52 protein-coding genes and 1 pseudogene (2 of these 53 cut by a window edge) are annotated in these 56748 nt (G+C 68.7%); 22 read left to right on the forward strand and 31 right to left on the reverse strand.

Features of this window, described 5'->3' with window-relative positions; genetic code table 11:
- From GLP40_RS22575 to GLP40_RS22605, 7 genes are all read right to left on the reverse strand, one after another.
- Nucleotides 1-79, reverse strand: partial view of an MspA family porin gene (locus GLP40_RS22575; RefSeq protein ID WP_154789956.1) — the beginning only. The gene continues 602 nt to the left of window position 1, outside the view; 79 of the gene's 681 nt are visible here — the first part of the coding sequence; it begins with the start codon at nt 77-79; its stop codon lies beyond the left edge, outside the window.
- Between the two features lie 67 nt (nt 80-146).
- The gene (locus tag GLP40_RS22580) at nt 147-827 is read right to left on the reverse strand and encodes an MspA family porin (RefSeq protein ID WP_154789957.1); all 681 of its coding nucleotides are present in this window, start codon (nt 825-827) and stop codon (nt 147-149) included.
- Nucleotides 828-1251: 424 nt separating this feature from the next.
- Entirely contained in the window at nt 1252-1464 is a 213-nt protein-coding gene (locus GLP40_RS22585; protein ID WP_154789958.1) for a hypothetical protein, read from the reverse strand.
- Nucleotides 1461-1955 (reverse strand): MogA/MoaB family molybdenum cofactor biosynthesis protein, encoded by a 495-nt coding sequence (locus GLP40_RS22590; protein WP_196054754.1) that lies wholly within the window; start codon nt 1953-1955, stop codon nt 1461-1463. Before GLP40_RS22590 ends, GLP40_RS22585 begins: the two co-directional genes overlap by 4 nt.
- A gap of 98 nt (nt 1956-2053) precedes the next feature.
- A complete protein-coding gene (locus tag GLP40_RS22595; RefSeq protein WP_230329840.1) occupies nt 2054-3409 on the reverse strand; it encodes a S1C family serine protease in 1356 nt (451 codons plus the stop codon).
- A gap of 654 nt (nt 3410-4063) precedes the next feature.
- The gene (locus GLP40_RS22600; protein WP_154790060.1) at nt 4064-5449 is read right to left on the reverse strand and encodes a sensor histidine kinase; all 1386 of its coding nucleotides are present in this window, start codon (nt 5447-5449) and stop codon (nt 4064-4066) included.
- Nucleotides 5450-5538: 89 nt separating this feature from the next.
- Nucleotides 5539-6228 carry a response regulator transcription factor gene (locus GLP40_RS22605; protein WP_154789960.1) on the reverse strand — a complete coding sequence of 230 codons (690 nt, stop codon included), beginning with the start codon at nt 6226-6228 and terminating at the stop codon, nt 5539-5541.
- A 331-nt stretch (nt 6229-6559) separates the two neighbouring features.
- Between GLP40_RS22605 and GLP40_RS22610 the strand changes: the two genes are divergently transcribed.
- From GLP40_RS22610 to GLP40_RS22630, 5 genes are read left to right on the forward strand one after another with little or no spacing between them, the layout of a single operon-like run.
- Nucleotides 6560-9616, forward strand: coding sequence for a sensor histidine kinase (locus tag GLP40_RS22610; RefSeq protein WP_154789961.1), 3057 nt, complete (start codon nt 6560-6562; stop codon nt 9614-9616).
- Complete coding sequence (locus GLP40_RS22615; RefSeq protein ID WP_154789962.1) at nt 9613-10020, forward strand: roadblock/LC7 domain-containing protein; 408 nt, start codon at nt 9613-9615, stop codon at nt 10018-10020. Before GLP40_RS22610 ends, GLP40_RS22615 begins: the two co-directional genes overlap by 4 nt.
- Before the next feature lie 11 nt (nt 10021-10031).
- On the forward strand, nt 10032-10409 hold the full coding sequence (locus GLP40_RS22620) for a DUF742 domain-containing protein (protein WP_154789963.1): 378 nt from the start codon (nt 10032-10034) through the stop codon (nt 10407-10409).
- Nucleotides 10390-11085 carry a GTP-binding protein gene (locus GLP40_RS22625; protein ID WP_230329813.1) on the forward strand — a complete coding sequence of 232 codons (696 nt, stop codon included), beginning with the start codon at nt 10390-10392 and terminating at the stop codon, nt 11083-11085. The genes GLP40_RS22620 and GLP40_RS22625 overlap by 20 nt, the downstream gene beginning before the upstream one ends.
- Nucleotides 11086-11132: 47 nt before the next feature.
- Nucleotides 11133-11966 (forward strand): MHYT domain-containing protein, encoded by an 834-nt coding sequence (locus GLP40_RS22630; RefSeq protein ID WP_154789964.1) that lies wholly within the window; start codon nt 11133-11135, stop codon nt 11964-11966.
- Between the two features lie 73 nt (nt 11967-12039).
- Here the strand turns inward: GLP40_RS22630 and GLP40_RS22635 are convergent, their stop codons facing one another.
- Entirely contained in the window at nt 12040-12840 is an 801-nt protein-coding gene (locus GLP40_RS22635; protein ID WP_154789965.1) for a VOC family protein, read from the reverse strand.
- A gap of 252 nt (nt 12841-13092) precedes the next feature.
- Between GLP40_RS22635 and GLP40_RS22640 the strand changes: the two genes are divergently transcribed.
- The 3 genes and pseudogenes from GLP40_RS22640 (at nt 13093) to rpsR (ending at nt 15457) form a co-directional block, all read left to right on the forward strand.
- Nucleotides 13093-14121, forward strand: a complete 1029-nt coding sequence (locus GLP40_RS22640) for a DUF1906 domain-containing protein (protein ID WP_196054749.1) — start codon at nt 13093-13095, stop codon at nt 14119-14121.
- An 828-nt stretch (nt 14122-14949) separates the two neighbouring features.
- A pseudogene (locus tag GLP40_RS22645) lies at nt 14950-15169 on the forward strand (30S ribosomal protein S14); the annotation flags it as partial.
- A 33-nt stretch (nt 15170-15202) separates the two neighbouring features.
- Nucleotides 15203-15457: a 30S ribosomal protein S18 gene (rpsR, locus tag GLP40_RS22650; protein ID WP_154789967.1), complete on the forward strand. Its 255-nt coding sequence runs from the start codon at nt 15203-15205 to the stop codon at nt 15455-15457.
- 428 nt (nt 15458-15885) lie between these two features.
- On the opposite strand, the gene GLP40_RS22655 is transcribed toward rpsR, so the two are convergent.
- The gene (locus GLP40_RS22655; protein ID WP_328290526.1) at nt 15886-16449 is read right to left on the reverse strand and encodes a LysM peptidoglycan-binding domain-containing protein; all 564 of its coding nucleotides are present in this window, start codon (nt 16447-16449) and stop codon (nt 15886-15888) included.
- A gap of 215 nt (nt 16450-16664) precedes the next feature.
- Here GLP40_RS22655 and GLP40_RS22660 point away from each other — a divergent pair, with 215 nt between their 5' ends.
- The gene (locus GLP40_RS22660) at nt 16665-17126 is read left to right on the forward strand and encodes a hypothetical protein (RefSeq protein WP_154789968.1); all 462 of its coding nucleotides are present in this window, start codon (nt 16665-16667) and stop codon (nt 17124-17126) included.
- 99 nt (nt 17127-17225) lie between these two features.
- On the opposite strand, the gene purH is transcribed toward GLP40_RS22660, so the two are convergent.
- The 6 genes from purH to sucC all read right to left on the reverse strand — a co-directional run bounded on the left by purH (nt 17226) and on the right by sucC (nt 24751).
- A complete protein-coding gene (purH, locus tag GLP40_RS22665; RefSeq protein ID WP_328290527.1) occupies nt 17226-18800 on the reverse strand; it encodes a bifunctional phosphoribosylaminoimidazolecarboxamide formyltransferase/IMP cyclohydrolase in 1575 nt (524 codons plus the stop codon).
- Entirely contained in the window at nt 18797-19429 is a 633-nt protein-coding gene (gene purN, locus GLP40_RS22670; RefSeq protein ID WP_154789969.1) for a phosphoribosylglycinamide formyltransferase, read from the reverse strand. The genes purH and purN overlap by 4 nt, the downstream gene beginning before the upstream one ends.
- Before the next feature lie 255 nt (nt 19430-19684).
- Nucleotides 19685-21289 carry a cell division protein PerM gene (locus tag GLP40_RS22675; protein ID WP_154789970.1) on the reverse strand — a complete coding sequence of 535 codons (1605 nt, stop codon included), beginning with the start codon at nt 21287-21289 and terminating at the stop codon, nt 19685-19687.
- Nucleotides 21290-21407: 118 nt separating this feature from the next.
- Nucleotides 21408-22412: a DUF5336 domain-containing protein gene (locus GLP40_RS22680; protein ID WP_154789971.1), complete on the reverse strand. Its 1005-nt coding sequence runs from the start codon at nt 22410-22412 to the stop codon at nt 21408-21410.
- A 243-nt stretch (nt 22413-22655) separates the two neighbouring features.
- Nucleotides 22656-23570 carry a succinate--CoA ligase subunit alpha gene (gene sucD / locus GLP40_RS22685; RefSeq protein ID WP_154789972.1) on the reverse strand — a complete coding sequence of 305 codons (915 nt, stop codon included), beginning with the start codon at nt 23568-23570 and terminating at the stop codon, nt 22656-22658.
- 14 nt (nt 23571-23584) lie between these two features.
- Complete coding sequence (sucC, locus tag GLP40_RS22690; protein WP_154789973.1) at nt 23585-24751, reverse strand: ADP-forming succinate--CoA ligase subunit beta; 1167 nt, start codon at nt 24749-24751, stop codon at nt 23585-23587.
- A gap of 564 nt (nt 24752-25315) precedes the next feature.
- Between sucC and GLP40_RS22695 the strand changes: the two genes are divergently transcribed.
- The gene (locus GLP40_RS22695; RefSeq protein ID WP_154789974.1) at nt 25316-26632 is read left to right on the forward strand and encodes a M23 family metallopeptidase; all 1317 of its coding nucleotides are present in this window, start codon (nt 25316-25318) and stop codon (nt 26630-26632) included.
- A gap of 275 nt (nt 26633-26907) precedes the next feature.
- Here the strand turns inward: GLP40_RS22695 and pgi are convergent, their stop codons facing one another.
- Nucleotides 26908-28548: a glucose-6-phosphate isomerase gene (gene pgi / locus GLP40_RS22705; protein ID WP_328290528.1), complete on the reverse strand. Its 1641-nt coding sequence runs from the start codon at nt 28546-28548 to the stop codon at nt 26908-26910.
- Between the two features lie 520 nt (nt 28549-29068).
- Between pgi and GLP40_RS22710 the strand changes: the two genes are divergently transcribed.
- A complete protein-coding gene (locus tag GLP40_RS22710) occupies nt 29069-30520 on the forward strand; it encodes an NAD-dependent succinate-semialdehyde dehydrogenase (RefSeq protein ID WP_154789977.1) in 1452 nt (483 codons plus the stop codon).
- A 201-nt stretch (nt 30521-30721) separates the two neighbouring features.
- On the opposite strand, the gene GLP40_RS22715 is transcribed toward GLP40_RS22710, so the two are convergent.
- Complete coding sequence (locus GLP40_RS22715) at nt 30722-31027, reverse strand: chorismate mutase (RefSeq protein WP_154789978.1); 306 nt, start codon at nt 31025-31027, stop codon at nt 30722-30724.
- Nucleotides 31028-31345: 318 nt separating this feature from the next.
- Here GLP40_RS22715 and pcrA point away from each other — a divergent pair, with 318 nt between their 5' ends.
- Nucleotides 31346-33811, forward strand: a complete 2466-nt coding sequence (pcrA, locus tag GLP40_RS22720) for a DNA helicase PcrA (RefSeq protein WP_154789979.1) — start codon at nt 31346-31348, stop codon at nt 33809-33811.
- Here pcrA and GLP40_RS22725 read toward each other — a convergent pair whose 3' ends face one another.
- The 7 genes from GLP40_RS22725 to GLP40_RS22755 form a co-directional block, all read right to left on the reverse strand.
- A complete protein-coding gene (locus tag GLP40_RS22725) occupies nt 33812-34051 on the reverse strand; it encodes a hypothetical protein (RefSeq protein ID WP_154789980.1) in 240 nt (79 codons plus the stop codon).
- The gene (qcrB, locus tag GLP40_RS22730) at nt 34048-35652 is read right to left on the reverse strand and encodes a cytochrome bc1 complex cytochrome b subunit (RefSeq protein WP_154789981.1); all 1605 of its coding nucleotides are present in this window, start codon (nt 35650-35652) and stop codon (nt 34048-34050) included. Before qcrB ends, GLP40_RS22725 begins: the two co-directional genes overlap by 4 nt.
- Before the next feature lie 88 nt (nt 35653-35740).
- Nucleotides 35741-37123, reverse strand: coding sequence for a DUF1731 domain-containing protein (locus tag GLP40_RS22735; RefSeq protein WP_154789982.1), 1383 nt, complete (start codon nt 37121-37123; stop codon nt 35741-35743).
- Between the two features lie 87 nt (nt 37124-37210).
- Nucleotides 37211-37687 carry a hypothetical protein gene (locus GLP40_RS22740; protein WP_154789983.1) on the reverse strand — a complete coding sequence of 159 codons (477 nt, stop codon included), beginning with the start codon at nt 37685-37687 and terminating at the stop codon, nt 37211-37213.
- Nucleotides 37688-38400: 713 nt separating this feature from the next.
- Nucleotides 38401-38853, reverse strand: coding sequence for a hypothetical protein (locus tag GLP40_RS22745; protein ID WP_154789984.1), 453 nt, complete (start codon nt 38851-38853; stop codon nt 38401-38403).
- A 125-nt stretch (nt 38854-38978) separates the two neighbouring features.
- Nucleotides 38979-40601: an acyl-CoA dehydrogenase family protein gene (locus GLP40_RS22750; RefSeq protein WP_154789985.1), complete on the reverse strand. Its 1623-nt coding sequence runs from the start codon at nt 40599-40601 to the stop codon at nt 38979-38981.
- A gap of 12 nt (nt 40602-40613) precedes the next feature.
- Nucleotides 40614-41222 carry a TetR/AcrR family transcriptional regulator gene (locus GLP40_RS22755; protein WP_154789986.1) on the reverse strand — a complete coding sequence of 203 codons (609 nt, stop codon included), beginning with the start codon at nt 41220-41222 and terminating at the stop codon, nt 40614-40616.
- Between the two features lie 108 nt (nt 41223-41330).
- On the opposite strand from GLP40_RS22755, the gene GLP40_RS22760 reads away from it, so the two are divergent.
- Nucleotides 41331-42092, forward strand: a complete 762-nt coding sequence (locus GLP40_RS22760; RefSeq protein WP_328290529.1) for a crotonase/enoyl-CoA hydratase family protein — start codon at nt 41331-41333, stop codon at nt 42090-42092.
- Between the two features lie 80 nt (nt 42093-42172).
- Complete coding sequence (locus GLP40_RS22765; RefSeq protein ID WP_154789988.1) at nt 42173-43432, forward strand: hypothetical protein; 1260 nt, start codon at nt 42173-42175, stop codon at nt 43430-43432.
- 6 nt (nt 43433-43438) lie between these two features.
- Here GLP40_RS22765 and GLP40_RS22770 read toward each other — a convergent pair whose 3' ends face one another.
- From GLP40_RS22770 to GLP40_RS22785, 4 genes are all read right to left on the reverse strand, one after another.
- Nucleotides 43439-45052, reverse strand: coding sequence for a carboxylesterase/lipase family protein (locus GLP40_RS22770; protein ID WP_154789989.1), 1614 nt, complete (start codon nt 45050-45052; stop codon nt 43439-43441).
- 116 nt (nt 45053-45168) lie between these two features.
- Nucleotides 45169-45414, reverse strand: coding sequence for a DUF2630 family protein (locus GLP40_RS22775; protein ID WP_154789990.1), 246 nt, complete (start codon nt 45412-45414; stop codon nt 45169-45171).
- The gene (pdxR, locus tag GLP40_RS22780) at nt 45411-46811 is read right to left on the reverse strand and encodes a MocR-like pyridoxine biosynthesis transcription factor PdxR (protein ID WP_230329814.1); all 1401 of its coding nucleotides are present in this window, start codon (nt 46809-46811) and stop codon (nt 45411-45413) included. Before pdxR ends, GLP40_RS22775 begins: the two co-directional genes overlap by 4 nt.
- A complete protein-coding gene (locus GLP40_RS22785; RefSeq protein WP_154789991.1) occupies nt 46786-47529 on the reverse strand; it encodes a DUF4184 family protein in 744 nt (247 codons plus the stop codon). Before GLP40_RS22785 ends, pdxR begins: the two co-directional genes overlap by 26 nt.
- Before the next feature lie 81 nt (nt 47530-47610).
- Between GLP40_RS22785 and GLP40_RS22790 the strand changes: the two genes are divergently transcribed.
- A complete protein-coding gene (locus GLP40_RS22790; protein ID WP_154789992.1) occupies nt 47611-48300 on the forward strand; it encodes a pyridoxamine 5'-phosphate oxidase family protein in 690 nt (229 codons plus the stop codon).
- A gap of 6 nt (nt 48301-48306) precedes the next feature.
- Here the strand turns inward: GLP40_RS22790 and GLP40_RS22795 are convergent, their stop codons facing one another.
- The 3 genes from GLP40_RS22795 to cobF all read right to left on the reverse strand — a co-directional run bounded on the left by GLP40_RS22795 (nt 48307) and on the right by cobF (nt 51828).
- Nucleotides 48307-49173, reverse strand: a complete 867-nt coding sequence (locus GLP40_RS22795; protein WP_154789993.1) for an Fpg/Nei family DNA glycosylase — start codon at nt 49171-49173, stop codon at nt 48307-48309.
- A gap of 145 nt (nt 49174-49318) precedes the next feature.
- Complete coding sequence (locus tag GLP40_RS22800; protein ID WP_154789994.1) at nt 49319-50932, reverse strand: AMP-binding protein; 1614 nt, start codon at nt 50930-50932, stop codon at nt 49319-49321.
- 131 nt (nt 50933-51063) lie between these two features.
- Nucleotides 51064-51828, reverse strand: coding sequence for a precorrin-6A synthase (deacetylating) (cobF, locus tag GLP40_RS22805; protein ID WP_328290530.1), 765 nt, complete (start codon nt 51826-51828; stop codon nt 51064-51066).
- A gap of 20 nt (nt 51829-51848) precedes the next feature.
- Between cobF and GLP40_RS22810 the strand changes: the two genes are divergently transcribed.
- The 7 genes from GLP40_RS22810 to GLP40_RS22840 all read left to right on the forward strand — a co-directional run.
- On the forward strand, nt 51849-52655 hold the full coding sequence (locus GLP40_RS22810; protein WP_328290531.1) for a thymidylate synthase: 807 nt from the start codon (nt 51849-51851) through the stop codon (nt 52653-52655).
- Nucleotides 52652-53164, forward strand: a complete 513-nt coding sequence (locus GLP40_RS22815; protein ID WP_328290532.1) for a dihydrofolate reductase — start codon at nt 52652-52654, stop codon at nt 53162-53164. Before GLP40_RS22810 ends, GLP40_RS22815 begins: the two co-directional genes overlap by 4 nt.
- A gap of 104 nt (nt 53165-53268) precedes the next feature.
- Entirely contained in the window at nt 53269-53595 is a 327-nt protein-coding gene (locus GLP40_RS22820) for a cupin domain-containing protein (protein WP_154789996.1), read from the forward strand.
- A gap of 63 nt (nt 53596-53658) precedes the next feature.
- The gene (locus GLP40_RS22825; RefSeq protein ID WP_154789997.1) at nt 53659-54756 is read left to right on the forward strand and encodes a Dyp-type peroxidase; all 1098 of its coding nucleotides are present in this window, start codon (nt 53659-53661) and stop codon (nt 54754-54756) included.
- 41 nt (nt 54757-54797) lie between these two features.
- The gene (locus GLP40_RS22830; protein ID WP_154789998.1) at nt 54798-55595 is read left to right on the forward strand and encodes a family 1 encapsulin nanocompartment shell protein; all 798 of its coding nucleotides are present in this window, start codon (nt 54798-54800) and stop codon (nt 55593-55595) included.
- A gap of 328 nt (nt 55596-55923) precedes the next feature.
- The gene (locus GLP40_RS22835) at nt 55924-56454 is read left to right on the forward strand and encodes a hypothetical protein (RefSeq protein WP_154789999.1); all 531 of its coding nucleotides are present in this window, start codon (nt 55924-55926) and stop codon (nt 56452-56454) included.
- Between the two features lie 169 nt (nt 56455-56623).
- Nucleotides 56624-56748, forward strand: partial view of a hypothetical protein gene (locus GLP40_RS22840; RefSeq protein ID WP_154790000.1) — the 5' portion only. 322 nt of this gene lie beyond the right edge of the window; only the first 125 of its 447 coding nucleotides appear in the window; it begins with the start codon at nt 56624-56626; its stop codon lies off the right edge, out of view.

The following is a 56748-nucleotide window of genomic DNA, read 5'->3' on the forward strand; positions in this document are numbered from 1 at the left end:
CGGTGGAGAACAGGCCAAGAGCGGCGGTGGCGACGGCACCTACACCGGCCACCCGCGCCGCGGTTTTACGGATGCTCATTTCTAATTGTCCCTTTAGGGTCGAATTCGCTTACGCGAGAAAGGATTTGGCGGGGTCGAGACCACTGTCAGCCGATGCTGAACGGCTGCCCGTAGAGCGTGGTCTTCGAGTAGTCATTGCCGATGATTTCGACAGTGGTGTACGCACGCGCCTGGGCGTACCCCGCGCAACCCTGAATCTGCATCTCCGCGTCCCGGTACTCGACCGAGTAGGTGCCGGCCTTGGTGACGTCCTTGGAGTCGATCTGCACGAAGGCGACCTGGCCGGGGCCGAGGTTGACGCCTATCGAGCCGCCGAGGCTGGCGCTGTCCAGATTGACGCTGCCGGAAATACCGGCGGAGATGGCGTCCTCACCGATGCTGATCTGGCAACCGACGATGTAGCCGGTGCTGAGGATCGACGAACCATGGGTGGACGAATTGTTCGAACCCGGGCTGTTGGTCGGGCCGTTCCACGGACCGACGGTGCCATCCGGAGTGTCGGTGACCACGGCGCTCGCGGCGCCGCTGACCCATACGACACGACCCGCGCCATTGGCGGCGAGCGACGGCGATACGATCGCGTGCTCACCGGTGCGGGTGATGGTGACGGTGCCCGCCGGGTTCACCTTCTGGCCGTCCGGCAACGGCACGAAGGTGTCGGCGTTAGCGGCACCAGTGGAAAAAAGGCCGATGGCCACGGCCGCGGCCGCGCCGATGCCCGCAAAGCGGGCCGCGGTACGCACACCGTGGGTGCGGTTCTCGCTCATACTTCCCCTCATCAGGTTTCAAGCAGTTCAACCTCGACCACCGAGGTTGAAATGGGACCCTTCCGAATCCCCGGTAAAGTTTGTCGCCACATTGTTGCCGCTGTGTTACTGGCCACAAATTCTTTTGGTGCAGCGACGAGGGCACTTTACATCACACGAGTGGGCTCTGAGACGTGAGCGAACATGATTGACCACTCGCCAACGGAAACCCGCAGGTATGTCGAGAAAGTCGCGGACGGCAAAAGAGGCCCGGCGCTAATCGCACTGGGCCGCTTGGGTTTGCGCTGAGCGGAAACTGATCGGCCGAGACCGAAGGGCTCGTCCCACAGATGGGTAAGCGATGACGACATTGCCGGTGTCGGTCCGGACCGCGACAGACGAACACGCTCGAGCGTCACCGCCGCGACCGTTGTCGTGACGGATGTCAGCCGTGATGCGGCGGAACCTGGGAGCGCAGCCAATCATCGGAGGATCGGCCGGATTCGGGCTCGGGAGTGCGCTCGTCCTTGGTGGTGGACGGCAGCTCGTCACCGAAGACGCGCGCCAGCCGGGCGCGCTCGGCGGGGGATAAACGACGAGACCCCGCCCGACGCTCGGCCGGACGGGGTGGCTCGGAAGATTTTCCGGTGTCGGTCATTCCGACAGACCGGACAATTCATCGATGACCCGGCTGGCCAGCGGGCCCAGGGTCGCCATGCCGTCCCGGATCGCGGCGCGCGAACCCGGCAGGTTCACCACCAGCGTGCTGCCCGAGACCCCGGCCAGACCGCGCGACAGTCCCGCGTCCAGCGAACCGGCGGCCAGCCCGGAGGAGCGCAGCGCCTCGCTGATGCCGGGCAGTACCCGGTCCAACACCTCCTCGGTGGCCTCCGGGGTCACGTCGCGCGGGGACATGCCGGTGCCGCCGACCGAGATGACCAGGTCGACACCGCCGATCACCGCGGTATTGAGCGCATTGCGGATCTCCACCTCGTCGGCCGCCACCGATACCGAGGCGTCCACCAGGAAGCCGGCCTCGGTGAGTAGTTCGGTAACCAGCGGACCCAGCGAGTCCACCCCGCCATGGGCGGTTCGGTCGTCGACGACCACGACAAGAGCACGGCCCGCCACAGCGGCATCGATTTCCATGGTGCTCACCGTAGCGCCCTTGTCCGACAACAGCTCCCAGCCCCCATCCGCGGTGACGCGGATCGTTGGTACGGGTTCGCGCCCATTCTCGTGAATCGTCATCGGCCACCCTCCACAGCTGCCTCGCCGAGGGTTACCTCGACGGTCTTGGGATTCTTGCCCTGGTCATCGGTGTAGGTCACCTTGACCTTGTCGCCCGGCCGGTGCGAGCGCACCGCGGCGATCAGCGAGTTGCCCGAATCCACGATCTGGTCATCGATTTTGGTGATGATCGCGTTCTTCGGAATGCCGGCCTTGGCGGCCGGGCTGTCGGGCGACACGTCCATCACGCGCGCACCGTTGACGTCGTCCTGCGCCCGCACGGTCACACCGATCTGGGCGTAGGTGGCCTTGCCGTTCTTGATCAGCTCATCGGCCACCCGGCGCGCGGTGTCGACCGGAATGGCGAACCCCAGGCCGATGGAACCGCTCTGCGCGCCCGCCGACTCGGCGGTGCCCATGGTGGCGATGGCGGTGTTGATGCCGATCAGCCTGCCGTCCATATCGACCAGCGCGCCGCCCGAGTTGCCCGGGTTGATGGCCGCGTCGGTCTGGATGGCGTCGATGACGGTGCCCTGCGAACCCGGCTCCCCACTGGTGGAGACCGGTCGGTTGAGCGAGGAGACGATGCCGCTGGTCACCGTGCCCGCCAGGCCCAGCGGCGAACCGATCGCCACCACGCCCTGGCCGACCTGCAGATTTCCGGACTGGCCCAGGTCGATCGGCTTCAGATCGGTCTTGCCGGTGACCCGGATGACCGCGATGTCCGAGACCGGGTCCGCACCTACCACGGTGGCCGGAGCGGTCGAACCGTCGCTGAACGCCACATCCATCTTGGCGTTCGGGCCCGCGCCGCTGACCACGTGATTGTTGGTGAGGATCAGGCCGTCCGTGGACAGGATCACGCCGGACCCCTCGCCCTCGGCCCGCGCGCCCGCGACCCGGATCATGACCACGCTGGGCAGCACCTTCTGCGCCACCGCCTGCACCGAGCCATCCGGCGCGGGCGCGGTCTTCCCATTGCCCACCGGCTGATCCAGCGCATTGGTCACGGTCGAGTGGGTGTCGTTGTGGTGGGTGGCCAGCGCGCCGACCGCGCCGCCGATGCCGCTGCTGAGCAGTGCCAGCACTACCGCGCCCGCGACCAGCCCGGTGCGGCCGGAGCGCTTCGGGGCGGGCGGGTCCGCGTAGGGCATGCCGGCACCGCCCGGAATCGCCTGAGCCGGATGCTGTCCGGTGACGTATCCGGCCCCCGACGCCGCGTACGCCTGACCGTAGGCACCGGCCGGAATCTCCTCGGTGGGATGCCGCCCGGCCCCGAACTGCTCCGAATAGGGCTGTGCCCCACCGAAAGCCGCGCCGTACGCGGCTGCTGCCGGAGCGCCCTGCGGCGCAGGATATCCCGCGCCGGGCAGGACCTGGGTAGCGGGATTGAACGCACCCGAACCCGGTTGTCCCGCAACGCCGTAACCCGGTCCGACCGGACCACCGAAGGTCGGGGCGGCACCCGCGGACGGCTGCGGAGCGGATGGCGGCGGGACGGCACCGGCCGGCGGCGGCGCCGGCCGGAACTCGCCGCCCTGGGCCTGCGACGCTCCAGCGGAGAAGGGCTGTGCCACACCGAATCCCGGACCGCCGGCGGGCTGGCCCGGGGCGGCCGGGCCCGGCTGGGGCCGCGCGGAGGGCGCGGAGAAGCCATCGAAGGGCGGGGCCTCGGGGGTGGCGGAGCCGGCGGGATCACGCTTGGGCAGGCCGGAGGCCGTGGTGTCGGGCGCGCCGGAGGTCGTGGCGTCGGCCGCATCGGCGACTCGAGGCGGCTCGCCGGCCCGCGGTGGTTCGGCGGGCTGGGCGCTCGGAGTCGCGGGCGGGTTCGGCTGGGCGGCGGCGTGGCCTTCGGGCTCGGCGCCCCGCGTGTTCGAATCCTCGGTCATTTCTCGTTTTCTCCTCGAGTCTCGTCGCCAAGCCTGGCGGGAACGACTGAGAGTGGACTGAGACCGTGCTTGCTTTTCGCCGAGCTTTCCCGGGTTCGGTTGTCCGTCGCCGCTGCGCTCGCCGGCCCCGCCCCGTACTCAATCCTCCGCTGGGTCGGGCTGCGGCGGTGCACCTTCTCCAGGCAGAACGATACGGATCAATGCGCCGCCGCGGTCAGAAGTGTCGATGTTGATGGTGCCGCCGTGTTTGGTCACGACCTGCTTGACGATGGCCAGCCCGAGCCCGGAACCGGGCATGGACCGCGAGGCGGTGGTGCGGTAGAAGCGCTCGAACACCAGCTCCCGTTCGGCGGGCGGGATGCCCGGCCCGGCGTCGTCGACCGCGAACTCCAGCAGCCCGCGTCCGGTCTCACCCATGGTGACGAAGACCTTCGCGCCCTCGGGGCTCCACTTGGCCGCGTTGTCGAGCACATTGAGCAGTGCGCGTTCCAGTCCCGGTTCGTCGCCGTAGACGAACCAGGGGCGCAGTCGGGCCTCGAATTCGATTCCGGTGCGCCGCCGCCGGACCCGCTCGAGGGCCCGTTCGGCCACGTCGCCGAGGTCGATCTGCTCGTAGACGGTCTCGGGGGCGTCCTCGCGCGCGAGGTCGACCAGATCGCCGACCAGCGTGGACAGCTCCTCGATCTGGGCCATCACGTCCGCGCGCAGCTCTGCCATGTCCTCGTCCGGGATGCGGGGCGCGCCCGGGCGCGAGGAGGCGATGAGCAGTTCCATATTGGTGCGCAAAGAGGTCAGTGGCGTCTTCAGCTCATGGCCGGCGTCGGCCACCAAGCGGCGCTGCCGTTCCCGGGATTCGCCCAGGGCGCGCAGCATGGTGTTGAAACTCTCGGTGAGCCGGGCGAGTTCGTCGTCGCCGGTGACCGGAATGGGGGTCAGATCGTCGGTGCGGGCGATGCGCTCGGTGGCGGCGGTGAGCCGGGCGATCGGCCGCAAACCGGTGCGACCCACGGTGGTTCCGGCCGCGGCGGCCACGATGACCCCGCAGCCGCCGACCACGAACAGCAGCCAGGCCAGCCGGTCGAGGACCTCCTTGGTGGGTTGCAGACGCTGCGAGACCACCAGGGTGGACCCGGAGTGGGTGCGCCGCGCCAGCACCCGCTGATCGTCCACGGTGCGCAGCGAGAAGCCGATCTCGCCGCGGGCCACCGCGCGCTCCTGATTGCCGATGGGCGGAATCGTGGTCTGCGGCGGCACGTACTGCGACTGGTCCGGGAAGACGAGCGCCACGCCGACATCGCTGGAGTACAGCCCGGCGAATACCAGCGACTGGAAGCCGAGGCTGTCGAGGTTGTTGTCGATCATGACCGAGGCCCGCGCCCGCAGTTGCGAATCGACGTCCGCGTACAGCGAGCGGGCCACCATGGCGTAGGCGGCGATGGAGGTGAAGGCGACGGCCACCGCTACCACCGTGGCGGCCAGCAGCGTCACCCGCCAGCGCAGCGACACCGACCGGGTCAGCGGCATGGGCGGGCGCAGTTCGGCCGACTCCGGACGCGACCCGAGTCCGGCGACCACCGTCCGCCGGGGAACGGTTCTACCCACGAGCACGGCTCCTACGGCGGGGTCTCGCGCAGCACATAGCCGACGCCGCGCACGGTGTGGATGAGACGCGGTTCACCGTCGGCCTCGGTCTTGCGGCGCAGGTAACCGATGTACACCTCGAGCGCGTTGCCGGAGGTGGGAAAGTCGTAGCCCCACACCTCCTCCAGGATGCGGCTGCGGGTGAGCACCCGGCGCGGGTTGGCCATCAGCATTTCCAGCAGCGAGAACTCGGTGCGGGTGAGGCTGATCTGACGCTCGCCGCGGGTGACCTCGCGGGTGACCGGATCCAGGGACAGGTCGGCGAAGGTCATGGCCTCCGAGGAGGCGTCGACCTGATCTCCGGCGGTGCGGCGCAGCAGCGCGCGCAGCCGGGCCAGCAGCTCTTCCAGCGCGAAGGGCTTGGGCAGGTAGTCGTCGGCGCCGGCGTCGAGTCCGGCGACGCGCTCGGAGACCGAATCACGTGCCGTGAGTACCAGAATCGGCAGATCGTCGCCGGTGCTGCGAAGTCGGCGGCAGACCTCGAGTCCGTCCAGCCGGGGCATCATGACGTCCAGCACGAGGGCGTCGGGTCGCTGACTGGCGGTCTTCTCCAAGGCGTCGAGACCGTCGACCGCGAGGTCGACGGTGTACCCGTTGAAGGTCAGCGAACGACGCAGCGATTCCCGGACCGCGCGGTCGTCGTCGACTACCAGAATGCGCATGGTCCCCAGTCTGCCCACAGCGACTGAGAGGTGACTGAGAAGGGACACTTCGACACGCCGAGTGTGTCGGGCAGGTGACCTGCGGGTTTTTCGGATTCCCTCCGCGGAGTGGTTGCACTGTCACCCAAATCCGCGCGAAAAACGTTGCGGCAAGGCCGTATTCGGAAACTAAACCTCCAAGTCGTCCGAATTGCCGTTAGTCAGCTCACGCGGTATGTTGCAGGCCGTAAAAGAAGACCCTTAGTTGGTTCCGCGCGGGTTCGACCCCAAAGCCGTACAACCGCATACGTACCCGAGGGTCAAACGTGAAAGCGGAGGCGACGGAAGCGGGATGGAAGCAGCACCGCGGTCCTGGCAATTCAGCCTGTCCAACTGGCCCGTAACCCGCAAGGTCGGCATCGTGCTGGTGCTCCCGGTGCTCCTCGCCGCGACCTTCGCGGTACTGCGCATCAACAGCGAATTGCAGACCATTTCGAAACTGAGCGCGTCGACGGAGCAGATGGACGTGCTCCACCCCACCGTCAAATTCGTGGTCGCCACCGACGAACTCGCGGTCTCGGCCATCGCCGGCGGCAACCAGGACGTCGATCCGGACCTCGACGCCGCCACCGCCAAATTCGACCAGGCCCTGGCCGAACTGGAAACCAGCCTCAAGTCCTCCAACGCCAACCCCGGCGTCACCAAGGAACTCGGCCAGGCTCTCGCGGTCGCCAAGACCATGCGCAACAGCCTGCGCACCAGTTCCCCGCAGACCATCGGCGATCAGGCCGACGAGGTCCAGACCCGCGCCCAGACCGCGCTCGCGAACGCGCCCACCGTCGGCGACCTCCGCGTGCAGCAGTCCTTCCTGCAGTTCGGTTCGGCCATGACCGCCATGCGTCTGCTCACCCAGGAGCGCGTCATGCTGGCGGTGCCGGGCGCGGGCTCGAACCCGGCGCTGCGCACCAAGCTGCTCACCGCCATCGGCGCCGAGATCACCATGATCGAGGTGTACCGCGGCCTGGTGCCCGACGGCGCGCCGAATGCCAACACGCTCAAGGACAATGCCGGCGCCCGTGTCGGCATCCTGATGCAGAACGTGCCCGATCCGGGGGCGCTGCCGGCCATGCAGGATTCGCTCAAGGGCTCGGCGGACACCTACGACAAGGAAATCCAGTCCGTCGCGGGAACGATGGACACCAAGCTGTCCCAGCTCACCACCGAGGCGCGCAACAATGTGCTGCGCGATACCTCCATCGTGATCGGCATGCTGCTGGCCGGTCTGGCGCTGGCGCTGGTGGTGGCCCGCTCGCTGGTCGTCCCGGTCCGCCGCCTACGGCGAGATGCCTTGCAGGTGGCCCACATCGACCTGCCGCAGGAGCTCGAGGTGGTGCGCGCCGGCGGCGCGACCCCGGAGATCTCCCCGGTCGACGTGCACACCACCGAGGAGATCGGCCAGCTGGCCCGAGCCGTCGACGACATCCACTCCCAGGCGCTCCATCTGGCCGCCGAGCAGGCCCGTCTGCGCCTGCAGATCGGCAACATGTTCGAGACCCTGTCCCGCCGCAGCCAATCCCTCGTGGAGCAGCAGCTGTCGCTGATCGAGGAGCTCGAGCGCGACGAGGACGACTCCGAGCGCCTGCAGTCGCTGTTCCGCCTCGACCACCTCGCCACCCGCATGCGCCGCAATGGCGACAACCTGCTGGTGCTCGCCGGAACCGCGCTGCGCCGTGGCCATCTCGCGCCGGTGCCGCTGTCGGACATGCTGTGGTCCTCGGTGTCGCAGGTGGAGGACTACCAGCGCGTCGAGATCGGCACCGTGCCCGACGGCATCGTCGCCGGTGAGCCCGCCGTCGATATCGAGCACCTGCTCGCCGAGCTGATCGACAACGCGCTGCGCTACTCCCCGCCCACCACTCCGGTGGCGGTGTCGGTGGCGCGCGCCGTGGACGGCGGCTACCTGATCGAGATCACCGACCGCGGCCTCGGCATGAACGCCGACGACCTGCAGGGCATCAACGACCGCCTGGCCTCCGGTGGCGAGGTCAACGTCGAGACCGCCCGCCGCATGGGCCTTTTCGTCGTCGGCCGCCTGGCCAAGCGCCACAACATCACGGTCAGCCTGCGCCGCACCTCCGCCATGGTGCAGCAGCCGGGCATCACCGCCAGCGTGCACCTGCCGGGCAGCCTGGTCTCCCCCGCGCCCGAGCGCGGCGGCGACCCGACGGGGCAGTACCCGGTGACGTCGTCGCTGCCGGTGCCGCCGGCCGCGGCCCTGGCCTCCGGCCCGATCGCGATGCCGTCCGGCCCGATTCCGGTGCCCTCGGCGCCGCAGCCGGTGGTCGCCCCGCCGCGGCTGACGCCGGTGCCGAACCTGCCCGAGCCCGCGGCGGCCACCACCACCGGACGCTTCACCAGTTCCGGCCTGCCGCAGCGCAAGCCGGGCCCGGACACCGGTGAGCAGCCGATCATGCCCGCGTTCTCCGAGCCTCCGCAGGCGCAGCGACCGCCACAGCAGCAGGATCGGTTCTCGGACGGCTTCACCGACGCCTTCGCCGAACCCGACGACGCCCGCGCCTACAGCGTGACCGCGCTGCGGCCGGAGCCGACGACGCCGCAGGTGGATTTCTGGGGCGAGGCGCGCGATGCCGAGTCCGCACCCAACCCGGAGTCGGCGCGCGGTTACGAACCCGCACGCGACGAGCCCGCCCGCACTTTCGAGCCCGCCCGCACTTTCGAGCCCGCCCGCACTTTCGAGCCCGCCCGCACTTTCGAGCCCGCGCCGACGCCCGAGCCCCTGCGTGTCCCCGAGCCCGTCGCACCGGCCCCCGAGCCGGTAGCGCAGTTCCCGGAGCCGACCGCGCCGATCACCAACGGCCGCAACGGCGGTGGCAACGGATACGGCTACAACCCCAACGGCCCCGATACCGGCAGCTACTTCGGCAACGGTTACAGCGCTTTCGGCGACAACGACCGGCCCGCGACCCCCGCGGTCGACGCCGATGACATCCGCGGCAACGAGACCGCACCCGCCGCCCAGCGCCCGGTCGCTCCTCCGGCCGGCCTGCGTCCGGTCGGCGAGGCCCCGACCCCGATATATCAGCGCATGGTCTCCGAGTGGCTGGTGGAGCCGGCCGACGGGCAACAGAACGGCGCTGCCTGGTCGTCGAGTTCGGACAGCGGCTGGGCCGCGGCCGAAGAGGCGGCCAACCCGACCACAACCAGTCGCACCGAGGGCGGCCTGCCGATTCGGCGACCCGGCGCCCAGCTGGTGCCCGGTGCCGTCGCCCAGGAGGACGACGGCGGCGGCCGCAATCCGGAGGAGATCCGCGAGAGCCTCAGCAGGCATCTCAGCGGCGTCCGCTCCGGGCGGGCCGACTCCCAGTACAACGACGGAGGGCATGCATGACCGACACCCAGCGCACCACCACCGATGAGAACCTGAACTGGCTGGTCACCCGCTTCACCCGGGAGGTGCCGGGCGTCTCGCACGCTGTCCTGGTCTCCGCGGACGGTCTGCTGCAGGCCACCAGCCCGCATCTGCCGGCCGATCGCGGTGAGCAGCTGGCCGCGGTGACCGCCGGCCTGGCCAGCCTGTCCGCCGGCGCCGCACAGCTTTTCGAGGGCGGCAAGGTGATGCAGTCGATCGTCGAGATGCAGCGCGGCTACCTGCTGGTCATGAGCGTCGGCAATGGCTCGCACCTGGCGGTGCTGGCCAACAAGCAGCATGACATCGGCCGCATCGGCTACGAGATGGCCCTACTGGTCGACCGGGTCGGGTCCGTGGTCTCGGCCACCGCCCGCACTGCCTAGATGAGCCGCTCATGACCAATCCCCTTGGCGGCGGCGGTAACCGGCCACCGACCACACGTGTTCGTCCCTACGCGCTGACCTCCGGCCGCACCGAGCCGGCGGTGGATCTACCGCTCGAAGCGGTCGTCGAAACCCTGTCCTACACGGCCCATTTCGATTGGCCCGCCGGTGACGTGCGGACCGAGATCCTGCGGCTGGGAACCGCGCGGCTCTCGGTCGCCGAGATCGCGGCGCACCTGGGCCGGCCGCTGGGCATGGTGCGGGTCGTCATCGGCGATCTCGTCATCGCCGGAACTCTGCGCGTGCATTCGACTTTGAGCGATCAGGCGACCTTCGACGAGCGCCGGTCCCTGATGGAGAGGACACTGCATGGACTCCGCGCCCTTTGACGGCGGAGGTTACCCCGGCGGCGCGCACGGGGCGCCGGCGTACACGACCGGGCAGTTCCCGAACCCGGCCCTGCAGTACCCGCCGCGACCGGGTGAGGAGTCGCGCACGGCCTCGACCAAGATCGTCGTAGCGGGCGGATTCGGCGCCGGCAAGACGACCTTCGTCGGCGCTGTCTCGGAGATCGTGCCGCTGCGCACCGAGGCCATGGTGACCGGCTACTCGGATGGGGTCGACGACCTCGCCGCCACGCCGGGCAAGGAAACCACCACGGTGGCCATGGATTTCGGGCGCATCATCCTGCCCGGAAACCTGGTGCTGTACCTGTTCGGCACGCCCGGGCAGCGGCGATTCTGGTTCATGTGGGACGACCTGATCCGCGGCGCCATCGGCGCGGTGGTGCTCGTCGACACCCGGCGCATCGAGGACAGCTTCGCGGCCGTCGATTTCTTCGAGGCCAAGTCGCTGCCGTTCCTGATCGCGGTCAACCGCTTCCCGGACGCGCCGCGCTTCCCGGTCGCCGAACTGCGGGAGGCGCTCAGCGTGCGCGAGGGCGTGCCGATCGTGGACATCGACGCACGGGACCCGGTCGAGGTGCGCCGCGCGCTGGCCGCCGTCACCGAGTACGCGATCGAACGGCTGATGGCGGTGCAACGCGAAACCGCCCAGCGCGGTTAGCGGTTCGCCCACCCGGGGTCGGAGCTTACGAAGACAGGGGTGTCTGGATGATCTACTTCTCGATGGGTTACTGGGTCCTCGCGCTGGCATTGATCGTGTCGTTCGCGGGGGCGGCCTGCGGTCTGGCCTGCATCCGCCAGTCCACCAAGTCGGTGACCCAGCGGTTCCGCCTGGTGTGGCTGGTCGTGGCGGCGGTCTCCATCGGCGGCGTCGGCGTCGCGATGCCCATCTTCGTATCGATGCTGGGCTTCGACGTGCGGGGCAGCCAGCTGCGCTACGACAACCTGTCCATCACTCTGTTCTCGGTGCTGTCGGCGGCCACGGTGCTGGTGGCGCTGCTCGTCAGCGGCAAGAAGGTGGTCTGGTGGCGGCTGCTGGTGGCGGCGGCCGTGATGGCCTTCGGCTTCGGTGACGTGCACCAGCTGCTGTTGGGCGCCATCCGGATTCAGGGCAGCGTGGAGCGCAGCCTGGTGTCCACGGTCGCGGTGTATGTGATCGCGTTCGTACTCTCGGCGCTGACCCTGTGGTTCAGCCTGTGGGTCGCGTCGGTGCCGATGGTGCTGTTCGGCGCTCTGCTGTACGCGATCATGGTGACCGGTATGCACTACGCCGGGCTGACCGGCCTGCAGGTGCACGTCGACCCCGCCGCGACCGCTCCGCACGGGAACATACTGTTCAACTTCTTCGTGCCGTTCTTCATCATCGGCACCCTGTCGCTGGCGATTCCGATCACGGCCATCCTGGTCGCGCCGGACCGGCGCGAGGGGCGGGCGCCGACGGCGACCACCGATCCGCAGGTCGCGCATGGCACTTCGCTGCAGGCGGCCTCTCAGCAGGCGGCGGCGCAGCAGGGGCTGCGGCGGCCGGAATCGGTGCGCTAGCGCCGCCGACAGTCGCGGGTCACCATCCCGGGCCGGGTCGATGCCGATCGACCCGGCTCGACTCGTCTCCGGATCAGCCCGCGGCCGCGGGCATTTCGGCGGTGGTGGGATCGAGCAGGCCGAACAGTTCGCCCTGCGGCGCGGCCATGATGGCCATCCGGCCGAACGGTCCGTCAGTGGCGGACATGAGAGCGGTCGCGCCCAGTTCCACGGCGCGCGTGAGGCCCGCGTCGATGCCCTCGAACTGGAACCAGGTCAGCCAGTAGGGCTGGGCCGGCGCCACGCCGTTGACGCTGTCGTCATTGATGCCGCCGACCGAATCGGTCCCGCCGGGCGGGGTGAAGGTGGCGTATCGCATGGCCTCGTCGTCGAATTCGGTGAAGGTGAAGCCGAAAACCTCGGCGTAGAAGGCCTTGGCGGCCTCGAAATCGCCGGTGTGCAAGTCGTTCCAGACGTACGCGCCGTGCTCGTTGTAGACGGCCGCGCCGTCGTGCGCGCGAGCCTCCCAGACCGCGAAGGGCGCGCCGGAGGCGTCGGCGGCCACGAACATGCGGCCGAACTCCATGACGTCGAAGGCGGGCACCAGCAGGCTGCCGCCCGCCGCCGTCACCTGTTCGGCGCTCTTGTCGGCATCGGCCACCGCGAAATACGTGGTCCACGCCGACGGCACCCCGGACTCCGGCTTGGGCCCGATGCCCGCCACCGCCTGCCCGTCCCGCAGTGCCATGAGGTAGCCCCCGGCGTCCTCATCGCCACCCTGCATGTCCCAGCCGAACAGTTCGGCGTAGAACTCACCGGCCTTGGCCGGATCGTCGACCTGACAATCGACCCAACACGGTGTTCCCGGCGGCCAGGCCTCGTTGCGTACAGGCATCGGTCATCTCCGTTCCTCGATATCAGTGACGCACCTCACAAAGCGCCCCCAGTCAACCACTCTCGCTCGATCATCGGGGTGGTTCGCGGCGCAAGCGTGGCAGGCGGAGCGCTCGTTCCGGACGACGCGGCGGGGAGCCGAGCGCGGGAGGCGAGCACGAGACCTCCAGGCCGCGAACCCGCCCGGAGCGAAGCCGAGGGCAAAATGGGCAGAGCCGCACATCGGGCTGTCACTCGAATTACAGTGAGAGGCATGCATTTCGGGCTGGACTACGCCGCAGGTCGGCCCGCCCCCAGTGCCATCAGGAATGCCGGATACGACTTCGTCATCCGCTATCTGTCCGACGGCGGACCCGCCATGCCGGGCAAGCTCCTGACCCCCGCCGAAGCGGACGACTTGCGCGCACACGGCATTTCCATCGTTTCCAACTGGGAGACCACCGCCGCCCGCATGCTCGACGGCTACGGCGCGGGCGTGACCGACGCGCGCGCCGCCTTGGCCCAGGTGCTGCGCTGCGGCGGGCGAACCGATCGGCCCATCTACTTCTCCGCCGATTTCGACGCCACCCCGCAGCAGCAGGTATCCATCGATGCCTACCTGGACGGCGCGGCCAGCGTCATCGGACGCGTGAATGTCGGGATCTACGGCGGATATTGGCCGGTGAGCCGAGCGCTGGACGGCGGGACCGCGACCTGGGCGTGGCAGACGGTCGCGTGGTCGGGCGGGAAGGCGGATCCGCGGATCGCGATCTTCCAGACCGGCGAGCAGGTGACGGTCGACGGCATCCAATGCGATGTGAACCAAACCGATAGAACCGATTTCGGGCAGTGGGATGCGGAAACGGAGGAACCCGACTTGACACCCGAACAGGACGCGGTATTGCGGGACGTCCAGACCCAACTGCGCGGCCCCGGTCTCAATGGCTGGCCGCAACTGGGCACCGACGCCCAGGGCCGCAACCGGACGGTGGTGGATGGGCTGGCGGCGGCGCTCAACCAGATCGACGAACTGCGTACCGAGATCAGTGATCTGGAGGCCACGACGGCCGAACTGAAGGACGAGGTGGCGCGGCTGTCCGGCCAGCATCACTGGCCGTTCCCCTTCTCCCTGGTGGAGGGTCCGGCCACGGCGATCGCCGATCAGCTGGCGAGGCTGGAGCAGTTGCTGCCCGGTGTGCCGCTGCCCGGCTGGGGTACCGGACCTAACGGTCATTCGGGCAAAACGGCCGAGGCTGAACATGCTCCGGCTGGGAATCTGCCGAAAGCCGTATCCGACAGCTGAATTGGTCGATTTGTCGGATTTTCTCCACGGAAATCGGGCCCGAACCGGCCCTGAAGTGGCGATGAGCGGGTTCTTCTGTAATCAGAAGAACCCGCCCTCAACGCATGAGAATACCGTCACTCGGCCACGAGTTCACAACTTTGGGAAGACTTTTTCGCACGCACAAGAAGACCGGACAATCGGTACGCGCTATCGCGACGACTGCGCAGTTCGATGGTGACCCAATCACTGCGCCGCCATCGTCGGCTGAGTCCGGATCTTGCTCTACGCGCAGCTACTCCAGCCCCGCGGCATCAAGGCCATCGCCGACCTTGGCGACACCGAGCACTTCCGCCCTGCGGCCCTGGAAGACCACGGATGGCGGCCGGGGTGGATGCCCTGTTTCATCGCTTCACCTTTCATGGTCGCGAGTGGCCACGTCCCCGCCGACGGGAGCGGATCGGGTTGTGTCGCAGAGTCCTTCGTAGTGATCGCCCAACGGGTCGGTCCACCGCGCGACCCACTCCGCGCGAAACGCACTTGCCGCGGTTCGCCCTCGTCGCCCAGCGCAGTGCGTGGCGAATCTCGTCCGGCCTCGGCGTCGGCGCGCAGCCGGGGAGCCCGCGAGAACGAGCACGGCCTCGCGTCGAGACCGCACCCACGACCGGCTCTCGACAATGATTTTCAATTACCGGTGCCCGCGGGTACCCTGAAACAAGTCGTTGTCGAAAACGATTGTCATCATCGTCCAACACTGGAAGGGAGTGGCCCATGTCGGCGATCCGCCAGGTCAGCGGTCGCAAGCCGGGCTTCGGCAAGTTCGTACCGCAGAGCACGAACGAGTCGTGCCGCTGGGCCGAGCCGCACGCGGAATCGAAAGAAACCCGCAAACCGGGCAGCACTGACGCCGAGCCGGCGGCCGTGCAGGCCGTCCTGCGGAAACTGCCCCGGGATGCCGGTCCGGTACGATTGCGCGATCGGGACGTCGCGGACGGACGCCCGCGTGGTCATCTCCGGAAATTCGGTCCATCGGGGAGAACTGCCCGGTGTGCACAAATCGAGCTGGTAAGCATCCACGATTCGTGAGTAAGGAACCACTGACATGGCAGTGAAGCGAGCACCATCGAAGAAGGCCCGTGCCGAGCAGGCCCGTCGGCCGAAGAAGAACCCGTTGATCGCCGCCGGCGTCGAGACCGTCGACTACAAGGACGTGAACCTGCTCCGCACGTTCATCTCCGACCGCGGCAAGATCCGCAGCCGCCGGGTCACCGGCCTGACCCCCCAGCAGCAGCGCCAGGTCGCCGTCGCCGTCAAGAACGCCCGCGAGATGGCATTGCTGCCTTTCACGAGCCGGTAGCTCGCGACCCACAGGCCGAAAACCCGAGAGCTGGAACAACTCTCGCGACACTCACGGGCGAGCCCCCGACCCCCATGAACAACACCGGAAGCCCCGCGCCGAATCGGCCGGGGCTTCCCCCGTCGTCGGCTCGGATATCGGGCCACCATGGACCCGAGGCCACCATCGGCTCAGGACCCTTCGGGACTCAGGACCTCCAGTGACAGCTGGGAGTTCATTCGATTCGAGACCTACGTCAGCTCAGAGCCTCGAGGGACTCAGGCGCCCACTCACAGCTGCGAATTCGACTCGAGAACTCCATCGGCTCAGAGCCTTTACGGATTCAGCCCTTGTGGTGGCGGCGCGAGTTCATTCGCCCACTCATGAGGCCCCCGCGTGCATTTGCACTCGGGGGCCTCATATCTCGCGAACGCCGGCAGGGCCGCGCCTTACGGGATGGTCAGAACCTGGCCCGGCTGGATGAGGTCCGGGTTGTCGATGCCGCTGGCGTCGGCGATCTCCTGGTAGCGGTTGCCGTCGCCGTAGAAGCGCTCGGCGATGGCCCACAGGGTGTCACCCGGCTCCACGGTGTAGGTCTGGGCGGCGGGCGGCGGCGGGGGGACGTCCTCGACGACCGCGGCGGCCTGGGCATGGACCGGCTCCGGCGCCGGCAGCGGGTTGTCGGTGTTGGTGCCCGAGGACCACAGGGCGCCACCGTCCGTGCCGTACAGCACGACATTGCGGTCGGCCTGCACGACCAGGCGGTCCGCGCTCTTACCATTGGTCTCGGTGGACCAGGCGGCGCCGTCCTCTTTGTAGAGAACGAAGTTGCCGTCGTCTTGCAGCGTGGCCCGAACGACACCCTGGCCATTGGTGCCGGCGGCCCACACGACATTGCCGCTCGGTTCGGACAGCACCAGGTTGCCATCATCTTGCAGAGTCAGGGTGTAGGCACCGCCTTGCAGCGCCTCTCCACGACCGAGTTCTTCGCCGACCTTCAACGAGTCGCCCACGGTGCGTCCTTTCGGGGGTGGTGATCATGAGATAAGCCGATGGCGCGGAACTGCATTCGCACATCTGGCACGACACTACCGAGCCGGTGCCGGTCACCGCACGGTTACGCGCCGGTTCTGCGAAGATTTCGGCGTGTCTTCGCCAGATATTCGCCAGCGGGTCGAACCCGGCACGCGGAACCGGGCGCACGGTCGCGGACACTAGGGTGTCAGCCATGTACGGGACACGGGGACGCCGCCTGATCGCTGCCACCGCAGCCACCCTCATCGGGCTCACCATCAGCGCGTGCGGAAGCACGGAAAGCACTGGCGACCAATCGAAGACCAGCGCCGCGGCGACCAGCACGAAGACCACGCCCACCGAGGCACCCAACGGACAGATCGGTCGCGCTTTCACGCCGGATCCGAGTATCGTCGGCCCGCACGGCATCTCGTTCGACAGCTGGACCCGCCTCGCCCCGGATAAGATCGCGGTCAACTTCCAGACCGGCTCCCCCGAGTGCTACGGGGTGGACGTCAGCGTCACCGAGACCTCCTCGACCGTCACCGTAGACCTGAAGTCCGGCACCCTGCCCGATGCCGTCGGCAAGATGTGCACCATGATCGCTGTCTTCGGCACCCTCGAGATCCAGTTGAAGACTCCGCTCGGTGATCGAAAGGTACTGAGCGCCAATTAGTCCCGTGAACGCGGCAGGGGTCCGGATCGCCGTGCGACCCGGACCCCTGTCCCGATTTCGTTGTACCGCTACCCGATTCGCGTCAGCGGCCCGTCACGCTCAGTGCGCGAAATGCCGGGATCCGGTCAGGTACAAGGTCACCCCGGCCTCGCGGCACAGCTCGATGGTGTCCTTGTCGCGAATGGAACCACCCGGGTGCACGATGGCGCGCACGCCGGCGGCCACCAGGATCTGAGGGCCGTCGGAGAAGGGGAAGAACGCGTCGGAGGCCGCGACCGACCCCTTCGCGCGCTCACCGGCCCGCTCGACGGCCAGCTTGCAGGAGTCGACGCGGTTGACCTGCCCCATGCCGACGCCCACCGCCGCGCCGTCGTCGGCCAGCAGAATGGCGTTGGACTTCACCGCCCGGCAAGCGCGCCAGGCGAATTCGAGATCGCGCAGGGTGGCCTCGTCGGCCGCCTCGCCCGCGGCCAGGGTCCAGTTGGCTGCGCTGTCGCCCTCGGCGTCGAGGATGTCGCGGTCCTGCAGCAGCACGCCGCCGCTGACCGGACGCAGCTCCGCGCCCTTGCGCTGGGCCGGCTCGGCCACGAGCACGCGCACGTTCTTCTTGCGCTGCAACACCTCCACCGCGCCATTGGCGTAGGACGGAGCCACGATGACCTCGGTGAAGATATCGGCGACCTGCTCGGCCATCTCCACGGAGACCTCACGGTTGGCCGCGATCACACCACCGTACGCGGAGACCGGATCGGTGGCGTGCGCCTTGCGGTGCGCCTCGGCGATATCCGCGCCGACCGCGATGCCGCACGGGTTGGCGTGCTTGATGACCGCCACGGCCGGCGCATCGAAGTCATACGCGGCGCGCCAGGCGGCGTCGGCATCGGTGTAGTTGTTGTACGACATCTCCTTGCCGTGCAGCTGCTTCGCCTGCGCCAGCCCGGCGGGGCCGTCCTGGTTGGTGTACAGCGCGGCGGCCTGATGCGGATTCTCGCCGTAGCGCAGCACGTCGGCGCGCTGCCAGGTGCCGCCGATCCACTCCGGGAACTGCTGCGCGCCTTCGGATTCCGGCACGACGGCCGGGACCGCGACGCTGGTCATCCAGCCGGCGACAGCCACGTCGTAGGTGGCGGTGTGCTGGAAAGCCTTGGCGGCCAGGGCGGTCCGCTCGGCCAGGGTGAAACCGCCCTGCCGCACGGCGGCGATCACGTCGGCGTAGTCGCCGGTGTTCACCACGACCGCGACCGACGGGTGGTTCTTGGCGGCGGCACGCACCATGGAGGGCCCGCCGATATCGATCTGCTCGACGCACTCGTCGATGCTCGCGCCGGAGGAGACCGTCTGGGTGAACGGGTACAGGTTGACCACGACGAGCTGGAATGCCTCGACACCGAGCTCGACGAGCTGGTCGACGTGCTCCTCCTTGCGGGTGTCGGCCAGGATGCCGGCGTGCACGCGCGGGTGCAGCGTCTTGACCCGGCCGTCCAGGGTCTCCGGGAAACCGGTCAGGTCTTCGACCTTGGTCACCGGGATGCCGGCGTCGGCGATCTTGCCGGCGGTCGACCCGGTCGACACCAGCTCCACGCCCGCCTGGTGCAGACCGGTGGCCAGTTCGATCAGACCGGTCTTGTCGTAGACGCTTACGAGGGCCCGCTTGATCGGCTTGCGTTCACTCACCGGAGAACTCGCTCATCTGGGATAACTGCCTTTCGTCCATCGGAGACAATGCCTCGGGTAGCGACAGCGGCGACGACCTCCGCCAGCAGCCGGCGCTCCACGACCTTGATGCGCTCGTGCAGGGTGTCCTCATCGTCGTCGGGCAGCACCGCGACCGGCTCCTGCGCCAGGATCGGCCCGGTGTCGACGCCCGCGTCGACCAGATGCACGGTGGAACCGGTCACCCGCACGCCGTAGGCGAGCGCGTCCCGCACCGCGTGCGCGCCCGGGAAGGCGGGCAGCAGCGCGGGATGGGTATTGATGATGCGACCGCCGAAACGGTGCAAGAAGCCGGGCCCCAGGATCTTCATGAAACCCGCCGACACCACCAGATCGGGTTCGAAGGCGGAGACCACCTCGGTGAGTGCGGCATCCCATTCGGCGCGGTCGGCGAAATCGCCCAGCGCGACCTTGAAGGACGAGACATCGAAGGCCGCGGCCTGCTCGGTGGCGGCGCAATCGCGATCCACCCCGACGGCGACCACCGAGGCCGGATAGCCCGGCTGCCGGGTCGCTTCCAGCAGGGAACGCAGCAGGGATCCGGTGCCGGAGGCGAGCACCACGACGGACGCGGGCGCCGTCGGCGGCAGCAGCGGGGCGGGCGTGGACGTCAGCGCACTACTCCCTGTCGATCGGAGCGGGAAGGGGATGGCGGAGGCGAACCGCCGACCAAGAGCCTAGCCGCGACGCCTCCTCGCACCTTCAGCGGGCAGCCGAGAGCAGCACCGCCTCCCCCGAAAACTTCAGCGGACAGCCGAGAGCCGTCGCCCATCATGTACCCGTGCCAGCGGCTGGGCGCCGTCACTATTTCGGACGTACCCGACGAGTCATCCCTCCTCGCCAAGTCAGTCGTCGTTTCCGTTACCCTCCACGATTTCCGCGTCCACGATGTCGGGGCTGTCGGCGGACTTCACAACGACCCCGGCCTCGTCGTCGACCAGTTCGGCGTCGAGGGCGTCGGCGAGATCTTCGTCGTCGTACCAGCCGCTCTCCTCGTGGCCGGCGGCGCGGGGTTCGCCGTCGGACTCGTCGAATTCCCCGTCGTCGAATTCCCCCTCCCCGTCGAATTCCTCGTCGTCGTACTCGTCATCGTCGTACCCATCGGCTGTGTAGCCGTAGTCCTCGGCCGCGTAGTCCTCGGCCACGTCGTCCTCGGCCACGTCGTCGTAGTAGTCGTCCTGGTACCCGTCGTCATAGGCGTCGGCGTCGTCGTACGCCACGGCCGCCGCCGGGCTGCCGAACCACCGGGCGCCCAGCATGCCGACGTAACCGGCGATGGCCAGCCAGACGAACACCAGTACCGCGCTCACCGCGCTCGGCGCGATCCGCCCGAAGGTGCCCAGTTCGCCCCCGGCCACCGCGCCGAGCAGCGCCATCACCACCGCCGCGAGCCCGGCGGCGGTCAACGTCGCCCAGGGCGCTGTCGCCCGATCACGGGACGTGCGACCGCAATCCAGCCCCGACAGCACCGCGACCACCGCGGGCGCCGCCAGCAGCACCAGCCACCACACCGCCACCGGACCCGACGGCACCGCCGCCGCCACCGGCACCGCGGGCACCGGCGCACCCTGGATCTCGAACAGGCTCAACGATCCCGGGCCGATATCCACCTGGCCGCCGACCAGCACGCTCACCGCGTCGACCGTCGCATTCGGCAGATAGGCCAGCGACAGCAGCGTCAAACCCAGTGCGCCGAAGAACTTTCCGTCGGCCGCGCGGTAGGTGTCGCCGATGCGGGACCAGTGCAGCAGGAATGACAGCACGGTCAGCGCGGCCGCCACCGCCAGCAGCCGGCCCACCGCGCGCAGCCCGGCCCGGAAACCCGGAACCACCCAGTCCGGCAAGGGAATCGGCAGCAGGTCGGCGAAGTCCCGCCAGCGCCGGGAACCGATGCCCACCGCGGCCGCCAGCAGATTCAGCCCGAGCGCCCAGGCGAAGGCGGCCAGGGTATCCGGCGGCTGCAGCGACACCACAGCGGCGGCGTCATCGGCCACCGCCAGGCACACCGCGGTGATCAGCAGCGGCCCGCCCACCGCGGCGCCCAACACCCAGCCCAGTTCCGCGGTCTCGCAGTCGGGTTCGGCGGCCTGGGCGCTGTCGCGCGCCACCAGCCACAGCATCAGCAGGGTCGGCAGCAGCGGCCACAGCCCGATCCCGGTCTTGCCGATCACCAGCGGAACCTGATGCACCGCAAGCCAGCTCCCGGCGATCGCGCCCGACGAGCCGCTCATGCCGCCACCCGACACGAACAGGGTGCCGTACACCAGGATGAAGATCAGCAGCAGCGTGATGGCCGACGCGCGGGCCGCGACCAGCATCAGTACCCGCGCGCGTTCCGGAGTCAGCGACCCGAATCCCCCGCCCCCGCCACGCCTCCGAACCGGTGGCCGCGACTGTTCCCGGAGATCGGGGTCGCTCAGGCGAGCCAGGGCAGTTCTGGGGGCACTCATGGACATCCAGCGTGGCAGCATCTCGGAAACCGTAGGGTCAGGCGCGCCGGAGCGATCGGCGGGCGGCAAAAAAGCGCGGCCCCCGGTAACACCGGAGGCCGCTCGGCGGACGCGGAAACTACTTGTCGTCCTGGCCCGGACGGAAGGCCCGGGTGGCGTCTGCCGCCGGATCCGCCGACTGCTCGCCGCCGAAGGGCTGCGCCGGGCGCTGCGGCTGAGCTCCGAAGTGCTGCGTCGCGTCCGCGCTCCCGGCCGGCTGCTGCTGGCCGTATTGCTGCTGCCCGTAACCGGGCTGAGCGCCCTGCTGGCCGTACGACGGCTGCTGACCGTAGGTCGGCTGCTGACCGTAGGTCGGCTGCGAACCGGTTCCGTAGCCCGCGGGCGGCTGGCCGTAACCGGCCTGCTGACCGTAGGACGGCTGCTGGGGCTGCTGACCATAGCCGCCCTGCTGACCGAACGACTGCTGCTGTGCCGGCTGGCCGTAACCGCCCTGCTGACCGAACGACTGCTGCTGGTACTGCGGCCCGGTCGAGCTGAACGGCTGCTGACCGTAACCACCCTGCGGCGCGGCCGGTTTCGGCTCCGGCGCCTTGACGACGCCGAGCTCGAACAGCAGCGCCAGCAGGGCCACCACGGCCTGCACGAACGCGAGGAACAGGATCACCCAGCCGCCCCACTTCAGCGTCACGCTGTCGCCGAGGTCGAAGGAGCCGAACAGGATGCCCAGGAACGCGCCCAGCGAGGCGGCCGCCACGATGCCGGTATTACCGCTCTGCTTGGGCAGCAGCGACAGGCCCGCCAGCAAACCCGCGATCAGCAGGATCGTCACCAGCGCCGCGGAGCCGGTGTTCTCGAACAGGCTGAAGCTGGTGTCACCGCCGACCTTGGTGTTGCCGATCTCGACGGCCTTGGTGCCGATGTAGGGCGCGAAGCCCAGCAGGAAGTTGATGACGCCGAGCGCGGCGACAACCACGGCGAGGATGAAAGGCAGGCCCTTGCCCGCAATGGGCGACGAACCCGACGCGGCCGCGGGAGCACCCGCGGGCTGCGAGCCGTAGCCGGGTGCGGAGGAGGGCGTCGGCTGGGGCGCGTTGTATCCCGAGCCCCCGGTCGGGTATGACATGTCGTCGTCTCCTATCGAGTCGTTCACGAACCTCCACCGACGCTACTGCACTCAACGGCCGGGGGCACCATTTACCACCAACCGTGCGTCTACCGCAATACCCGAATCGGCGCACAACACGACCGACTTACCCGGTCCGCCCCGTCCGCAAACCCCAGCAGCCGACCGCCTTTGTCACATTCACACCGAATCACGAAGGCCGCCTGTCGAATTCGACAGGCGGCCTTCATCGGAAGCGAACCATCAAGCGCTGACGGAAGCCTTCTCCAGGATCTCGCGCGCCAGGGCGGCGGTCTCGGACGGGGTCTTGCCGACCTTCACGCCCGCGGCCTCGAGGGCATCCTTCTTGGCCTGGGCGGTACCGGCGGAGCCGGAGACGATGGCGCCCGCGTGGCCCATGGTCTTGCCCTCGGGCGCGGTGAAGCCCGCGACATAGCCGACGACCGGCTTGGTGACATTGGCCTGGATGTAGGCCGCGGCCCGCTCCTCGGCGTCGCCGCCGATCTCGCCGATCATGACGATGAGCTTGGTCTCCGGGTCCTTCTCGAACGCCTCGATGGCGTCGATGTGGGTGGTGCCGATGACCGGGTCGCCGCCGATGCCGATGGCGGTGGAGAAACCGAAGTCCCGAAGCTCGTACATCATCTGGTAGGTCAGGGTGCCGGACTTGGAGACCAGGCCGATCGGACCCTTGCCGGTGATGTTGGCCGGGGTGATGCCGACCAGCGACTCGCCCGGGGTGATGATGCCGGGGCAGTTCGGGCCGATGATGCGGGTCTTGTTGCCCTTGTCCACGTTGTAGGCCCACGCGTAGGCGGTGTCCTGCACCGGGATGCCCTCGGTGATGACCACGAGCAGCGGGATCTCCGCGTCGATGGCCTCGATGATGGCGTCCTTCGAGAAGGCCGGGGGAACGAAGGCGATGGAGGTGTCTGCGCCGGTCTTCTCCATGGCCTCGGCGACACTCGCGAAGACCGGCAGCTCGACCTCGTTGCCGTCCTTGTCGACGTGCTTGACGGTGGTGCCGGCCTTGCGGGCGTTCACGCCACCCACGACATTGGTGCCGGCCTTGAGCATCAGGGCGGTGTGCTTGGTGCCCTCACCACCGGTGATGCCCTGGACGATGACCTTGTTGTCCTTGTTCAGGAAGATAGACATGTTGGTTTGTGTCCTTACTTGGCCGCAGCCAGCTCGGCGGCCTTGTCGGCGCCTTCGTCCATGGTCTGAGCGAGGGTCACCAGCGGGTGGTTGGCGTCGACGAGGATCTTGCGACCCTCCTCGACCTTGTTGCCGTCGAGACGGACGACCAGCGGCTTGTTGGCCTCGGCGCCCAGGATCTCCAGGGCCTGCACGATGCCGTTCGCGACCGCGTCACAGGCGGTGATGCCGCCGAAGACGTTCACGAACACCGACTTGACCTGCTCGTCGTTGAGGATGACGTCCAGACCCGCGGCCATGACGGCGGCCGAAGCGCCGCCGCCGATGTCGAGGAAGTTGGCGGGCTTGACGCCGCCGTGGTTCTCACCGGCGTAGGCGACGACGTCCAGGGTCGACATCACGAGACCGGCGCCGTTGCCGATGATGCCGACCTCGCCGTCCAGCTTCACGTAGTTGAGGTCGTTCTGCTTGGCCTTGAGCTCGAGCGGGTCGGTGGCGTCGATGTCCGCGAACTCGGCGTGGTCGGGGTGGCGGAACTCGGCGTTCTCGTCCAGGGTGACCTTGCCGTCGAGGGCGAGGATCTCATCGTTGGGGGTACGCACCAGCGGGTTGACCTCGACCAGGGTGGCGTCCTCCTTGATGAAGACCTCCCACAGCTTCTGGATGGTCACCGCGGCGGCGTCGAGGATGTCGGCGGGCAGGTGGCCCTGCTCGGCGATGGAACGGGCGAAGGCCAGGTCGACACCCTTGACGGCGTCGACCGGCACCTTGGCCAGCCGGTCCGGCTTGGTGGCGGCCACTTCCTCGATCTCCATGCCGCCCTCGACCGAGCACATGGCCAAGTAGGTGCGGTTGGAGCGGTCGAGCAGGAAGGAGATGTAGTACTCCGAGGCGATGTCCTTGGCCTCGGCGACCAGGATCTTCTTGGTGATGTGGCCCTTGATGTCCAGGCCCAGGATGTTCTGCGCGTGGGTGAAGGCGTCGTCAGGGGTGGCGGCGTACTTCACGCCACCGGCCTTGCCGCGGCCACCGACTTTGACCTGCGACTTGATCATCACCGGCTTGCCGATTTCTTCCGCGATCGCACGGGCGTCCTCGGCCGAGTCCGTGACGCGGCCCTCCGACGAAGGCACTCCGTGCTTCACGAAGAGTTCCTTCGCCTGATATTCGAAGAGATCCATGTACTCACCGTCTCGTCTGCGTTGTTGTGACAACGTCTTGGTTGGCGGCCCGTCGTCGGAGGCGGGTCGGCTCGGACTCTAATCAGTCACATGGAGCGGAAATCAGCCGCATACAGCCTAAGTGGCGCAGGTCACGGTACTGTCTCCGCCGTCCCAAAAGCCCTAGTCAATGCTACTCATCGGTAGCTTGTTGACACCCCGCCAGGTGGGACACACGAATCCCGGACAGTGATGCTGGCTACTACATGATGTCGTTGACAAACCCCACCCGGTTGCCCACAGCACAGTGAGCGCATTCCCACGCCGAACGTGATGAATATCACACCCGTGTTGCGAACCGGGCTCATCGCTTGCTGAGCCGCAATCGTTTCGTTACCGTCGTTGCGGTCGATGTCACAACCCGGTCACGGACAGGAGGACGGCAGGCTTGACGCAGCACAGCGCTCCGCAGACGGGGTTCAATCTCCTGTCTCCGCAGACGGGGTTCAATCTCCTGCCTCCGCAGGGAATGAGCCGTTCCGCAGGCGACTTGTCAGCCCCGCAGCATTCTCCGGACCGGCGCAAATGAGCGACGGCCTCCTTCCCTCGCAGCACCGCCCACGCCGCGGTCACCGTTATCGCGAGGATGCAGAGAATTACGGCGGCGCCACCACCTTCGATACCCCTGTCGCGAGACACAGCGTGGTCGACCACGGCGACTGGGACGCCACCCAGGCATGGAACGGCGACACGCAGTGGGATGCCGGCGCCCAGTGGAACTCCGACGCCGACTGGAACCCCGGTCAGCAGTGGGGTGAGTCGCAGCAATGGGGCGAGGCGCAGCAGTGGGGCGAGGCCGCCGCCTGGCAGCCCGAACCGAACTGGGAGGCCGCGCCGGACTGGGACGACCAGAACGACTGGAACAGTCAGACCACCGTGAACGGCTGGGCCGCACCGAATCCGAGCGATTGGGCCCCGCAGTCGCGGACCAACTGGGATCCGACCGCGGATCCGACCCCCTCCGACGAGTACAGACCGGTTTATACGTTCAAGACCGCGTCCGGCGAGAAGCTTCAATTCTCCGGTGACGGCGCACGCGTGGATCGCAGAGCGCGCGCGGCCGATTCCGACTACGACGAGCCGCGCCCGACCCGCTCGGGCGGCAAGCGCCGCTCCGGCGGCACCCACCGCGTGCCCGCCCCGCCCACCGCACTCAAGGGCCGCGCCGCGGTCGTCGCGGTCGCGGCCGGCGCGGTCGTGGCCGCGGGCCAGGCCACCATCGAGGCCTCGGGCAACCACGACAGCAGCAATGTCGACTATCAGGCCGCCAACCAGGTCAAGGAGGTCGCGGCGACCTCGGTCGTCGGCGACGGCGCCCCCGGTTCTCCCCAGGTGGTGAGCCCGAACGCGCCCGCGAACCTGGACCAGTTCAACGACATTCTGGCCAAGGGTAAGCAGTTCGCCGCCGATATGGCCGCCCAGGAGGCGTCGAAGTACCGCCCGCTGTGGACGAAGTTCGCCAACGGCACCTTCACCTCCGGCTTCGGCATCCGGTGGGGCGTCGCCCACCAGGGCGTGGACATCGCCGCCCCGATCGGCACCCCGATCTACGCTGTCGCCGACGGCACCGTCCTCGAGGCCGGTCCCGCCTCCGGTTTCGGCATGTGGGTCCGCCTGCTGCACGATGACGGCACGGTCACCATCTACGGCCACGTCGACACCGCGACGGTCTCCCAGGGCCAGCGCGTGATGGCGGGCGATCAAATCGCGACCGTCGGTAACCGCGGCTTCTCGACCGGCCCGCACTGCCACTTCGAGGTCTGGCTGAACGGCGTCGACAAGATCGACCCGCTGCCCTGGCTGGCCTCGCGCGGCATCTCCCTCGGCCCCGAACGGGACTGACCCGCAACCGAACTCGACCGGAAGGCGCGCCCCGTGGGGCGCGCCTTCCGGCGTTAAAGGCCAGGACCGAGCCGTGCCCGCTGTCGGCCATCGCGGGGGAGCCGGTGCGCACCATGCCATGCTGACCGAGCGGGTGCTGTCGCGACAGTCACGGCTCGCCGAGTTCGCTGCGCTGGTCCACGAGCGCACGGACGGCTCGGAATACCCGCGCGGCCTGTCGGGTGCGGCGATCCCGTTCTGTGACCAGCCGAAAGATCCGCGCGGGCGAGCGGCGGTCAGCGCCGGTTCGAGCGGTACCAGCGAATCAGCGCGTCCGTCGACGAATCAGATTGCGCCACAGGTTCTTCCGCCGAGGTAAGCAGCGGTGCCAGTGCCAGTGCCTGCTGCTTGCCGAGTTCCACGCCCCACTGGTCGAAGCTGTCGATGCCCCAGATCGCGCCCTCGGTGAAGACGATGTGCTCGTAGAGGGCGATGAGCTGCCCGAGCACCGACGGGGTCAGCTGGGGGGCCAGGATGGCGGTGGTGGGGCGGTTGCCCGGCATCACCTTGTGCGGCACGATCTTCGCGTCCGTGCCCTCGGCGGCGATCTCCTCGGCGGTCTTACCGAAGGCCAGCACCTTGGTCTGGGCGAAGAGGTTCGACATCAGGATGTCGTGCATGCTGCCGGTGCCGTCGATGGTGGGGAGATCGTCGGTGGGGCGGGCGAATCCGATGAAATCGGCGGGCACCAGCACGGTGCCCTGGTGCAGTAGCTGATAGAAGGCGTGCTGGCCGTTGGTGCCGGGCTCGCCCCAGAATATTTCGCCCGTGCCGGTCGACACCGGAGTGCCGTCGGCCCGAACGGATTTCCCGTTCGACTCCATGGTGAGCTGCTGCAGGTAGGCCGGAAAGCGGGCCAGATCATTGGAATACGGCAGCACCGCCCGCGACTGCGCGCCGAAGAAGTTCGAGTACCAGACGCCCAGCAGGCCCAGCAGCGCCGGACCGTTCTCGCGCAGCGGCGCGGACTTGAAATGCTGGTCCACGCGGTGCATTCCGTCCAGGAACTCGGCGAAGCGTTCCTTGCCGATGACCGCCATGACCGACAGGCCGATGGCCGAATCGACGGAGTAGCGGCCGCCCACCCAGTCCCAGAAGCCGAACATATTGGCGGTGTCGATGCCGAAGTCGGCCACCCGCTGCGCGTGCGTGGACACCGCCACGAAGTGCTTGGCCACGGCGTCCTCGCCGAGCGCCGCCACCAGCCAGCGGCGCGCCGCCGTGGCGTTGGTGAGCGTCTCCAGCGTGGAGAAGGTCTTGGACGCCACGATGAACAGCGTGGTCGCCGGATCCAGCCCATGCAGTGTCGAAACCAGGTCCGCCGGATCGACATTCGACACGAAGCGGGCCGAGATACCGGCGTCCGCGTAGTGCCGCAGCGCCAGTGTCACCATGGCCGGGCCCAGGTCGGAACCGCCGATGCCGATGTTCACCACCGTGCTGATGCGCTCCCCCGTCGCGCCGCGCCACTGCCCGGAACGCACCTGATCGGTGAATTCGCCCATGCGCCGCAGCACTTCGTGCACATCGGTCTCGACATCCTGGCCGTCGACGGTCAGCGGCTCGCCGAGCGGGCGGCGCAGCCACACGTGCCCGACCGCGCGATCCTCGGAGGTATTGATGTGCTCGCCCGCGAACATGGCGTCGCGCCGCTGCTCGACGCCGGCGGCGTGCGCCAATTCGACCAGCAGATCCAGGGTCTCGCGCGTCACCCGATGCTTGGAGTAGTCGATGTGCAGGTCCGCCACCCGCACCGTCAGCTCACCGCCGCGCGCCGGATCCTCGGCGAAGAACTCCCGCAGATGCCGCCCGCCGATCGACGCATGATGGTCGTGCAGTTTCCGCCAGACCGCCGACGCGGTGATGTCGCTGCTCACGATCGCCGAGGTTACAACCTTCACAATGCGACTCGCAGGTAACAAGACATTCCCCGCCTGCCGCACCCCCTGCCGTGCGTGGTCGCATTGCCGGATTCCCCCAGCGCAGAGCGAAATTCAGCGGTCACCCGAATAGTTCGCGGCCGAGCGCAAGGAGGCGGAGCGCTGATTCCACTCCCGGCTCGATAGACCTCCAACCCGGCGCGCGGAAGCGAACGGCTCCATAGACCTGCGCCTTGACGGACCGGACGAGAGAAGAACCGACACCACGGCTCCACAGACCTGCGCCCCAGCCACAAACCCGCCCCCAAGCGAAGCGAAGGGCAAACGACAGCACAAATAGTTCGCGGCCGTCTCGATTCTGGACTGACGGAGCGGAGGAGCGAACGGCTCCATAGACCTGCGCCTTGGAGGAGCGGAGGAAGGAAGAATCGAGACCGCGGCTCCATAGACCTGCGCCGTGGCCGCGAACCCGCCCGGAGCGAAGCGAAGGGCAGATAACCCAGCCTAGGCTCGTGTCATGGTGACCGAAAGCGCCCTACTCTCGTCCATTCCCACGCAACTCTGGATCCGCGGTCCGGTGGACGCCGCGGGAGGTGCGACCTTCCCGGTGCACAATCCGGCCACGGGTGAGGTGATCGCCGCAGTCGCGGACGCGACTCCCGAGGACGCGGTGCGCGCCCTCGACGCGGCCGCGGCCGTGCAGGCCGAATGGGCCGCGACCCCGGCCCGACAGCGCGGGGAGATCCTGCGCGCGGTCTTCGAGGCGATCACCGCGCGGGCCGAGGAGTTCGCCCTGCTCATGACGCTCGAAATGGGAAAGGCCCTGCCGGAGAGCCGCAATGAGGTCCGCTACGGCGCGGAGTTCTTCCGCTGGTTCAGCGAGGAGGCCGTCCGCGTGCACGGCCGCTACCAGCCCGCCCCGGCCGGGACCGGGCGAATTCTGGTGCACAAGCAGCCGGTCGGCCCGTGCCTGGCCATCACGCCGTGGAACTTTCCGCTGGCCATGGGCACCCGCAAGATCGGCCCGGCGATGGCGGCGGGTTGCACCATGATCGTGAAGCCCGCCGGCGAGACCCCTCTGACCATGCTGCTGCTGGCCCAGCTGTGCAGCGAGGCCGGGCTGCCGGACGGTGTGCTGTCGGTGATCACCACCTCCCGTTCGGGCGCCGTCACCGCGCCGCTGCTGAAGGACCCGCGCCTGCGCAAGCTGACCTTCACCGGTTCCACCGCGGTCGGCAAGAAGCTGGTCGAGCAGTCCGCGCACGGCCTGTTGCGCACCTCCATGGAACTCGGCGGCAATGCCCCCTTCGTGGTCTTCGACGACGCCGACCTGGATGCCGCCGTGCGGGGCGCGCTGCTGGCCAAGCTGCGCAACGGTGGTGAGGCGTGCACGGCGGCCAACCGCTTCCACGTCCAGAACTCGGTTCGCCAGGAATTCACCGACAAGCTGGTGGCGGCGATGGCGGAGTACCGGCTCGGCAATGGCGTGGACCCGGACACCACCCTGGGCTCACTCGTCAACGAGAACCAGCTCGACACCGTGAACGAGCTGGTGGAGGATGCGGTGTCGGCGGGCGCCCAGGTGAAGCTGGGCGGCAAGGCCCCGGTCGGTCCGGGCTGGTTCTACCCTGCCACCGTCCTCACCGATATCCCGGCTCAGGCCCGGATCCTGCGCGAGGAGGTGTTCGGCCCGGTCGCCCCGATCGTCGGCTTCGATACCGAGGAGGAAGGGCTGGCCGCGGCCAACAACACCGAATTCGGCCTGGTCGCGTACGTCTACACCCGCAGCCTGGACCGCGCGCTGCGAGTCGCCGAGGGTTTGGAGACCGGCATGGTCGGCGTCAATCGCGGGGTCATCTCCGACCCGGCCGCACCTTTCGGCGGCGTGAAGGAATCCGGTTTCGGCCGTGAGGGCGGCTTCGAGGGCATCGAGGAATACCTCGACACGAAGTACATCGCCCTGCCCTAGGCGTGAAAGAACCGCCCCGGGGTCGAGACACCCGGGGCGGCCTTGGGAAAGCTGCATCCGTGGCACGCATGCAGCGCGATCTGTGGGGGCCGCGCTTCGCGACGCACCGCACGTTGTATCGAGCGAGCGATGCCCGGCGTTAACGGGCCGTGCCGGAGGCGGCAGGCCCGGGGGTCAGGGGCTAGGCCCCTGATGCGAGTGTCAATGCCCCAGCCGACCGCGGCCCAGCCGCAGTAGCAGCATGGCCAGGGTATGGCCCTCCTGGCCCAGCTCGCTGAATCGCTCCAGCACCTTCATCTCGCGGGAGTGGACGAGCTTGGGCCCGCCGTTCGCCATTCGGGTCCGCCCGATGATGCGTGAGACCTCGGTGCGGCGCTTGATGGCGGCGAGGATTTCGGCGTCCAACTTGTCGATTTCCAAGCGCAGCTTTTCGATCTCAGCCTCGGAGGGCAGGGTGGCGTCCGAGCCGGTGGCCGACTCGGACGCTCCGGTCGTCGAGATGCTCATTCTTCAACTCCTCGTGGTCCAGAACGTCGATCGGCGGGTGGACCCAACCTGTTACCGATCCGTTCTTCACCAAGAATCAGACCTATTGGCCATACATTGTCCCCCAGGGTCGGACTCAGGTGAAATGCGTCGCCATCGAGCCGGTCACGGGACGAGTGTGCCACGCGGAGGGAACGAAGCAAAACGGGTACGTTTGTGAATCTCCCGAGTCTCCCGACGCGGTGCAGTTCACCCGATGTTCGCTGGACCGGCACTTATCGGACACCTGCGTGATCCGCCCCGCCGCCTGTCGGTGCGCGCCGGTAGCGTGGATGGGCGATGAATACGACGGTGGCACGGGACGAGCAGAAGACCGAGCAAGCTCGGGGCGGCGGAGCGTTGCTCGAGGGGCTGAATCCACAACAGCGCGCCGCGGTGATGCACACCGGCACCCCGCTGCTGATCGTGGCCGGGGCCGGTTCTGGAAAGACCGCGGTCCTCACCCGTCGCATCGCCTATCTGCTCGACGCCCGCGGGGTGCGGCCCGGCGAGGTGCTGGCCATCACCTTCACCAACAAGGCCGCCGCCGAGATGCGTGAGCGCGTGACAGGGCTGGTCGGCCCGCGCGCGGCCGGGATGTGGGTATCCACCTTCCACTCCAGCTGCGTGCGCATCCTGCGCACCCAGGCATCGCTACTGGCGGGGCTGAACTCCAACTTCTCCATCTACGACGCGGACGATTCGCGGCGGCTGCTGGGCATGATCATTCGCGACTTCGAGATCGACGCCAAGAAGTACTCGCCGCGCCTGCTGGCCACCGCCATCTCGAATCTCAAGAACGAGCTCATCGATCCGCCGCAGGCCGCGGCCGACGCCGAGACCGAGGACAGCGAGCTGCCGCGCATCGTGGCCCGGGTCTACGACGAGTACCAGCGGCGGCTGCGCGCGGCCAATGCCCTCGACTTCGACGATCTGATCGGCGAGACGGTGTCGCTGCTGCAGCGGCATCCGCAGGTGGCCGAGTACTACCGGCGACGCTTCCGGCACGTGCTGGTCGACGAGTACCAGGACACCAACCACGCCCAGTACGTGCTGGTGCGCGAGCTGGTGGGCCATCACCGGGGCGTGCGGGGTGGCGATACCGATTCCGAAGACCGGGTGCCGCCGTCGGAGCTGTGCGTGGTGGGTGACGCGGACCAGTCCATCTACGCCTTCCGCGGCGCCACCATCCGCAATATCGAGGAGTTCGAGCGCGACTTCCCGGACGCGGAAACCATTCTGCTGGAACAGAACTACCGCTCCACCCAGCACATTCTGACCGCCGCCAACGCGGTCATCGCCCGCAACGAGGGGCGGCGCGAGAAGAAGCTGTGGACCGATCAGGGCGACGGCGATCTGATCGTCGGCTACGTGGCCGACAACGAGCACGACGAGGCCTCGTTCGTGGCCCGCGAGATCGACCGGCTGGTGGATCAGGGCGAGGCCAACTACGCGGATGTGGCGGTCTTCTACCGCACCAACAACAATTCGCGGGCTCTGGAGGAGATTTTCATCCGCATGGGCCTGCCCTACAAGGTGGTCGGCGGCGTCCGCTTCTACGAGCGCAAGGAAGTTCGCGACATCGTGGCCTACCTGCGCGTCCTGGAGAATCCGGACGACACGGTGAGTCTGCGCCGCATTCTCAACACCCCGCGCCGCGGCATCGGCGACCGTGCGGAGGCGTGTGTGGCCGTGCATGCCGAGCAGCGGAATACCGGCTTCGCACAGGCGCTTCGGGAGGCGGCCGACGGCAAGGTGGCGCTGCTGAACACCCGGTCGCAGCGGGCCATCGCCGGATTCCTGGAGCTGCTGGACGAGATCCGGGCGGCGGGCGCACAGCAGGACATGGACTTCCCCGATGTGGGTTCGGTCGTCGAGGCGGTGCTGGACCGCACCGGCTACCGCGCCGAGCTGGAGGCATCCGATGATCCGCAGGACGGCGCGCGCCTGGATAACCTCAATGAATTGGTCAGCGTCGCACGCGAATTCAGTTCCGAGGCACGCAACAATGTGGAGGCCGCGCGGGCCGAGGGGATCCTGCCCGAGCAGGCCGAGGGCGAACCCGAGCCGGGTTCGCTGGCCGCCTTCCTGGAGCGCGTCTCGCTGGTGGCCGACGCGGACCAGATTCCCGAAGAGGGTTCCGGTGTGGTCACCTTGATGACCCTGCACACCGCCAAGGGCCTGGAGTTCCCGGTCGTGTTCGTGACCGGCTGGGAGGACGGTCAGTTCCCGCACATGCGCGCCCTGGGCGATCCGACGGAGCTCCAGGAGGAGCGCCGCCTGGCGTATGTGGGCATCACGCGCGCCCGCAAGCGCCTATACCTGACCCGGGCCGTGGTCCGCTCGGGCTGGGGGCAGCCGGTCTCCAATCCGGAATCCCGCTTCCTCCAAGAGATTCCGGGTCACCTCCTGGATTGGCGGCGCCTGGAGCCGACCCCGTCGCAGACCTCGCGCGGTTTCCGCCGGCGCGGCGAAGACGAAGGTCTGGAACGGGATTGGACCCGCGGTGACGGCTGGTCCGAGCCCCGACCCGGTCTGCGCGACCGCGGCGAGCGACGACCCGCACCGGCCGCCTCCGGAAGCAAGCGCAACAACGCCGGCCTGGTGCTGGCCGTCGGTGACCGCGTCAACGACGACAAGTACGGTCTGGGCCGGGTCATCGCCGCCGAGGGCTTCGGCTCCCTGGCCACGGTCACCATCGACTTCGGCACGGCGGGCAAGATCCGGCTGATCCCGCAGTACAGCCGGACCCTGACCAAGCTCTGATCAGCTGGTGTGGCGACTGAGGACGGTGTAGGCCCGCACGGCGTCCTCGGGGAAGACCAGAATTCGGAAGCGGTCCTTGATGTTTCGCCAGCGGTGGATGTGCGCCCGGCCCATCGTGGCGCGCACCCCGTGCGCGTGCAACAGTTGCCGGACGGTGTGCGCGGACTGCATGTCGTAGACGGTGGCGGCGGGCACCAGTAGCCCGTATTCCTCGTGGTCGGTGCGTGTCCGGAGTTTCATCCTCGACTCCCGATGTCCTGCTTGGCTTTCAGCACAGCGAGCTGTGCCCGTTCCTCCTCATGATGCTGGGCGGTGAGGGTCGCGCGTTCCTCGGGTGGGTCGGCGGTGAGGAACCCGCCGGGGCCGGGTTTGCCCGCGGAGCCGAGCTTGTTCATCTTCTTCGGTACGGCCGCGCCCTGGTACGCCAACGGAATCGGATGCCCGTGCCGGTCCACCGGTCCGAGCGACTGGTGCACCTCGATGTACTCGCCGTGTGGCAGCCGCTTGATGATGCCGGTCTCGATGCCGTGCTCGAGCACCGCCCGGTCGCCGCGCTGCAGGCCCAGGCAGAACCGGTAGGCGACGAGGTACGCCAGCGGCGGCAGGATCAGCAAGGCGATGCGGAAGAACCAGGTGGCGGCGTTGAGCGAGACATCGAACTTCAGCGCGATGATGTCGTTCACGCAGGCGAGGGTGAGCACCAGGTAGAAGGCGATGGCCATGGCACCGATCGCGGTGCGCACCGGCACATCTCGCGGCCGCTGCAGCAGATTGTGGTGCGCGGTGTCCTTGGTGAGCCGCTTCTCGATCCACGGATACATCGGAATGACCGCCAGGACGATGCCCATCACGACAGCCACCCAGAAGGCCGCGGGAATGGTGTAGCGGCCGAGGTAGATCTCCCAGGGCGGCATGAGCCGGGTCAGGCCGTCGGTCCACATCATGTAGAAGTCGGGCTGGGATCCCGCCGACACCTGGGCCGGGTTGTAGGGCCCCAGGTTCCAGATCGGGTTGATCTGGAACAGGCCGCCCATGAGCGCGACGGTGGCCAGGGTGAAGGCGAAGAACGCGCCCTGGTCCAGGGAGAACACCGGAACGATGCGCGCGCCCACCACATTTCGCTCGGTGCGGGCGGGCCCGGGGAACTGGGTGTGCTTCTGGTACCAGACCAGCGCGATGTGCGCGCCGATGAGCGCCAGCATGATTCCCGGGAACAGCAACACATGGGTGATGTAGAGGCGCGGGATCAGCACGGTGCCCGGGAATTCCCCGCCGAAGAGGAAGAAGTGGGTCCAGGTGCCGATGACGGGGACCGCCATGGTGATGCCGCCCAGCGGTGACCGCAGGCCGGTGCCGGAGAGCAGGTCGTCGGGCAGCGAGTACCCGAAGTAGCCCTCGAACATGGCCAGGATCAGCAGCACCGCGCCGATCACCCAGGTGGCCTCGCGCGGCTTGCGGAACGCGCCGGTGAAGAACACCCGGAACATGTGGATGATGATGGACGCCGCGAACAGCAGGGCGGCCCAGTGGTGAACCTGCCGCACGAACAGCCCGCCGCGCACGTCGAAGGAGATGTCCAGGACGCTGCGGTAGGCGGCCGACATCTGCACGCCCCGCAGCGGCTGATAGCTGCCGCTGTAGGTCACTTCGGTCATGGACGGTTCGAAATAGAGCGTCAGGTAGACCCCGGACAGCAGCAGGATGATGAAGCTGTAGAGCGCGATCTCCCCGAGCAGGAACGACCAGTGGGTCGGGAAGACCTTGTTGATGGAGCGTTTCAGGCCCGCGGCGAGGTGATACCGCTGGTCGGCGGCATCGGCGCGGTTCGCGGTGGCATTCATGCCCATGAGACGCCGGAGCGGGCCGAAACGTGACACCGATATCGCGGGTTTGCCTCAGATCACACCCGGGATCTCCCGGGCGGGCGGCTCAGCGGGGCAGCAGGTCGGACAGCGCCTCGTCGAGGGTCGGATAGCGGAAGCGGAACCCGCTGTGCCGCAGCACCTCCGAGGTGGCGTGCCGCCCGGTCAGCCCGAGCGCCGGATCGGTGCGCAGGAAGATCGCGCCGACGGCCAGGGCGAGTGCGGGGGTGGGCGGCGACCACGGGCGGCGCAGCCGCCTGCGCAGCGTGGTCATGAGCTCCTTGTTGCGGACCGGGAAGTCGGTGGCCGCGACCAGTACGCCGTCGGGCAGGGTGACCCGTGGATCCAGTCCGAGCCCGGCGCGCACGATGGCCAGCCAGTCCTCGACGTGGATCCAGCTGAACCACTGCCTGCCGCTGCCGACACTGCCGCCCAGACCCATCTTGGTCAGCCCCACCAGGCGCTTCAGCGCCGGCGCGTCCGGGTCGAGCACGATCGAGGTGCGCAGGATGATCCGGTGTGCGGTATTGGCCCCGTCCGAGGCCGCCTCCCAGGGTTCGGCGACACCGGTCATCTGCGGCAGCCCCGGCTCGGGCAGGGGTGTGGCCTCGGTGCAGCGCAGCTCCCCCGCGTCTGCCCAGATGGCGGTGGTGCCGGCCTGGATCCAGTGGTCGAGCGGTCGGTCCAGCGTCTTGGATGCCGCTACCAGCGCGCGGGTGGAATCTACTCGGCTGCGGCGCAATTCGGCGATATTGCGGGTGGTGGGGCGGCAGTCGACGAGCTTGCCCGCGAGGTTGATCAGCGCGGTGCGCCCGGGATTGCGCAGCGCGTCGGCCCACGCGCCGACGGTGCGGCCATCCCATTCGTATTGCGGGTAGGGCAGTTCCGGCACGGCGCGCCGGGTGAGGATGACGACGCGGTGGCCGCGACAGCTGAGATCGGCGGCCAGGGTTCGGCCCAGAGCGCCTGTGCCACCGGCGATCACGACGGTGAGCGCGTCGGCGGTGGGGCGCAGTCCGGCCAGCTGAGCCAGGCGCACGAAGCAGGTGCGGGCGTCGGTCTGCAGCAGGTCGCCGACGACCTTGCGCATGACCGCTGCCGACGCCCCCGAGAAGGTGAGCTGCTGGCTGAGTTCGGTGCCGCCGTCGCGCGGGGTGAGCACCCAGCGCATCCGCATGGCGCCCACGGGTTCCGGCTGTTCCAGGGTGATTTCGCGATCGGGCACGAAGGTGGAGACAGTGAACGGCTTCGCCAGCCGCCCGTGCACGGCCTCGGTGACGCGCCCGCGGGGCAGGTAGTCGCCGGTGACGCCCGCCGCGGGTGTGCCGTGCAGCGTCACCGCGGTGACAGCGGGATTCCACTCGGGCCAGCGGGCGGGATCGCCGAGCACGGCCCACAGCTGCTGCGGCGGAAGGGCGATCCACCGGGTGTACGTCGTTGTACGAGGCATGTTCCCGACGCTATTACCGGCGGGCTGCGGCCGGAAGCGTGGCCTTGGTCGCAGCCCGCACGGTGTCGTCAGGCCATCGGGGCACGGTCAGCTGATGCTGGTCTGGGTGCCGACGGTGAAGGTGTGGCCGTGGGAGGTGCAGGTCATGCCGCCGCCGTGCGGACGCCCGCCGAGGCAGGTCGCGCCCGCGTAGTCGAACTGGGTGCCGGCGTACACATTTCCGGGCGGGCGCGGCACATCCCAGAGCTGGCGGGCATTCGGATTGCCGTGCTGGCCGCCGAGGCCGAAGGTCGGGTGGGCGGGCAGGAAGGAGCCGTCGATCACGATGTCGGAGATGGGAATCAGGCCCCAGAGTTTGTTGCCCTGTCCGAGATCGCAGGCGACATCGCCATTCGCGTGAATGGCGCACTGGGTGGCGAACTCATTGAAATACAGGGTGTCGCCGACCAGGAAATCCGAGTTGTCCGCCTCGATGACACCCGAGTCCGCCGAGGCAGCGCCGGTGCCGAGGATTGTGAGCGCGACCGCTGCCATCGCACTGCCGATAACACTACGCACGTTCATGATCATCGACACTAGAGCACGGAAACCTTTGACACCAGCGCGAATTCGCATATTTCACAATTCGGGCATCGATTAACGAGGCTTCTCGATCCACCCCGATTCACTACTTGATGAATGTCCCCGCATTCCCGAAGGTAGAGCACGACAGTCGTGCGCCGCGGGCGCATTCCGATACCGATTGCCGCCCATAGCCATGACCGGGTCGGGGAGGAAACACAGGGGTCAACGATTGTCCGGGTGGGTGACCTTCTCGATCTCGACCGATCCGGTCAGGCCGGAGAAGTCGTCGGGATCGACCGTGAACAACGACAATCCGTGTACCGACGTGACGGCCGCGATCATCAGATCCACCCGGCGTGGCTTCGGGTTCCGTCCGGTTACGAGGACCGACGCAACGATATGCCCGAATCGCCGGGCCGCGCGGGCGTCGGACGGAAGTGGCGCGAATAGGGCGCGACCGCGGCACGCCACCCACCTCGGAAGCGCACCGAGGCGACCTGAGCTTCGATGATAAGCGATTCGATATGGCCCCGGGGAGTCTCCGCCCCGGCGGCCCGAGCCCTCGCCGCCGCCGGGTATCGGAGCCTGGAACAGCTGACGGCGTCGCCGAGAGCGAGTTGCTCGCTCTGGATGGCATGGGGCCCACGGCTATTCTGATTCTGCGTGAGGCCCTGGCTGCCCAGGGCCTCGATTTCGGGTGACCGCCGCCGGGGTCAGCTGAATCGGGTGCCCTCGACGCCTCGCGTGAAGGAGTGGCCCTTGGACGTGCAGGTGGTGGTGAAGTGGGCGCCGCCGGTGACGGTGCAGGTCGCTCCCGCGTAGCTGAGGGTGTAGGTGCCGTCGTCGAGCGGGAAGGACTTCGCGCCCGGGCGGGCCACCTCGCCCCAGAGGCCGAAGCTCGGGTGGGCGGGCAGGAACGGGAGATCGATGACGAGGTCCGAGACCGGCAGCCCGAACCAGCCGGCGCCGCCGGCGCCGTACCAGCAGCCCACATCACCAGTGGGGCGGATCTGGCAGCCGGAGGCATTGGCGGCGAAGTAGACGGTGTCGCCGACCTTGTAGTCGTCCGGGTTCAGGGGAATCGGGTCGGCGGAGGCCACCGCATTGCCCGCCAGGGTGACCGCTACCGCGGCCACGGCCGCGCCGAAGAGAATTCGTGCGTTCATGATTCGACCCTAAGCACACTGGCGAATCAATAGCTATTCGACACGAGCCCTATTTCGATGGGCTCCGCCGATCTCCACACGGATCCGCCCACCCGCCGGACCGGGCGGGCGAACCCCGTGGCAGTTCAGTCGACGTAGGCGCGCCGAATAATGGCCTCGGTGTCGACTCCGGTCGGCAGCGTGCCGAACGCGATACCCCAGTCACCGCCGAACCTGGTGCCGCAGAAGGCATCCGCGACGGCCGGGTGCCCGTGCCGCACCAGCTGCGCGCCCTGCAGCACCAGCGCCATGAGCTCCACCACCCGGCGCGCGCGGTATTCGATATCGGCGAAGTCGGTGAGCTCCTTGCCGATTCGGTCGATGGCCTCGTCCAGGTGGCGGTTGGCGCCGCGAGACAGGTTCACCTCGTTGAAGAACGCTTCGACCGTCTCGGGCTGGCGGCCCATGGCGCGCAGCGCGTCCAGCGCCGCCACATTGCCCGAGCCCTCCCAGATGGACATGAGCGGGGCCTCACGGTACAGCCGCGGCATGCCGGACTCCTCGGCATAGCCGTTGCCGCCGAAGCACTCCAGGGCCTCGGCCGCGTGCGCCGGGGCACGCTTGCACACCCAGTACTTGGTCACCGCCAGCGCGATGCGGCGCAGGGCCGCCTCGGCGGGGTCGGCCTCGGCGCGGTCGGTGGCGCCGGCCAGGCGCATCATGACCGTGGTCGCGGCATCGGACTCGATCACCAGGTCCGCCAGCACATTCCGCATGGCGGGCTGGTCGACAAGATGCTTGCCGAACGCCTGGCGGTACCGGGCGTGGTGGGTGGCGTAGACGGTGCCGGCGCGCATACCGGTGGCCGAGCCGATCACACAGTCCAGCCGGGTCATATTGACCATTTCGATAATGGTCTTCACGCCCGCGCCCTCATCGCCGACCAGCCAGCCGATGGCGTTCTCGTACTCGAGCTCCGAGGAGGCGTTGGACTTGTTGCCCAGCTTGTCCTTGAGCCGCTGGATGCGCAGGGCGTTGCGAGTGCCATCCGGCAGCACCCGGGGCAGCAGGAAGCAGGACAGACCGCCCGGCGCCTGGGCCAGGGTCAGGAACATGTCGCCCATGGGGTGCGAGGTGAACCACTTGTGGCCGACGATGCGGTAGGTGCCGTCCGACAGCGGGGTGGCCGTGGTGGTGTTGGCGCGGACGTCGGAGCCGCCCTGTTTCTCGGTCATGGACATGCCCGCGATGAGACCGGCCTTGGTGGAGGGCTCGCGCAGGCCGAAGTCGTAGACGCGGGAGGCCAGTAGCGGCTCGTACTTCGCGGCCAGTTCCGGATTGTGGCGCAGCGCGGGCACCACGGCGTACGTCATGGAGATCGGGCACATGTGCCCGGCGTCGGCCAGGCCCCAGGTGTAGAACTTGGCGGCACGGGCCACGTGCGCGCCGGGCCGGTCGTCCTGCCAGGGCGAACCGTGCAGGCCGTGCGATACGGCGGTGTCCATGAGGTTGTGCCAGTACGGGTGGAACTCGACCTCGTCGATGCGGTTGCCGTAGCGGTCGTGGGTGTGCAGGACCGGCGGGTGTTCATTGGCCAGCCGACCCCACTCCTGCGCGGCGGCGCCGCCCGCGAGCACGCCCAGCTCCCGCACCTCGGCCTCGGCCCAGCCCGCGCCCTCCCGGTGCAGGCCCTCGATCAGCGCGGGTTGGCGGGAGTTGTCGAAGGGGACGATGGGCGGCGCCTGATTGAAGACGTCATGCGTGTGCATTGCGGGTGACTCCTATTCGTGTGGGACGCCGAGGGCGCGCAGGGCGAAGGCGACCAGTTCCGGCAGCACCGATTCGCTCTGGAGCTGTTCGGACAGCGGGCCGACCAGCACCTCGCCGATGGCTCCGACCAGTGCGGTGGCCGAGGTCCGCGGATCCTGCGGCGGCAGTTGACCATCGGCGATGCCGTCAGCGATCGCGGCGACGTAGGTCTCGGCGAAGGCCCGGCGAAAGCGCAGGCGCTCGGCGTCGACGGCGGCATCCACGGGTTCGGCGAGCAGGACGTAGGCGAGTTTGGGGTTCTTGAGAGCACGGCCGGCGAAGGTCTCGACGGCGGCGGTGACCCGGTCCGGGGCGCTGCGCCCCTGCCCCGCCGCTCCGGCTTCGGCGACGGCGTCGACCTCGCGGGTGACGACCTCGCGGAAGACGGCGGTGACGAGTTCGGCCTTGCCGCTGAAGTTCTTGTACACCGTGCCGGTGGCGACCCCGGCCTCGGCGGCGACCGCGGCCATGGACAGCCCGGCGAATCCGTCGCGGGACAGGACGGTCATGGCCGCGCGCACGATCGACCCCGCCTGGGCATCCAGGCGCGCCTGGACAGCGGGCGTTCTGCGATAGGCCATGCAAGAAGTGAACCACCAATTCATTTCTTGATGCAACCCCACCGTCGCCCTCGACCGAGGCGCTCGGTGCCGCTGTACAGAATCCGCTTACGGCGTACTGTCGGCCCCGTGACAGTCAGAGTGGAGCGCAACGGCCCCGTCTACACCGTGATCCTGCACCGACCCGAAGCCCGCAACGCGGTCGACGGACCCACCGCGAAAGCCCTGGCCGACGCCTTCCGCGACTTCGACGCCGACCCCACCGCCGCGGTCGCGGTGCTCTGGGGCGACGGCGGCACCTTCTGCGCCGGCGCCGACCTGAAGGCCCTCGGCACCGCACGCTCCAACCAGGTCACCGAGGACGGCGACGGGCCCATGGGTCCGACCCGCATGAAGCTGTCCAAGCCCGTCATCGCGGCGGTCTCCGGTTACGCGGTCGCGGGCGGCATCGAGCTGGCGCTCTGGTGCGATCTGCGAATCGCGGAGCAGGACAGCACCTTCGGCGTCTTCTGCCGCCGCTGGGGAGTGCCGCTCATCGACGGCGGCACGGTGCGACTGCCCCGCATCATCGGCGAGGGCCGCGCCATGGACCTCATCCTCACCGGCCGCGCCGTCGGCGCCACCGAGGCGCTGCAGATCGGCCTGGTGAACCGGGTGGTGCCGACCGGCGAATCCCGCCGCGCCGCCGAGGAACTCGCGCTCGAACTGGCCGCCCTCCCCCAGACCTGCCTGCGCTCGGACCGCCTGTCGGTGTTGGAGCAGAACGGCCTGGCGGAGCCCGAGGCCATCGCCAACGAGCTGCGCCACGGCATGAAGGCCCTGGCCGACGGCGCGCTCGATGGCGCGCAGCGTTTCGCCTCCGGCGCGGGCCGCCACGGCCGCCCGGCCTGACCCGGCCATCGCGGTGCCGGCTACCAGCCCGAATGCGCGCGGCAGCGCGTCATAGAACCGATCGGTACGCTTGCCGTTCGATGGATCGGCTGAGCGTACTGGACGAGATCTTCCTGCGGTCGCATCGGGGCATGGGCACCCCGATCGTCCTGCAGGGGCTCTGGCGTACCGCCGAGCCGGTCCATCCGGCCCTGCTCTGGCGGGTGCACCGCGATCTGCGCGGCGGGCCGCTCGGGCGGCGGGTGGTGCGCTCCCGGGTGCCGGGGGCGCGGCCGCGCTGGCAGCGGAACGAGTCGGCATATCCGTTCACCATGACGACCGAACCGATTCCGGTTGCCACGGTGCTGGATTGGGCCGACCGGCAGGGCGAGGACCTCGATCCGGAAACCGGGCCCGGCTGGCGACTGTCCGCGGCGCGGCTGGACGACGGCGGCTGCCTGGTCGCGCTGACCTGTTCGCATGCCCTGGCCGACGGACGGGCGCTGACCCTGGCCATCGACAACGCGCTGTCCGGCACCCCACTGGCGGCGCCCGTCGCGGGGCACTCGGATTGGGCCGACGCGCGACACATGTGGGCCACCGTTCTGGCCGGGACCGCCCGCGCGCTGCGACGTGGCATTCCCGAACGTCCCACCGCGCCGGCTGCTCGAAAGGTGCTGTCGAGCGCCGCGAATGCCACGGCGGTTCCCGGCGGCTCGGCCACCTGCGGATCGGTCTTCGAGATTCCCGCCCGCGACTGGAACCGCGTCGCCGTGACCCAGGCGGGCACCGCCAACAGCGTCTTCGTATACCTGATCGCGAAGATGCTGTGGTCCAGCGGCTTTCGCGGCGACACCATCGCCGCCAGCCTGCCGGTCGACACCCGCGACGAACCGCGCGTGGACAACGACATGTCCATGACCGAGGTCGCCGTCACCCGCGACGACACCCCGGCGTCCCTGCGCCGCAAGGCCCGCGCCGCCTACGAGCACCGCATGACCAGCCCGGGGGGCATTCCCGAGGAGATCCTCCAGGTCATGCCCGACCGCTGGGCGTACCGGCTGGCCAGGGGCGCCGGCGAGCGAGACATCCTGTGCTCCAATATCGGAAACCTCCCGGAGTCCCTGCTGGCGCTGGGACCGCATGCCTGCACCGGCGTGGCGGCCCGCGCCATCCACCCCGGGCTGCGGCTCGACGGTCTCCCCCGGACACGACTCTCCGGCTATCTGACCCGGATCGCCGACACCTACACGCTGTCGCTGGTCGGCCTGGATCCGGACGCGATCCCGACCACCGCCGCGCTCACCGCGCTGGCCGAGGCGGAGTTGTCCGCACTCGGCCTGCGGTACCTCCGGTGGTGACACCGCTCAGGTGAGGGCGGGAATCCGAACCCCTTGCCACGCCAAGCGTTTGGTGCGCTCTGGATCGCGTTCCACCCGGCTGGGCGAATCGATGATCAGCGTCGCGCGCTGCTCCTCGGTATAGACGGGCCAGGACGGGAGCGGTGCGCCGGTACGAGCGAACGCCAGCCAGTTGTCCTGGAACTGGCACGACACCTCCCGAAAGCCGCGGTGCCCGCCCAGCGCGGTCATGGCGCGGCCGAAGGACGAATCCACCGCGCCGAACACCGGGATCAGGTCGAGGGCGTGGGTGGCGCCGAAACCGCTCAATTGGACTGCGCGCGGGGCGAAGTCGTAGCGGTAGGCGTAGGTCGGCGCGTAACGGCTGTGCGCCTCCATGACGCGCACCGAAGGCCGCCAGAAGGTGAAGTCGCCGCCCATCCGGACGGTGGCCCTCTTGCCCGGGAAGCCGGGATACGCTCCCGTCAACCGGGATTCGACGTCCGCGCCGAATTCGGCGAGCGCCTGATGCAACCGCTCCTCCGAGGTCGGCATGGACTGACCGAGCTTGGTGACGACGGGGCTGTCCTCGCCCAACTCCATGGCCTGGTCGACATGGTGCAGCAGCCAGCGCATGCGGTCGGGCGTGGTGGGCAGCGTGTCATCGAAGCGCACGAACAAAGTGGCCTCGTCACGATTGGTGCCGATGATGAGCGGTACCCGGTGCGCGGTGCCGTCGGCGAACGCGGCGACCGGCGCGGCGGGCAGGAATTCGCCGTCCACCACCGGGGCCACCGGGAACAGGCCCGGCTGCTCTCGCATGACCCGGGCGACCGCGCGGTCGACGGCCTTGCGAATGTCGTTGGCAGGGGCCGTGCGCAGCGCCTCGGCCGCGTCCCCGGGCGCGATGCCGAGATCGTCGAGGCAGCGACGCGCGAACAGGCGGGCCTCGGCCTGGCTCGGCGCCCAGTCCGCGGGCGCGCTCTGGGCGATGGCGCGGTGGAACAGCCCGGCCGCGGCGGGCGTGGCCATGAGGGTGAGCACCGCGTGCGCCCCCGCCGATTCGCCGAAGATGGTGACATTGTCCGGGTCACCGCCGAACGCGCCGATATTGCGCCGCACCCACTCCAGGGCCGCGACCTGATCACGCAGACCGAGGTTGGAGTCGAATCGGCTCTCGGGCGTGGAGTATTCGCCGAAATCCACGTAGCCGAAGGCCCCCAGCCGGTAGTTGACCGACACCACGATGACATCCCCGCGAACCGCCAGCCGCGCACCGGAATACAGCCGCAGCGCGGAGGTTCCGATCATGTAGCCGCCGCCGTGAATGAACACCATGACCGGGCGCGGTGCCGATGACGGCGCATTCGGGACGGTCACGTTGAGCGTCAGGCAGTCTTCACCGGTCGGCTGTGACTGCTGCGGCCCGATCCGTGCACCATCGCGGTGTTGCATTGCGGCATAACCGAAGTCGGTCGCGTCGCGCACGCCGCTCCACGGCTGCACCGGCCGCGGCGCTCGGAATCGGAGCGCCCCGACCGGAGCCGCCGCGAATGGAATGGACCGCCAGCGTGAAACGCGGCGGCCCCGAAGTCCGCGAACGACTCCGTCCGCAGTTGTGATGTCTGTCGTTGCCACCATCTGAAAAGGGTAGACCCAACACGCGAGAGCCCCCAGGGGCGTCGGCCCCGGACTCCCGAAAACTGGCCCCGGGCCGCTCCGCCACGGGCGACGCCGGGAACAAGAGCTCCGAGCTCCTACTGCAGGTAGCCCTCGACCTGGCGGGGCGAGCTGACCTGCGCCTCGTCGGGGTTGCGCCCCTGGTCGAGACGGGCGCGGCGCTGGCGGAGCAGATCCCAGCACTGATCGAGCTGGACCTCGATCTCGGCCAGCTGGCGACGCCCGGCCTCCGGATCCATTTCGCCACCCGTGGTCTTGGCGCGCAGCTCGTGCTCACGGTCCACGAGTTCCTTGATGCGCGCGTGGATGTCCTTTTCGGTCATGCGCACCACTCTACGACTCGGGCCAGCGCGGCTCCGGCTAACCGGACCGCCCCGGGCAGGTCCGCCGCAGCCAGGGCGGCATATCCGAGGGCGATGCCGTAGGTGTGCCGGGGGCCCAGATGGTGGCGGGCGAGCGGATCCAGGTAGACGCCGAGCGCACGGGCCGCGGCCACCGCGCGGTCCTCCTCGTCGGCGGTCGCGAGCGGGACGAAGACGTGCGAGCCCGCGTCGTCGCCGCGCACGTCCAGGCCGCGGCCGCGCAGCTCGTCCACCACCAGGGCTCGGCGGGCGGGCATCTCGCGGCGCAGGCGACGCAGATGCCGGGCCAGGTCGCCGTGCCGGGCCAGCTCGGCCACCACCTGCTGGCCGGCCGGAGCCGGGCTGGTGCCGGTGAGTTCGCGGTGGGCGAGCACCGCCGCGGTGACCGCCGGATCCGCGACCAGCCATCCGGCCCCGAGGGACGGGGTGAGGATCTTGCTGGTGGTGCCCAGGTGCACGACCAGATCCGGAGCCAGGGTGGCCAGCAGCGGCAGCGGCGCGGTGTCGTAGCGCAATTCGCCGTCGTAGTCGTCCTCGATCACGAGTGCGCCGGTGCGGCGGGCGAATTCGATGAGGTCGACCCGGCGGGCGGCGGGCATGCGCGCGCCGAGCGGAAACTGGTGCGCGGGAGTGCAGTACACCATCTTCGCGTCCTCGGGCAGCAGGTCCACCCGCAGGCCCTCATCGTCGACCGGCACCGGGACCAGGCGCGCGCCCGCCGCGCGGAAGGCCCCGGCCGCTCGCTGATAGCCCGGATCCTCGATGGCCACCGCATCGCCGGGCCGCAGCAGCGCCGCCGCGAGTTCGCCCGCGGCCGCGCTGGTTCCGGCGGTGGCCAGCACCCTGGTGCCGCTGGCCGCACCCAGCCCGCGATGCCGCAGCAGATGTTCCGCGACAGCCTCCCGATATTCCCGCTCCCCACGCCGGTCCTTGCGGATCGACGGCATTCGATCCGAGGCGGCCCGCCACGCGCGACGCCAGGCGGCGGCGTCGATGGCCTCGATCGCGGGGGCGCCCGCGCCCAGATCCAGCAGCCCGGCCAGTGGATCGGTCCGTTCCGGTCCATCGGCCCGCGCTCCCACCGGCTCGGGAGCGGCGGTCAGATAGGTGCCCGACCCGTGCCGCCCATCCAGCCATCCCTCCGCATGCAACTGGTCATAGGCAGCGGTGATCACCGTCCGGCTCACCCCGAGCCGACCGGCCAGCTCCCGGGACGAGGGCAGCCGATCGCCGCTCCGCAGCGCCCCGGTGGTCGCGGCCCGACGCAGCCCATCGGCCACCTGCACGGCCAGCGGTACACCGCTGTCCCGCGCGAGGGTGAACGGAAGATCGTCATCGACCAGGCGATTCGCCCGCAAGTGGCCTCCTGATCCGCCGGGAATTGGTCCAGATCAGGATGCCACTCAACACAGCGGACCCGAGTGCGTACGCCACGAACAGCACGGCGGCGCTGGTGATCGCGTAGATCATCATGTGCCGCACGCAGTCGTAGAGGCTGACCTTCGCCACCGGATCGGTCCGGGCCACGAGCGCGGCGATCACCGCGACGACAATCAGCGCCCCGGCGAGCCAGGCACGCAAGGGGTCCGGGTCGGCGGGCCGGGCGCGTCGGTACCAGGCGATCAGACAGCCCGCGAGCAACAGCATGCCGCCGGCCGAGGAGAGGTAGCCGACCACGTTGTACACCCGGTGCGGCCCGATCACGGGCTCCCGCAACACTTCCCAGTGCCGCACCGCGACGCCGTCGGTGTGGGTCAAGGCATCCCAGGCGAGATGTGTGAGCCCGCCGATCAGCAGTCCGGTCGCCGCCGCGACCAGCCCGGGCCTGCTCGCGGTGATCTCCTTGCCGATCATTCGCGAGACGGTTCGGCGCAACGCCCAGGCGACCATCACCAGACTCGCGCCCAGCAGCACGTCCACCGGCAGTCCTCGCAGCGCATGCGTCAGCTCGCCGTCCACACCGATCCGCAGGTAGTACGGGACGTCGGGCGCGAGACTCCCGGCGACCAGTCCCGGAAACCACAGCACTCGGCGCAAGGGCAGAACGGCCGCCGGATGTGCGAGCGTGAACGGCATGGATCATCCCCCGAAGTGGTCCGCAGATCTTGCGGGGAATTGGCTATTCAAGAATGCCATTCCCCGCTCGAGACTGGTCCTATGAGTGAGACAGCTTCGACCCGGACCCCATTGTCACCCACCCCGCGCAGCAGCCTCACCCGGTCCAAGGAGCGGGGGCGCACCGACCGCGCCGAGCTGGACGCGGTCCTCGACGCCGGAATGGTCTGCCATCTGGGTGTAGTACGCAACGGCAGTCCGGTGGTCATCCCGACCATCTACGGGCGCGACGGGGACACGCTGTTCCTGCACGGTTCCACCGGTTCCCCCAACATGCGCGCCGCCATGGCCCACGACGTCTCGCTGACCGTGACGCACGTGGACGGCATCGTCTACGCCCGCTCCGCCATGCACTTCTCCATGAACTACCGCTCGGCCGTCATCCACGCCCGCCCGGTCGAACTCACCGACCCGGACGAGCGCATGCACGCGCTGCGCGTCATCGTCGAGCAGACCGCCCCGGGCGCGTGGGACGCGGTGCGTCCCCCGAACAAGAAGGAGATGGCCGCGACGCTGGTCCTGGCCGTCGACCTCACCGAGGCCTCGGTCAAGGTCCGCACCGGCGGTCCTCGCGACGAGCAGGCCGATATCGACACCGGCGGCGTCTGGGCCGGGGTGCTGCCCCTGCGCCAGCTCTTCGACGCCCCGATTCCGGCCGCGGATCTCGAAGCGGGCGTGGAGATTCCGGCGCATGTCCGGCGCCGCTGCAGCGATACGGCGGCCGCGGTCTAGCCGCCGCTACTTCAGGAGCCGGGACATGCGGCGGTCGGCCAGGATCTTGCCGCCGGTCTGGCAGGTCGGGCAGTACTGGAACGACTTGTCGGCGTACGAGACTTCGCGGACGGTGTCGCCGCACACCGGGCACGGCAGGCTGGTGCGGGCGTGCACCCGGAAGCCGGAGCGCTTCTCGCCCTTGAGCCGGGCGGCGTCCTGGCCCACCGATCGCTGGATGGCATCGGACAGTGTGGCGCGCATGGCCGAATACAGGCGCGCCGCCTGTTCGGCGTCCAGGGTGCCGGAGTTGGCGAACGGCGAAAGCTTTGCCGTGTGCAGGATTTCGTCGGAGTAGGCGTTGCCGATGCCGGCGAGCAGGCTCTGGTCGGTGAGGGCGTTCTTCACGCGCTGCGAGGTGCCGTGCAGGATCTCGGCGAATTCGGGTTCGCTCACGGCCAGGGCGTCGGGACCCAGCCGCGCGATGCCCGGCACCGAGAGCGGATCGCTGGTGACCCACACGGCCAGCCGCTTCTTGGTGCCCGCCTCGGTGAGATCGATGGCGGGCGTGGCGCCTTCGGGGGTGAAGAAGTGCACGCGCAGCGCCAGCGGTCCCTTGCCGGGCTTGGGGGGGTTGGCGCCGGGTTCGTCGATCCATCGCAGCCAGCCGCCGCGCGACAGGTGCGTGATCAACCAGAGCCCGTCGCAGTCCATTCCGAGGTGTTTGCCCCAGTGACCCACTCCGGTCACGTCCCGCCCCGACAGCGCGGTCACCGGCGGATCGAAGGTCTTCAGCACGCTCAGCGCCGCCACATCGACCCGCCCGACCACCGCCCCCACCGCATGCTCGGCCAGGAACTGCTCGAGCGCCACAATCTCCGGAAGTTCGGGCAACGGATCTCCTCCAATCCCCGAGGCATCCACCCGCGGCCTGCTGACCTGGGTGATCGTCTCCGCCACTCACCCTAACCCCCCACGCCGACAGTCGGCGGATTCAGCGCGCGGGCCCCGCCTGCCGATGCACGCGGGGCCCGACACCTCAGTCGCGGAAGCGCTCTCGGAGGAGGTAGCGCTGGACCTTGCCGCTGGGGGTTTTGGGGAGATCGGGGACGAAGTGGATGCGGCGGGGATAGACGTGGGCCGCTAGTTTCTGTTTCACCAACTGCTGGAGATCGCCGGTGAGGGTGTCATCGGGTTCCACGCCGGGCGAGGCCACCGCCACGGCGATCAGGACCTCGCCGCGGAGTTCGTCGGGGACGCCCACGACCGCGGCTTCGGAAATCGAATCATGGCTGGTGAGGACGCTTTCCACTTCGAAGGGGCCGATGCGGTAGCCGGCCATCAGGATGACGTCGTCATCGCGGGAGGCGAAGCTCAGATATCCATCGTCGTCGCGGGCGGCCACATCGCCTGTCAGGTACCACTTTCCGTCGGCGGTGAAGCGGGCGGCACTGGCCTCGGGGGCATTGCGGTAGCCGCGGAAGGTGAGCAGCGGACTGGAGGTCGCGATGGCCACGCGGCCCGGTTCCCCGGGCGGGGCGGGCTCCTCGGAGTCCAGGCGCAGGATCTCGACGGTGTAGCCGGGCATGGGGTGACCCATGGAACCGATCTTGATGTCGGCGATCAGGTCGGGATGCCAGGCGTTGACGACGGTCATGCCGGTTTCGGTCTGGCCGTAGTGGTCTCGGATCTCCAGTCCCAGCGCCTGTTTCGACCACGTGATGACGTCGGGTGTGAGCGGCTCGCCGGCCGAGGACAGGCGGCGCAGCGATACGCCCTCCGGGATCGGGCTGTTGCGCAGCGCGCGGTACACCGTCGGCGCGGCGGCGAAATTGGTGACGCCGAAGTGCCTCAGCACCCGCCAGGTGAGGACCGGATCGAAGGGCGCGCAGACCAGCAGGCTGCGCTTGCCGCTCGCCATGGGCGCGAGGATGGCGATGTAGAGCCCGTACGCCCAGCCCGGATCGGCGATGTTCCAGAACACGTCGCCGTCGGCGTAGTCGATGCCGTATTCGAGGTACATGACCACTCCGGCCATGCCGCCCAGCCTCATGGGCACCGCCTTGGGCGTGCCGGTGGTGCCGGAGGTGAACAGTTCGACCAGCACGCCGTCGCCGCCGACGGCCACGGATTTCGGTGCGGGACCGGTGTTCTCGAGCAGGTCGGCGAAGGCCACGTCGTCGTCCTCGGGCGCGCCGGTGGTGATGACCCGCCAGTCGCGCTCGGCCGGCAGGTCCGCGCTCGGCGCGAGTTTGGCGCGTTGGGCGCCGTCGGTGATGACGAACTTGGTGCCGTTCCCGGTGACCCGCATGGCGATCGCGCCCGGGGCGAAGGCGGTGAACAGCGGCACGTGCACCGCGCCCAGCCGCCAGATCGCCAGCAGGGCGATCACCAGCTCCTGGGATTTGCCCATCAGGGTGGCGACCCGATCCCCTTCCGCCACACCGAGTTGCACGAGCGCGGCGGCGACCCGCTCGGACTTCTCGCGCAGTTCGCCGAAGGTCACGTCGACGCTGGACAGATCCGGCTGGACGAACGTGAAGGCGACCGCCTCGGCGGGATGCCGATCGCACAGCAGCTCGGCCGCGTCGGCATCGGCGGCGCCGTACTCGTCACGCAGTTGTCCGGCACGTTGGATCGGGGTTGTTGTCATGCAGTACCTCCACACGCGAAGGGGCCACAGCCTTCCAACCTCAGGCTGTGACCCCCGCTACACCGTCGATCCGACTATTGACGTTTCGCCAGTAAAGGTCAATAGGCCCGTGACGACGGGCCGGTTTTCCGCTAGACCGACCGCCGCAGCAGGTAGATGTCCATGATCCAGCCCTTGGCCGCGCGCAGGGCCGCGCGCCGCCGGGCGATGCGCCCTTCGACCACCCGCAGCGGGCCCTCCACGATCACCTCGTCGGGCATCCCCAGATACGCGCCCCACCAGATGTAGACGTCGTCGCCCGGCACCTGTGTGAACGAGCACTCGCCGTCCAGCATCACCAGCGTGGACTGCCCCGCGGCCAGCCCCTCCTCGCGCAGCCGCCGCCCGGTCGTGATGTGCAGCGGCTCGCCGATCTCGTGCAGCACCATGCGATGCGCGGCGGCCAGCGCCTGCGCGCTGGTGACGCCCGGAATCACCTCGTAGTCGAAGTGGACGCGCTCGCGTTCGAGCACCCGCTCCACGATGCGCAGCGTGGAGTCGTACAACGACGGGTCTCCCCACACGAGAATGCCGCCCACGCCATCGGTTTCGGCGAACGCCCGCTCCAACAGCTCGGCCCGCGCCTCATGCCAGTCAGCGACCGCGCCCTGGTAGGCGGCGTCCGCACCGCTGGCGGGGACGCCCCGGTCGCGCGGCGGGTCGGAAATCTCCACTATCGTATGCGGCTGGCGCGCGTACTCGGCCAGAATGGCGGCGCGCACGTCGGTGAGCTCCTGTTTCTCGGCCCCCTTGCCGATGAGAAAGAACACGTTTACCTGGCACATGGCCTTGATGGCCTGCACCGTCACCTGGTCCGGGTCCCCCGCCCCGATTCCGATCACAAACAACTTCCGCACGGTGCGTAAGCTTGCCAGGCGTGGAGAGCGCCCGAGATACCCAGTACGAGGACCTGCTCCGACTGGTGCTGAAGTCCGGCACACCCAAGGCGGATCGGACCGGAACCGGTACCCGCAGCATCTTCGGCCATCAGTTGCGCTACGACCTGTCACAGGGCTTTCCGCTGATCACCACCAAGAAGGTGCATCTCAAGTCGATCGTCTACGAGCTGCTGTGGTTCCTGCGCGGCGACTCCAATGTGAAGTGGCTGCACGAGCACGGCGTCTCCATCTGGGATGAATGGGCCGACGCGCAGGGCGAATTGGGCCCGGTCTACGGCGTGCAGTGGCGGTCGTGGCCCACCCCCGACGGGACCCACATCGATCAGATCTCCCAGGTGCTGCAGACGCTGCGCACCGACCCGGATTCGCGCCGCATCATCGTCTCGGCGTGGAACGTGGCCGAGCTGGACAAGATGGCGTTGGCCCCCTGCCACGCCTTCTTCCAGTTCTACGTGGCCGACGGCAAGCTGTCGTGCCAGCTGTACCAGCGCAGCGCGGACCTGTTCCTGGGTGTGCCGTTCAATATCGCCAGCTACGCGCTGCTGACCCACATGGTGGCCCAGCAGACCGAACTGCTGCCCGGTGATTTCATCTGGACCGGCGGCGATGTGCACATCTACGACAATCACGTGGCCCAGGTCCGCGAGCAGCTGTCCCGCGAGCCCTACCCGTTCCCGAAACTGCACCTGCGGCCGGCGCCCTCGCTGTTCGACTACGTATACGAGGACGTGGAAATCCAGGAGTACCAGCATCATCCGGCCATCAAGGCCCCGGTGGCGGTGTGAATCGGACGATCGGGCTGATCTGGGCACAGACGCCGAAGGGAATCATCGGGCGGGACAACACCATTCCGTGGCGCGTGCCCGAGGACATGGCGCATTTCAAGGACGTCACCTTCGGGCATCCGGTCGTGATGGGCCGCAAGACCTGGGATTCGCTGCCGCCGCGCTTCCGCCCGCTCGACGGCCGCCGCAATATCGTCGTGACCCGGCAGGCGGACTGGTCCGAGCCCGGCGCGGAACGCGCGGGTTCGCTGGCCGAGGCCCTGGCCATGACCGACGAGAATTCGGTGTGGATCATGGGCGGCGGCGAGATCTACCGCGCCGCCATGCCTTTCGCGACCGAGCTGATGGTCACCGAGATCGATGCGGACATCGACGGCGACACCCTGGCCCCGGTCATCGATCCGGCATGGCAGACCGACGCGGCCGATTGGCGCGAGTCCACGACGGGTCTGCGGTACCGCTTCCGCCATTATCACCGCGCCTGCCCGGCCTCGCGGTCATTCGTATAACGCGCGCATTTCTTGTCCGGCAATTCCTGCACACACGCCTCGAAACCGCCGATCGGCCCGGTCGCGTCCGGCATACTCAGCGATACTCCGGCGAAAGGCAGTCCATGGACAAGAAATCGCTGACCGCGGTTGCTCGCCAGCAACTGAAGCTGGCCGCCACCGCGTCGAGCGGGCGCAGCTCGTCGACCGTCTACGGCGGCCATACCCACAGCCTGCGCCAGACGGTCATCGCGATGACGGCCGGGCAGACGCTGGCCGAACACGAGAATTCGGGCGAGGCGACCCTCGTGGTGCTGAGCGGGGTGCTGGTCCTGATCAGCGGTACCAACGAGTGGAAGGGCTCGGCGGGTGACCTGATTGTGATCCCCAACGCTCGCCACAGCGTGAAAGCCGTCGATGACGTGGCTTTTCTGTTGACCGTCGCCAAGTAGCGCAGGCGGACACGGGCATAGCGGACAGGTCGGCGGTCGGTCCCGGGGCATAAGGTTGTGCCCATGGGTGAGCCACAGCCGATCCTCGATCCGCTCACACCGGCCGCGATCTTCCTCGTCGTCACCATCGACGAGGATGGCGAGGCGGTGGCGCGGGATTTGCTCGCAGATCTGCCCGGGTTGCGCCGCTCGGTCGGGTTCCGGATGCCCGGATCCGGCCTCGCGTGCATCACCAGCATCGGGTCCGCCGCCTGGGACCGCCTGTTCTCGGGGCCGAAACCCGCACAGCTGCACGAGTTTCCTGGTTTCGCGGGTGAGCGCCATCGGGCTCCGGTCACGCCGGGTGATCTCCTGTTCCACATCAAGGCCGAGAATCAGGACGCCTGTTTCGAATTGGCGATGAAGATCGCCGAGCGGCTGGCCGGTGCGGGCGCCATCGTCGATCAGACGGTGGGCTTCCGCTACTTCGAACAGCGCGATCTGCTCGGTTTCGTCGACGGGACAGAGAATCCGGAGGGTCAGCTCGCCGCCACCGCCGCGCTGGTGGGCGAGGAGGATCCCGAATTCGCCGGTGGCAGTTACGTCATCGTGCAGAAGTACCTGCACGACCTGAACTCGTGGAAGGCGCTGTCGACCACCGAGCAGGAAAAGGTCATCGGCCGAACGAAACTCGACGACTTCGAGCTCTCCGACGCCGAGAAGCCCGCGAATTCACATGTGGCCGTCAACGATCAGGACGAGATCGGCACTATCGTGCGCGCCAATATGCCGTTCGGCTCGGTCCAGGACGGCGAATTCGGCACCTACTACATCGCCTACGCCGACGATCCGGCCATCCCCGAGAACATGCTGATCCGCATGTTCCTCGGCACCGCCGACGCCGCGTACGACCGCATCCTGGATTTCTCCACCGCCGTCACCGGCACCTCGTTCTTCGCCCCTCCCGCAACGTTTTTCGAGGCGCTGCCGGACGCACCCGCCGCGGCCGCGGCTCGACTCGATTCGGGACCGCGCTCCGCCTCCCCGCACTTGGAGCGGGGGAGCGAAGCGTCGGAGCGGCGGAAGGAGGAAGCGAGCTCGCAGGGCCGCGGACAGCCGGAACGCAGCGGAGACAGAGTGGACACAGGATCCCTCGGCATCGGGACGCTACGGAATCTTTGAACCGGACGCAACGGAATCGTTGAACCGAACGGAGTTGACGCATGAACAACCTGCACCGCGAACTCGCCCCCATCACCTCGGAGGCCTGGTCGGCCATCGAGGAGGAGGCGACGCGAACCTTCAAGCGGCACATCGCCGGTCGCCGCGTGGTCGATCTGTCCGGCCCGCACGGCACCGACTACTCCGCGGTCGGGACGGGCCACACCACCGCCATCAACTCCCCCGGTGACGGTGTGCAGGCCCGCCGACGCACGGTCGTGCCGCTGGTGGAGCTGCGGGTCCCGTTCACGCTCTCGCGCGAGCAGCTCGACGATGTGGAGCGCGGGGCGAACGACGCCGATCTGGATCCGGTGAAGGTGGCCGCCAAGAAGATCGCCTTCGCCGAGGACCGCGCCATTTTCGAGGGTTACGCGGCGGCCGGGATCACCGGCATCCGGGCCAGCACCTCGTGCGAGCCGGTGAAGCTGCCCGGCGACCCGCGCCTGGCCCCGGAGGCGGTGGCGCAGGCGTTGAGCAAGCTGCGCCTGGCGGGTGTGGACGGGCCGTACTCGGTGCTGCTGTCCGCCGACCTGTACACCGCGGTGAGCGAGACCTCCGATCACGGCCACCCGATCCGCACCCATATCGAACGGCTCATCGACGGCGAGATCATCTGGGCCCCGGCCATCGACGGCGCGTTCGTACTGTCCACGCGCGGTGGCGATTTCGATCTGCAGATCGGTCAGGACCTGTCCATCGGCTACCTTTCGCACGATGCCGAGACGGTGCAGCTGTACTTCCAGGAAAGCATGACGTTCCTGGTCTACACGGCCGAGGCCGCGGTCGCCCTCGAGGCGTAACCAGTTGATCCGGAGGCGGTTTCGGTACTCCGTCGGCGTGGTGTCCGCTGCGCGCCGGTAGACCGCTCGGGGTCGCCGTCCGTTCAGCCCGTCCTGGATGCCGCCGAGTTGCCGGTCCGCTTCTCGGACGCCGCCGAGATCTCCGCTCAGCAGCTGCGCGACAGCGCCCTGGCGCCATCGCCGACCTCTATGGCGTGGCCGTCGCTCGGGCAGCGACCTCGAATAGCCTGCCAGCGGCAGAATCCGGCGCCGATCGCCGCGGCGAGGGTCGTGTGCGACCGCCCGCACCGGCGGGTACGGTTTTCGGCAGTCGGTGTCGGGAGGCGGAATGACGGTGGTGCGGGCGGGCGTGGTGCCGGGGCAGCGAATGGCCGGGTACGTGGCCGCCGGGGTGCTGATGGTGGCTGTCGTCTGCGCGGGGACGGTCGGGGTGTTCGGGCTGCACCGGGTGTTCACCGGACTGTTCTTCGGGGCGGCCGTCGCGGTCGGGTTGATGTTGGCACTGTTCGGGCGGGACGGGATGGAACTGACCGAGGAGTCCATCGTGCGGCGGACGCCGTGGGGGTCCTCGACGGTGGCGTGGGATCGGGTGGTGGCGGGCCGGTTCGCGCTGGACGAGAAGGGTCGCTGGACGCTGGCGCTGGATCTCAATGGCGGGGACGAGCCGCATCAGGAGCTGGTGCTGCTGTCGATCCCACCGGTGGTCGCGCCCATTGGCAACGCGTATGACATGCGCAAGCGGGAACAAATCGGCGAGATTCGAACCATGTTGCGGCAGCGGCGAATTCCGGTGACCATCCTCCCCGAGATCGCCGTAGCCCTGCAGCGCCACTGGAAGGTCGACCCGCCCACCCGCTGAGCTCGCGGTGGTCATACCTAGGGGATCTCCCTGAGGGATCGACGACCACGGGTCGATGCCCCGACCTCACCGCGGCCCCAAAATCCTTGGTGTGGCCGGTGATCGCAGCGTTCTCTACGGAACCTCACAGCCACGACGGATCGGATGCACAGCCGCAGGTGTGAGGGTGATGATCGTGGCGTTGAGCGTTGCGGCGGAGGATTACCGCCGGTATGGATGGTCGGTCGAGGCGACGGGCGACGGCGTCGACCTCATCACCGGCGAACAGATCGCGGCCGTCGAGCTCACCGGCGC

It is taken from the genome of Nocardia aurantiaca, from assembly GCF_009708175.1.
Lineage (GTDB): Bacteria > Actinomycetota > Actinomycetes > Mycobacteriales > Mycobacteriaceae > Nocardia > Nocardia aurantiaca.

Coding starts and splice junctions, on each gene's coding strand:
- GLP40_RS22580 (WP_154789957.1), bottom strand. CDS start 827: ATGAGCGAGAACCGCACCCACGGTGTGCGTACCGCGGCCCGCTTTGCG.
- GLP40_RS22585 (WP_154789958.1), bottom strand. CDS start 1,464: ATGACCGACACCGGAAAATCTTCCGAGCCACCCCGTCCGGCCGAGCGT.
- GLP40_RS22590 (WP_196054754.1), bottom strand. CDS start 1,955: ATGGAAATCGATGCCGCTGTGGCGGGCCGTGCTCTTGTCGTGGTCGTC.
- GLP40_RS22600 (WP_154790060.1), bottom strand. CDS start 5,449: ATGCCGCTGACCCGGTCGGTGTCGCTGCGCTGGCGGGTGACGCTGCTG.
- GLP40_RS22605 (WP_154789960.1), bottom strand. CDS start 6,228: ATGCGCATTCTGGTAGTCGACGACGACCGCGCGGTCCGGGAATCGCTG.
- GLP40_RS22610 (WP_154789961.1), top strand. CDS start 6,560: ATGGAAGCAGCACCGCGGTCCTGGCAATTCAGCCTGTCCAACTGGCCC.
- GLP40_RS22615 (WP_154789962.1), top strand. CDS start 9,613: ATGACCGACACCCAGCGCACCACCACCGATGAGAACCTGAACTGGCTG.
- GLP40_RS22620 (WP_154789963.1), top strand. CDS start 10,032: ATGACCAATCCCCTTGGCGGCGGCGGTAACCGGCCACCGACCACACGT.
- GLP40_RS22625 (WP_230329813.1), top strand. CDS start 10,390: ATGGACTCCGCGCCCTTTGACGGCGGAGGTTACCCCGGCGGCGCGCAC.
- GLP40_RS22630 (WP_154789964.1), top strand. CDS start 11,133: ATGATCTACTTCTCGATGGGTTACTGGGTCCTCGCGCTGGCATTGATC.
- GLP40_RS22635 (WP_154789965.1), bottom strand. CDS start 12,840: ATGCCTGTACGCAACGAGGCCTGGCCGCCGGGAACACCGTGTTGGGTC.
- GLP40_RS22640 (WP_196054749.1), top strand. CDS start 13,093: ATGCATTTCGGGCTGGACTACGCCGCAGGTCGGCCCGCCCCCAGTGCC.
- rpsR (WP_154789967.1), top strand. CDS start 15,203: ATGGCAGTGAAGCGAGCACCATCGAAGAAGGCCCGTGCCGAGCAGGCC.
- GLP40_RS22660 (WP_154789968.1), top strand. CDS start 16,665: ATGTACGGGACACGGGGACGCCGCCTGATCGCTGCCACCGCAGCCACC.
- GLP40_RS22675 (WP_154789970.1), bottom strand. CDS start 21,289: ATGAGTGCCCCCAGAACTGCCCTGGCTCGCCTGAGCGACCCCGATCTC.
- GLP40_RS22680 (WP_154789971.1), bottom strand. CDS start 22,412: ATGTCATACCCGACCGGGGGCTCGGGATACAACGCGCCCCAGCCGACG.
- sucD (WP_154789972.1), bottom strand. CDS start 23,570: ATGTCTATCTTCCTGAACAAGGACAACAAGGTCATCGTCCAGGGCATC.
- sucC (WP_154789973.1), bottom strand. CDS start 24,751: ATGGATCTCTTCGAATATCAGGCGAAGGAACTCTTCGTGAAGCACGGA.
- GLP40_RS22695 (WP_154789974.1), top strand. CDS start 25,316: ATGAGCGACGGCCTCCTTCCCTCGCAGCACCGCCCACGCCGCGGTCAC.
- GLP40_RS22710 (WP_154789977.1), top strand. CDS start 29,069: ATGGTGACCGAAAGCGCCCTACTCTCGTCCATTCCCACGCAACTCTGG.
- GLP40_RS22715 (WP_154789978.1), bottom strand. CDS start 31,027: ATGAGCATCTCGACGACCGGAGCGTCCGAGTCGGCCACCGGCTCGGAC.
- pcrA (WP_154789979.1), top strand. CDS start 31,346: ATGAATACGACGGTGGCACGGGACGAGCAGAAGACCGAGCAAGCTCGG.
- GLP40_RS22725 (WP_154789980.1), bottom strand. CDS start 34,051: ATGAAACTCCGGACACGCACCGACCACGAGGAATACGGGCTACTGGTG.
- qcrB (WP_154789981.1), bottom strand. CDS start 35,652: ATGAATGCCACCGCGAACCGCGCCGATGCCGCCGACCAGCGGTATCAC.
- GLP40_RS22735 (WP_154789982.1), bottom strand. CDS start 37,123: ATGCCTCGTACAACGACGTACACCCGGTGGATCGCCCTTCCGCCGCAG.
- GLP40_RS22740 (WP_154789983.1), bottom strand. CDS start 37,687: ATGAACGTGCGTAGTGTTATCGGCAGTGCGATGGCAGCGGTCGCGCTC.
- GLP40_RS22745 (WP_154789984.1), bottom strand. CDS start 38,853: ATGAACGCACGAATTCTCTTCGGCGCGGCCGTGGCCGCGGTAGCGGTC.
- GLP40_RS22750 (WP_154789985.1), bottom strand. CDS start 40,601: ATGCACACGCATGACGTCTTCAATCAGGCGCCGCCCATCGTCCCCTTC.
- GLP40_RS22755 (WP_154789986.1), bottom strand. CDS start 41,222: ATGGCCTATCGCAGAACGCCCGCTGTCCAGGCGCGCCTGGATGCCCAG.
- GLP40_RS22765 (WP_154789988.1), top strand. CDS start 42,173: ATGGATCGGCTGAGCGTACTGGACGAGATCTTCCTGCGGTCGCATCGG.
- GLP40_RS22770 (WP_154789989.1), bottom strand. CDS start 45,052: ATGGTGGCAACGACAGACATCACAACTGCGGACGGAGTCGTTCGCGGA.
- GLP40_RS22775 (WP_154789990.1), bottom strand. CDS start 45,414: ATGACCGAAAAGGACATCCACGCGCGCATCAAGGAACTCGTGGACCGT.
- GLP40_RS22785 (WP_154789991.1), bottom strand. CDS start 47,529: ATGCCGTTCACGCTCGCACATCCGGCGGCCGTTCTGCCCTTGCGCCGA.
- GLP40_RS22790 (WP_154789992.1), top strand. CDS start 47,611: ATGAGTGAGACAGCTTCGACCCGGACCCCATTGTCACCCACCCCGCGC.
- GLP40_RS22800 (WP_154789994.1), bottom strand. CDS start 50,932: ATGACAACAACCCCGATCCAACGTGCCGGACAACTGCGTGACGAGTAC.
- GLP40_RS22820 (WP_154789996.1), top strand. CDS start 53,269: ATGGACAAGAAATCGCTGACCGCGGTTGCTCGCCAGCAACTGAAGCTG.
- GLP40_RS22825 (WP_154789997.1), top strand. CDS start 53,659: ATGGGTGAGCCACAGCCGATCCTCGATCCGCTCACACCGGCCGCGATC.
- GLP40_RS22830 (WP_154789998.1), top strand. CDS start 54,798: ATGAACAACCTGCACCGCGAACTCGCCCCCATCACCTCGGAGGCCTGG.
- GLP40_RS22835 (WP_154789999.1), top strand. CDS start 55,924: ATGACGGTGGTGCGGGCGGGCGTGGTGCCGGGGCAGCGAATGGCCGGG.